Origin of the sequence: Variovorax sp. Varisp36, assembly GCF_047304235.1 — a bacterium.
In the GTDB taxonomy this organism is placed as follows: domain Bacteria; phylum Pseudomonadota; class Gammaproteobacteria; order Burkholderiales; family Burkholderiaceae_C; genus Variovorax.
Map to the genome: position 1 here is coordinate 1 of NZ_JBGLYU010000031.1, position 55,835 is coordinate 55,835.

Sequence of the window (55,835 nt, forward strand, 5' to 3'; positions counted from 1 at the left end):
GCTCGTTGCCGTGCTCAGGCCTGTGGAGGTCGAAGTCGACAAGCTCGCCACATTGCTATTGGTGGTGCTCAGGCCCGTCGAAGTGGAAGTCGACAGGCTGGCCACATTGCTGTTCGTCGTGCTCAAGCCACTCGACAGACTTGTGATGCCGCCGGTTGCGGTGCTCAGCCCCGTGGAGGTCGAGGTCGACAGGCTAGCCACATTGCTGTTGGTGGTGCTCAACCCAGAAGACAGGCTGGTGATTCCGCTCGTTGCCGTGCTCAGGCCTGTGGAGGTCGAAGTCGACAAGCTCGCCACATTGCTATTGGTGGTGCTCAGGCCCGAGGACAGGCTGGTGATACCGCTCGTCGCAGTGCTCAACCCCGTGGAGGTCGATGTGGACAAGCTGGCGACCTTGCTGTTCGTCGTGCTCAGGCCGGTCGACAGACTGCTGATGCCACTGGTCGCTGTGCTCAGACCCGTCGACGTCGACGTCGACAAGCTGCTGATGCTGCTATCGGTCGTGCTCAATCCGGAAAACAGCTGGCTGCCGTTGATCGCATCCGTCGAGCTGGATGTCACGCGGCCCGCGGCCACATTGGTGACTTGGCGCTCCGAACCCACAGCGCCGACGCTGACCACTCCGATCGGTGCAGCGCCTGCGAAGCCCCCATAGGTGACGCTTCCGACGGTTGCACTGGGAACGGCCGTCGCTGCAGCCGTCGTGCTGCCATCGCCCAGCGCGACGCTGCGCGCGGTGCTCGCGACGGCGCCGCGGCCGATGGCAATGCCGGATGTTGCAGCAGCAACCACGGATGACTCGCCGCCAATGGCGATGGCATCGGATGCACCTGCCTGCGCTCCCTTGGTCGCATTGCTGCCGATGGCAACAGCTCCAGCGCCCGAGGCGGTCGTGGAATTGGCAACGCTCAGCGGTGTAGTCCCATTTCCCCCTGAGCCTCCTATCGCAACAGCATTGATAGCTGAAGCGTTGCTCCCGAAGCCCATCGCGATACTCGAGATGCCCGTTGCGCTGGACTCCAGGCCAAAGGCAGTGCTCCACTTATTCGCGTTGCTGAGAAGACCGAACGCCGCAGCACCGTCGCCGCCCGCCGTTGCAAAGGCGCCCAACACAGTAACGCCAACAAATCCCCCACCAACGGCATTACAGCCCTCGACGACCGAGTACGTGCCCGAGCCATCTTGCGCCGGCGAACCGCCGCCTGCGGGCCCGTTAGTTGTCGTGCCGGGATTGATTCGACCGACCACACCGCTCGAAAAGGTGGCGCACGTTTCGTTCGTTCTGACAACATTGGCTAGCGATGCAGTCGGCCACCCCTGCATCAATCCAAATGCGGCAGCGACCGCGGCCAATACGGGCATGGATCTTGTCGTCCCGCTACTCCGTTTACCCCGTGCCGAAGTGATTTCGGACGTAGCCACCCATGCACCAAGTGCTTCGTTCCAGATGCTTCTGTAGGACTTGTTCATTTGCTTTGATTCGGCTCGCGGTGAGAAACAGGCAGGTTGAGATCGACCAACAGTGCGATGCGCCCTGCGCCAGGTTCCATCGCTGAAGGCACACGCAGGCGCCTTGATTGCAGGAATGCTGGAATGTACGGACTTGTTTACATTTAGGAGTAATTGCCGGGACCAGGAAAACCAATCCTGATGATTTAGTTCACAAAACCCGGCGAAGAGTTACTTTTCCCGGAGGCGGTAGTTGTCGGAGTACTACGGTCAGAAGAGCAACTTCTAGAATGCCAACAGAGAGCAACTTCGCTCAACGCCGCCCTTACTGCTGCCTTCTGGACGATCGGCGATCCACTCTCTTTTTCGCAAGATTCAAGGGTGACTACCCGGAAAAATATGAAATTCATCACAAAAATCCGGACGAATTCGATATACGAATACGGTTTTAAATGGCCTGCCCTAGGCAATTAACATTTACGAAACAATTTAATGCCACCCGCTTCCAAGCTTCGCATCGGCATCACCATCGGCCTCCACCATGAGGCCGAAACCCTCTGGAACAACGGCATCAAGCAGAACGCCGTGTTCCTGGCGGAAGCGCTGAAGCACTGCCCCGGCGTGACCTCGGTGGTCTTGGTCAACACCACGGCCACCCCCATCACCCCTTCCCTGCCCTGGGACCAGATGCGTTGGCCCACCGTGACCTTCGAGGCGGCCAGGGACAACGTGGACGTGCTGATCGAGCTCGGTGGCCAGATCGACCCGGCGCAGACCGACTACCTGAAGCGACGAGGCGCGCGGCTGGTGTCCTACTGCTGCGGCTTCGAATACGTGCACGCCATGGAGTCGATGCTGTTCAACAAGCCGCTCTGGGGGCAAAACCTGTTCGTGAACCAGCGTTACGACGACATCTGGATGGTTCCGCAGGTGGCAAACATCAGCCAACCCTACTTCGAGGTGCTGCGTCGGGCCGAAGCGCGGCCCGTGCCCTTCGTCTGGAGCCCCGTGTTTCTCGACGAACGCACGCGCGCCTTGCCCGATGCCGGCGTCTATCAGCCGCACGCCGGGCCGCGCCGGCTGAGCGTGATGGAGCCGAACATCAACGTAGTGAAGTTCTGCCTCTACCCCGTCCTGATCGCCGAACTGGCCTACCGCGCGCGGCCCGGCTCCATCGCACTGCTGCAGGTCACCAACGCCGAACGCCTGGCCAGGGAGAACATGGAATTCATCACGCTGATGAACCAGCTCGACCTCGTCCGCGAGCACAAGGCGGTGTTCCTCGGGCGGCACGAAACGCCTGTTTTCCTGGCGCAGAACACGGACATCGTGGTCTCGCACCAGTGGGAGAACCCGCTCAACTACTTCTACCTGGAAACCTGCTGGCAGGGCTATCCGCTGGTGCACAACGCGCACCTGTGCGCGGACCTCGGCTACTACTACGAGGGCAACGATGTGGCCGGTGGCAGCGACCGGGTGCTCGAAGCCATCGACACGCATGATGCGCAGGCAGCCGCCTATCGCGAGCGCCAGCGCAGCCTGATCGACCGCTACCTCCCCGGCAACGCCGCGGCCACCGAGGTCTACAACAACCTGCTGCTCGGCCTGATGCAGCGCCCCGCCCGATAGACAGGCACACGGAGCCCGCAATGCTTGACCCGTCCGAACTCGGGCAGTTCTTTCCCGTGGTCGTGACGCCGAGTCATGACGGCAAGTTCTTCCAGAACTACGTCGCCTCGATGCTGAACTTCACGGTCCTGGCCGAGCGCGCCGGCATGCGGATGCAGGTGCTGATGCACCAGGGCGAGAGCCTGGTGACGCGCGCGCGGAACAACTGCGTGGCCCAGTTCCTCGCCAATCCGCAATGGACCCACCTGTTCTGGATCGACGCCGACATCGGCTTCTCGGCGCAGGCGGCCTTCCGGCTGCTGCTGTCGGACTACGACATCGCGGCCGGCGTCTACCCGTTGAAGCGGGAGAACTGGCCCGATGGCGGCGTGGCCGCAGGCACGACGCAGCAGCAGTTCGAGGCCACCTTCACCCGCTACACGGTCAACGCCAAAGCTTCGGAGACCACTTCACAGGTCGAGCTCACGATCCAGCCTGACGGCTTCATGGAGATGACCGAGGCGCCGACCGGCTTCATGGTGATCAAGCGTGCCGTGTTCGAGCGGCTCATGGCGAGCTACCCTGATCTCCGCTACGTACCCGACAGCATCGGCGAGGCCGACCTCGGCCTGCACTACCGCTTCTTCGATGTCATGGTCGACCCGCAGACGCGTCGCTATCTCTCGGAAGACTACGGCTTCTGCCGCCTGTGGTCGGGACTGGGCGAGTCGATCTACATCGATGCCAATTCCAACCTGACGCACCAGGGCGCCAAGCTGTACCGCGGCGACTTCGCCAACTCGTTGCTGACCTCCCTGCCCCATGCAGTGGGCGGCCCGGTCGGCGCGAAGATGGTGCTCACGGGCCAGGAGTACCTGCAGCCCAACGCGCCGTCGCTCTGAGCAACGAGGGGCGCATCGCCCAAAAAAAGCCCCGCCGAAGCGGGGCTTTTTGATTGGAGCGATCCGAAGAAGATCAGGCCGCGACCGTGTCCGCCACGCCCTTGTAGTCTTCGATTTTGTCGAAGTTCAGGTACTGGTAGATCTGCGCACTGGACGCATCGAGCACGCCCGTGGCGGCCATGTACTCCTCGCGGGTCGGGATGCGACCGAGGCGCGAGCAGATGGCGGCCAGCTCGGCCGAGCCGAGGTACACGTTGGTGTTCTTGCCCAGTCGGTTGGGGAAGTTGCGGGTGCTGGTCGACATCACCGTGGCGCCTTCGCGCACCTGCGCCTGGTTGCCCATGCACAGCGAGCAGCCCGGCATTTCGGTGCGAGCACCTGCATTGCCGAACACGCCATAGTGGCCCTCCTCGGTGAGCTGGTGTGCGTCCATCTTGGTGGGCGGCGCGATCCAGAGCTTGACCGGAATGTCGCGCTTGCCCTCGAGCAGCTTCGACGCGGCGCGGAAGTGGCCGATGTTGGTCATGCACGAGCCGATGAACACTTCGTCGATCTGGGCTCCGGCCACGTCGCTGAGCGTCTTCACGTCGTCGGGGTCGTTCGGGCAGGCCACGATGGGCTCGTGGATCTCGGCCAGGTCGATTTCGATGACAGCGGCGTATTCGGCGTCGGCGTCGCCCTTGAGCAGTTGCTGGTCGGCCAGCCATGCCTCTTGCGCGGCGATGCGGCGTTGCAGCGTGCGCGCGTCGGTATAGCCTTCGGCAATCATCCACTTCATCAGCGTGATGTTGCTGTTGATGTACTCGGCGATCGGCTCCTTGTTCAGGTGCACGGTACAACCAGCGGCCGAGCGTTCGGCCGAAGCGTCGCTCAGCTCGAAGGCTTGTTCCACCTTCAGGTCGGGCAGGCCTTCGATTTCGAGGATGCGGCCCGAGAAGATGTTCTTCTTGCCTTGCTTGGCCACGGTCAGCAGGCCCGCCTTGATAGCGTACAGCGGAATGGCGTTGACCAGGTCGCGCAGCGTGACGCCGGGCTGCATCTTGCCCTTGAAGCGCACGAGCACCGACTCGGGCATGTCCAGCGGCATCACGCCGGTGGCGGCCGCGAAGGCCACGAGGCCGGAGCCGGCCGGGAAGCTGATGCCGATGGGGAAGCGGGTGTGGCTGTCGCCGCCGGTGCCGACGGTGTCGGGCGTCAGCAGGCGGTTGAGCCAGGAATGGATCACGCCGTCGCCCGGGCGCAGCGACACGCCGCCGCGGTTGGCCATGAACTCGGGGAGTTCGTGGTGCATCTTGACGTCGACCTTCTTCGGGTACGCGGCCGTGTGGCAGAACGACTGCATCACGAGGTCGGCCGAGAAGCCCAGGCAAGCCAGGTCCTTCAGCTCGTCGCGCGTCATCGGGCCGGTGGTGTCCTGCGAGCCGACCGAGGTCATCTTGGGTTCGCAATACGTGCCCGGGCGCACGCCCTGGCCTTCGGGCAGGCCGCAGGCGCGGCCGACCATCTTCTGCGCGAGCGAGAAGCCCTTCTTGGTGTCGACGGGGCTGGTCGGCAGGCGGAACAGCGTCGACACGGGCAGGCCCAGTGCCTCGCGCGCCTTGGCCGTCAGGCCGCGGCCGATGATCAGCGGAATGCGGCCGCCGGCGCGCACTTCGTCGAACAGCACGTCGCTCTTGACCTGGAATTCGGCGATGACCTTGCCGTCCTTCAGCGCCTTGCCCTCGTAGGGACGCAGTTCGACCACGTCGCCCATTTCCATCTGCGTGACGTCGAGTTCGATCGGCAGCGCGCCCGAGTCTTCCATCGTGTTGTAGAAGATGGGAGCGATCTTGCCGCCGAGGCAGACGCCGCCGAAACGCTTGTTAGGAACGAAGGGAATGTCTTCGCCGGTGAACCAGAGCACCGAGTTGGTGGCGCTCTTGCGCGACGAACCCGTGCCGACCACGTCGCCCGCGTAGGCCACGAGGTGGCCGCGCGCGCGCAGGTCTTCGATGAACTTCACCGGGCCGCGCTTGCCGTCTTCCTCGGGCACGATGCCGGGGCGCGCGTTCTTGTGCATCGCCAGGGCGTGCATCGGAATGTCGGGACGGGTCGTCGCGTCGGGGGCGGGCGACAGGTCGTCGGTGTTGATTTCGCCAGCCACCTTGAAGATGCTGACGGTGATGCTCTTCGGCACTTCGGGGCGGCTGGTGAACCACTCGGCGTCGGCCCAGCTTTGCAGCACGCCCTTGGCGTGCACGTTGCCCTTGTCGGCCTTTTCCTTGACGTCGTGGAACTGGTCGAACATCAACAGGGTTTTCTTCAGGCCTTCGGCCGCCACGGCGCCGACTTCGGCGTCGTCGAGCAGGTCGATCATGGGGCTGATGTTGTAGCCGCCGAGCATGGTGCCGAGCAGTTCGGTGGCGCGGGCGCGCGACAGGAACTCGCTCTTCTCGGTGCCGTGGGCCACGGCCGCAAGGTAGCTCGCCTTGACCTTGGCCGCGTCGTCGACGCCGGCAGGCACACGATGGGTGAGCAGATCGAGCAGGAAGGCGCCGTCCTTGGCATTCGCGCTCTTGAGGAGCTCGATCGCTTCAGAGGTCTGCTTCGCGCTCAAAGGCAGCGGCGGGATACCGAGCGCGGCGCGTTCGGCAACATGGTCAACGTAGGCTTGCAACATCTTCTTTTCTCCGGAAACTGGGCTGGCGGGCGTGCAACGCAGCAAGCAAGAGCCGCGCCGCACGCCGTTTCGTTACTTACTTCTTGGCCGGGTCGGCGCCTTCGAAAAGGCTCTTCGGCGGGTTTTTCTTCATTTCTTCTGCAAACGCGACCTGGGCGGCCGTCTGGCATTCGTCGGCGATGCGCAGGCCGGCCTTCTGGTTCATCAGCATCGACTTGTTGCCAAGCTGCAGCCACATGGCGCCGGCACGCGGGTCTTCGAGGCGGATGGCGCCGGTGCGGCTTTCGACCGGGTGCATCCGATACTTCAGGCCCTTGGTGGTCACGGTGAAGAAGCCGGGCTTCTTCTCGTCGGGCGTGACGGTCACGTCGGCGCCGAGTTCGCACTGGGCACGGCCGGTCGACACGCGCTGGGCCACGGCCAGGTCAGCGTCGTTGAGCGTCACGTCGGTATCGGTGTTGACCGGGGTGACTTCCTCGACGGCCTTGGCGGCGCGGCGGGTGACTTGATGCTTGGCCGGCGCCTTCTTGGCCGTCGTCTTGGCGGCGGGCTTGGCCGCATCCTGGGCCAGTGCGGCGAACGGCAGCGCCAACGCGACGGCGGCAATCAGGGCAATTTTCTTCATGTGTGGGTTTCCTTGAGGCTGGATTCAGGGGTGGTTTCAGGAGGCCGCGAGCGCAAACCAGGCTTTCGCCTCGGGGGGCAACGCGCGCCCTGTTGCATGGGCACGCGTCAAGACCTGCCAAAAGTGGCGGTAGCTCGCGCGGTCGTGCAATGTGCCATCAATTTGTGTCGGAGCCCAATCCGCGGCCGCGGCTTTTGCAATGATTTGTGAGGCGATCTGAATCTGCGCCTCATCCGGCGCAAAGGCCTCGAGGATGGGGCGGATCTGGTTCGGGTGGATGCTCCACATGCGCGTGTAGCCGAATTCGTCGGCCGCCTTGCGCGCCGCCGTACGCATGGCATCGGTGTTGTTGAACTCGGTAACCACGCAGTGCGACGGCACCTTGCCATAGGCATGTGCGGCCGACGCGATGGCCAGCTTGGCGCGCACCACCAGCGGGTGGCTGAACTGCCCTGCCGCCCCCATGCCATCGGCGGGGATCGCACCAGCATGCGCCGAGACGAAATCCATGAGACCGAAGCTCAGCGACTGCACGCGCGGATGGGCCGCAATCTCGAAGGCGTTGTGCACGGCGAGCGGCGATTCGATCAGCACGTGCAGCGGCAATGCGTCGGCATCCGCCGCCTCGAGCGCCGCAACAGCCTGCAACACATCGGCCACCGATTCGACCTTCGGCACCATCAGGTGGCTCAGGCGTTGGGCGGCACGGCCCGCAATGGTGATCACGTCGCCAGCAAAGGCGGGGTGATCGACGGGGTGCACGCGCACGCCGACGCGCATGCCGGGTTTCGCGGCCAGCGCCAGTTCGGTAACGAGCGCGGCATGCTCGGCTTCGCCACCCACGGGGGCGCCGTCTTCGCAATCGAGGGTGACGTCGAATACGCAGGCGCCGAACTCCTCGGCCATCTCGGCCTGGAGCGCGAGGCTCTTCTTCATGCGCGCCTCGACGCCGCTGTAGTGATCGCACACGGGCAGCGTCACGGCGCCGGCCTGTGCACCCAGCAGCACTTCGGCGGGATGGGCGGTGTGGGTCATGCCCTGCCCTTTTGCGCCACGATGAACATGCGCGGGAAGGCGAGCAGCCGCTTGCCGTCGGCGCGGGCGGGATATGCCTCGTCCACGCGGCGCTGATACTCGGCGAGGTAGCTCGCCTGCAGGTCGACCGGCAAGCGGTCGACGAAAGGCTTCAGGCCGGTGCTGCGCACCCATTCGACGATGGAGGCGGCATCGGCCATGCGGTGCTGGTAGATCGTGTGCCAGACATCGACGCTGGCGGCATGCGGCGCCAGCAGGTCGTAGTAGCCGCTGAGCGGCAGCAGCAGGGTGCGCAGCCTGTCGGCATCGCCGATGGGCTCGGCCCACGGCGCTTCGGCCGCCAGCGCGCGCATCAGGCGGTGTGTAGGTTCCTGGCGGTTGTCGGGCATCTGGATGGCGAGCACGCCACCCGGGGCCAGCGCGTCGAACAGGCGCGGGATCAGCTTTTCGTGATCGGGCACCCATTGCAGGGACGCATTGGCGTAAATGAGGTCGGGCGCTTGTTCCGGAGACTGCGGCGCCCAGGTCGCGATGTCGCTCAACTCGAAGCCTGCCTTCGGCAGCCGCTCGCGCGCGCTGACCAGCATGGCTTCGGAGTTGTCGGTTCCGAGGACTTGCGCCTTCGGGAACCGCTGCACCAGCAGCTCGGTGGAATTGCCCGGCCCGCAACCGAGGTCGACCACGCGGTCGGCTTCGGTCAGCGGCACCCGCGCGAGGAGCTCCTGCGCGGGTCGTGTGCGCTCGTCCTCGTAGCGACGGTAGAGCGCGGGATTCCAGTCGAGCATGCTGAGCGAGTTGCTTACAGCAGGTGGGCGACGCCGGCGCGTTCGCCTTCGAGCTCTTCGAGCGTCTTGTTGATGCGTTCCTGGCTGAATGCATCGATCTCGAGGCCTTCGACCAGCTTGTACTCACCGTTTTCGCAGGTGACCGGAAAGCCGAACATCACGTCCTTCGGAATGCCGTACTGGCCATCCGACGGGATACCCATCGTGACCCACTTGCCGTTGGTGCCCAGGGCCCAGTCGCGCATGTGGTCGATGGCGGCGTTGGCGGCCGAGGCGGCAGACGACAGGCCGCGAGCTTCGATGATGGCCGCGCCGCGCTTGCCGACGGTCGGCAGGAAGGTGTTCGCGTTCCATTCCTGGTCGTTGATCATCTTGGCGACGGACTCGCCCTTGATCGTGGCGAAACGGTAGTCGGCGTACATCGTGGGCGAGTGGTTGCCCCAGACGGTGAGCTTTTCGATGTCGGCCACGGGCTTGCCGGTCTTGGCGGCGATCTGGCTGGCAGCGCGGTTGTGGTCCAGGCGCAGCATGGCGGTGAAGTTCTTGCGCGGCAGGTCAGGCGCGCTCTTCATGGCGATGTAGGCGTTGGTGTTCGCGGGGTTGCCGACCACCAGCACCTTGACATTGCGGCTGGCGACGGCGTTCAGTGCCTTGCCCTGCGCGGTGAAGATGGCACCGTTGACGGCCAGCAGTTCGGCACGTTCCATGCCGGGGCCGCGGGGACGCGAGCCGACGAGCAGCGCGTAGTCGGCATCCTTGAAGGCGGTCATCGGGTCGCCGTGGGCTTCCATGCCGGCCAGCAGCGGGAAGGCGCAGTCGTCGAGTTCCATCATCACGCCCTTGAGCGCCTTCTGGGCCTTCTCGTCGGGGATTTCGAGCAGCTGAAGAATGACCGGCTGGTCTTTGCCGAGCATTTCACCGGAGGCGATACGGAACAACAGGGCGTAACCGATTTGACCGGCGGCACCGGTGACGGCAACGCGGACGGGCTTTTTGCTCATGGGAAGACTCCAGAAGGTGATGAAAACGGTGTTGGCGCTCTCGTGGGGCGCCAGGGTCCTGCGGGATCGGAATACCTTCCCGCAGCGCGGGACCGGCCGCATTTTAAGCCGATTCAATGAGCCTCGTCTTATGTCTTATATAAGATATCCTCCTGGGGTCCGCCAAGGCGCACCCCACCGCTGCCATGAACACGCCCACCACACTCGACGAGCCCCCGACGCCGTCCTTCAGTCCGCTCTACCAGCAGATCAAGACCCTGATCCTGCAGAGCCTGCAGGCGGGCGAGTGGAAGCCGGGCGAGCCCATCCCGAGCGAGATGGAACTGGCCGTGCGCTTTCGCGTGAGCCAGGGCACGGTGCGCAAGGCCATCGACGAACTCTCGGCCGAAAACCTGGTGGTGCGCCGCCAGGGCAAGGGCACCTTCGTCGCCACGCATGCCGAGCAGCATGTGCAGTACCGCTTCCTCAAGCTCGTACCCGATGCGGGCGACCCGAACACCGAAGGTCCCGCGGTACGCACCATCGTCGACTGCAAGCGCCTGCGCGCATCGGCCGACGTGGCGCGTGCCCTCGGCCTGCGCACGGGCGACGCGGTGCTGCAGGTGCGGCGCGTGCTCGCCTACGGCGGCGTGCCGACCATCCTCGAAGACCTCTGGCTGCCCGGCACACCCTTCAAGGGACTCACCGCCGAGCGGCTGCGCGCGTGGCCCGGCCCGATGTACGCGCTGTTCGAGACGGAGTTCGGCGTGCGCATGGTGCGTGCCGAAGAAAAGATCCGCGCCGTGCTGCCCGATGCCGAACAGGCCGCGCTGCTCGACGTGACACCGCAGATGCCCCTGCTGAGCGTGGAGCGCGTGGCGCACACCTACCATGACATGCCGATGGAACTGCGTCGCGGGCTCTATCGCACCGACACCCACCACTACAGAAACCAGCTGGGCTGACCCGATGCAGACGAAAGCCGGATACCGGTGCGCCAGCGTGCGCACACAACGCGTGCGAAGCGCAGCGAAGTCAAGAGCATCCGACTGCAACGGTGCACTGACTCGCATGCGTCCGCTGCCCGATGGTGCATTGCAATAGAATTTTGCGTTGTTTGCATTTCCGCAGAAGAAACAAAAGCGTTCGCTCTCAGAACAAGCCAACAAGTCACAAAGCCACGAAAGCAATCCCCCCAATGACAGAGCTTGCAACCCCTCCCCGGCCACCGCGTCGCGAATTCCGCAACATCAATGCCTTCACGGACCTCACGACCTATCGGCTGCCGCCGGCGGGCATCGTGTCGATCCTGCATCGCGTCAGCGGCGTGCTGATGTTCCTGCTGCTGCCGTTCATCATCTGGATGTTCGACACATCGCTGTCATCCGACTATTCGTTCGCGAGATTCAAGAGCGCCTTCAACGTCGGCATCGGCTTCGCTCCGGGGTGGTTCTTCAAGCTCGTCGCGCTCGCGCTCATCTGGGCCTACCTGCACCACTTCATCGCCGGCCTGCGCCATCTCTGGATGGACGTGAGCCACGCCGCGGTGACCAAGGAGTTCGGCCACACCTCGGCCGTCGTCACGCTGGCACTGAGCATCCTGCTCACCGTGGTGCTCGGCGCCAAGCTGTTCGGCCTGTACTGAGAAGGAGCCAACCATGTCTGTGAATTACGGCTCCAAGCGCATCGTCGTCGGCGCTCATTACGGTTTGCGCGACTGGCTCAGCCAGCGCATCACGGGCGGCCTGATGGCGCTCTTCACGATCATCCTGCTCGCACAGCTGATCTTCTCGCGCGGCCCCATCGGCTACGACCTCTGGGCCGGCATCTTCGCCGCGCAGTGGATGAAGGTGCTGACCTTCTCCGTGATCGCTGCCCTGCTCTATCACGTGTGGGTCGGCATGCGCGACGTGTGGATGGACTACGTCCAGCCCGTCGGTATTCGCCTCGCCCTGCAAATTTTCACCATCGTCTGGCTTGTCGGTTGTGCGGGTTGGGCCATTCAAGTGCTTTGGAAGATCTGACCCCACCATGACCTACACAAAAGAAAAAATCACCAAGCGCAAGTTCGACGTCGTGATCGTCGGTGCCGGCGGTTCCGGCATGCGCGCCTCGCTGCAACTCGCACGCGCCGGCCTCAACGTGGCCGTGCTCTCGAAGGTGTTCCCCACGCGTTCGCACACCGTTGCTGCGCAGGGCGGCGTCGGCGCCTCGCTCGGCAACATGAGCGAGGACAACTGGCACTACCACTTCTACGACACGATCAAGGGCTCCGACTGGCTCGGCGACCAGGACGCAATCGAGTTCATGTGCCGCGAAGCACCGAAGGTCGTGTACGAGCTCGAGCACTTCGGCATGCCGTTCGACCGCAACCCCGACGGCACCATCTACCAGCGTCCGTTCGGCGGCCACACGGCCAACTACGGCGAGAAGCCCGTGCAGCGCGCCTGTGCCGCGGCCGACCGCACCGGCCACGCGATGCTGCACACGCTCTATCAAAAGAACGTCGAAGCGCGCACGCAATTCTTCGTCGAATGGATGGCGCTGGACCTCATCCGTGACGACGAGGGCGACGTGGTCGGCGTGACCGCGCTCGAAATGGAAACCGGCGACCTGCACATCCTGCAGGCCAAGACCGTGCTGCTGGCCACCGGCGGCGCGGGCCGCATCTTCCAGGCCTCGACCAACGCCTTCATCAACACCGGCGACGGCCTCGGCATGGCGGCCCGCTCGGGCATTCCGCTGCAGGACATGGAGTTCTGGCAGTTCCACCCGACCGGCGTAGCCGGCGCGGGCGTGCTGCTGACCGAAGGCTGCCGCGGCGAAGGCGCGATCCTGCTGAACAGCAACGGCGAACGCTTCATGGAGCGCTATGCGCCCACGCTGAAGGACCTGGCACCGCGCGACTTCGTCTCGCGCTCGATGGACCAGGAAATCAAGGAAGGGCGCGGCTGCGGTCCCAACAAGGACTACGTGCTGCTCAAGCTCGACCACCTGGGCGCCGACACCATCCACAAGCGCCTGCCTTCGGTGTACGAAATCGGCGTCAACTTCGCCAACGTCGACATCACGAAGGAGCCGATTCCCGTGGTGCCGACCATCCACTACCAGATGGGCGGCATTCCGACCAACATCCACGGCCAGGTCGTCATCCAGAAGGGTGAAGAGAACAGCGCCGTGGTGAACGGTCTCTACGCCGTGGGCGAATGCTCCTGCGTGAGCGTGCACGGCGCCAACCGCCTGGGCACCAACTCGCTGCTCGACCTCTTGGTGTTCGGCCGGGCGGCCGGCAACCATATCGTCGAGTTCAACGACAAGCTCAAGGAACACAAGGAACTGCCCAAGGATGCGGCCGACCGCACGCTGGAGCGCCTGAACCGCCTCGAGTCGACCACCGGCGGCGAATACGCGCAGGACGTGGCCGGCGAGATCCGAGCCGTCATGCAGCAGCACGCGGCCGTGTTCCGCAAGCAGGCCTCGATGGACGAAGGTGTGACCAAGATTGCCGCCGTGCGCGAACGCGTCAAGGCCATCGGCCTGAAGGACAAGTCCAAGGTGTTCAATACCGCCCGCATCGAAGCGCTGGAAGTCGACAACCTGATCGAAGTGGCGCAGGCCACGATGGTCTCGGCCGCCGCCCGCAAGGAATGCCGCGGCGCCCACACCGTGGAAGATTACGAACGCCCGGCGGACGATCCTGTCGCGCCGCTCGGCCGCGACGACGCCAACTGGATGAAGCACACGCTCTGGTACAGCGCGGACAACCGCCTCTCGTACAAGCCGGTCAAGCTACAGCCCCTGACGGTCGCATCGGTGCCCCCGAAGGTCCGGACATTCTAAAAATTAGGAACACACGATGAAGCGCACATTCCAGATCTACCGCTACGACCCGGACAAGGACGCCAAGCCCTACATGCAGACGGTCGAGATCGAACTCGACGGCCATGAGCGCATGCTGCTCGACGCCCTGATGAAGCTCAAGGCGCAGGACCCGACGCTGTCGTTTCGCCGCTCGTGCCGCGAAGGCGTCTGCGGTTCCGACGCGATGAACATCAACGGCAAGAACGGTCTGGCCTGCCTGACCAACATGAACACGCTCAAGGGCACCGTGGTGCTCAAGCCGCTGCCGGGCCTGCCCGTCATCCGCGACCTGATCGTGGACATGACGCAGTTCTTCAAGCAGTACAACTCGATCAAGCCGTACCTCCAGAACGACAGCGTGCCGCCCGAGAAGGAGCGCCTGCAGTCGCCCGAGGAGCGCGACGAGCTCAACGGCCTGTACGAGTGCATCCTGTGCGCGAGCTGCTCCACGAGCTGCCCGAGCTTCTGGTGGAACCCCGACAAGTTCGTGGGCCCGGCCGGCCTGCTGCAGGCCTACCGTTTCATCGCCGACAGCCGCGACGAAGCCACCGCTGAGCGCCTGGACAACCTGGAAGACCCGTACCGCCTGTTCCGCTGCCACACGATCATGAACTGCGTGGACGTGTGCCCGAAGAGCCTGAACCCGACCAAGGCCATCGGCAAGATCAAGGAACTGATGGTGCGCCGCGCCATCTGACGCACGTCCTGCAAGAAGTCACCATGCAAACCGCCGCCGACTCCGACCAGCCGCTCAGCGAACGTGCGCTGAGCAAGCTGAAATGGCGCTGCCGGCGCGGACTGCTCGAGAACGACCTGTTCATCGCCCGCTTCTTCGAGCGGCACGAATTCCGCATGACCGTGGGTCAGGCGGGAGCGATGGAGACATTGATGGACCTGTCGGACAACGATCTCCTCGACCTCCTTCTGCGCAGAAAGGAGCCCGAGCCCGAATGGGCCGGGGCCGAGGTGGTCGCATTGCTGCAGCTGATGCGAACCGACGGCGCACAGCGTCCCGCCATCTCTCCTTCGTCCTGAATCCACCTCTGAAAGTAAACCGAAATGAAAGCATCCGATACCAAGGCCACGCTGTCGTTCAGCAACGGCGGCGACAGCGTCGACCTGCCGATCTACAAGGGCACCGTGGGCCCCGACGTGATCGACATCCGCAAGCTGTATGCGCAGACCGGCATGTTCACGTACGACCCGGGCTTCATGTCGACGGCGGCTTGCCAATCGGCCATCACGTACATCGATGGCGACAAGGGCGAACTGCTGTACCGCGGCTACCCCATCGAGCAGCTCGCAACCAACTGCGACTTCCTCGAGACCTGCCACCTGCTGCTGTACGGCGAACTGCCGGACGCCGCCAAGAAGGCCAACTTCACCAAGGTCGTGACCAACCACACGATGGTGAACGAGCAGATGCAGTTCTTCCTGCGCGGCTTCCGCCGCGATGCGCACCCGATGGCCATCATGACCGGCCTCGTGGGTGCGCTGTCGGCCTTCTATCACGACAGCACGGACATCAACAATCCCGAGCACCGCGAGATCGCCGCGATCCGCCTGATCGCGAAGATGCCCACGCTCGTGGCCATGGCCTACAAGTACACCGTCGGCCAGCCCTACATGTACCCGAAGAACGACCTGAGCTATGCGGGCAACTTCCTGCACATGATGTTCGCCACGCCGTGCGAGGAGTACAAGGTGAACCCGGTGCTCGAGCGCGCGCTCGACCGCATCTTCATCCTGCACGCAGACCACGAGCAGAACGCCTCGACCTCGACCGTGCGCCTTTGCGGCTCGTCGGGCACGAACCCCTTCGCGGCCATCGCGGCCGGCGTGGCTTGCCTCTGGGGCCCGGCCCATGGCGGCGCCAACGAAGCGGCGCTCAACATGCTCTACGACATCCAGAAGGAAGGTGGCGTGGAGAAGATCGGCGAGTTCATCAAGAAGGTCAAGGACAAGAACTCGAACGTCAAGCTGATGGGCTTCGGCCACCGCGTGTACAAGAACTACGACCCGCGCGCCAAGCTGATGCAGGAAACCTGCAACGAAGTGCTGACCGAGCTGGGCCTGGAACAGGATCCGCTGTTCAAGCTGGCCAAGGAACTCGAGAAGATCGCGCTGGAAGACGAGTACTTCGTGTCGCGCAAGCTCTACCCGAACGTCGACTTCTACTCGGGCATCGTGCAGCGCGCCATCGGCATCCCGGTGCCGCTGTTCACCGCGATCTTCGCACTGGCCCGCACGGTCGGCTGGATCGCCCAGCTGAACGAAATGATCGGCGACCCCGAGTACAAGATCGGCCGCCCGCGCCAGCTGTTCGAAGGCTCGCCCAAGCGCGACGTGCAGCCCATCGGCAAGCGCTGATCGCGCCGCCTGCGCTCAATACGGAAAGCTGCCCTCGGGCAGCTTTTTTGCGTCTTGGCTGACATGCAGCGCGCGGAAATCGGCGATAGCCTGCAACGCACTTAGTCGAAGGAGTTTCATCATGAAGTCGCTCGTCGCATTGTTCGCGGTCGCGTTTACTCTTGCCGTGCCACTGTCGGGTTGCAACACCTGGAGAGGAGCCGGCCAGGACGTCCAGAAGGCAGGGGAAAAGATGGAGGATTCGGCCAAGAAGCGTCAGTGACGCCTCTTTCGCTCATCGCGCGACGACAGTAATGGCATCGCGCATGGCGATGACCAAGACCTGAAAACAAGGGGAAAATACGGGCCTCCATCTCCATATGAGATGCCAAAACCCGTATGACCTCTTCCGAACGCAACTTCGCCCGGCGCATCGACCTCACGTCGCTGCAGCTGTTCGTGGCCGTTTGCGAACTTGGCAGCATCGGGCGGGCCGCGGAACGCGAATTCATTGCCGCTTCGGCCATCAGCAAGCGGCTTTCGGACCTGGAAGCCACCCTGGGCACCACCCTGCTCTACCGCCACGCGCGAGGCGTCGACCTTTCCCCCGCGGGCGAGAGCCTGCTGCACCATGCGCGCTCGGTGCTCTACAGCCTCGAGAAGATGCAGGGCGAACTCAGCGAATACGCCGAGGGCGTGCGCGGCCATGTCCGCGTGCACGCCAACATCTCGGCCATCGTGCAGTTCCTCCCCGAGGATCTCGGCGCCTTCACGCGCGAGCACGACGCGATCAAGATCGACCTCGAAGAGCATCTGAGCAACGAGGTGGTGCGCGCGATCCAGGAAGGCGCCGCCGACCTTGGCATCTGCCACATTCCCGACGGCACCAACGAGTTGCAGACGCTTCCCTACCGCCACGACCGGCTCGTGCTGATCGTGCCGGCCGGGCACCCGCTGGTCACGCAGGAGCCGATCGATTTCTCCGCCTCGCTGGACTTCGACCACGTCGGCCTGCACACCAACAGCTCGATCTACGTGGCCATGCACCAGGCCGCGCTGGAGGCGGGCCGCGGCGTCAAGCTGCGCATTCACGTGACCGGGCTCGACGCCATGTGCCGCATGATCGACAACGGACTGGGCATCGGCGTGATGCCGCAGCGCGCATTCGAACTGCTGCAAGCAGGCATCGGCAGCCGCCTGCGCAGCGTGGCGCTGAACGACACCTGGTCCAGGCGCGAGATCCGACTGGTGGCACGCGACTTCTCCACCTTGCCGGTGGCCGCGCGCACATTGGTCAACCATCTGCGCACGTCGGCGGCCGCCGCCGATGCCGCCGAGCCTCTCGCCGCATAGAACGCAAGACAATTCACCTCCCCACGAAAGACAGAAGAGACCGACATGGCACGCACGCTCTACGACAAGATCTGGGACGAACACGTCGTCCACACCGAGGAAGACGGCACCGCGATCCTCTACATCGACCGCCACCTGGTGCACGAAGTGACCAGCCCGCAGGCCTTCGAAGGCTTGCGCGAAGCCGGCCGCAAGCTGTGGCGCATCAGCTCGGTCGTGGCCACGGCCGACCACAACACACCGACCACCGGCTGGGAGCGCGGCTACGAAGGCATTGCCGACCCGACCAGCAAGGAACAGGTCACCACGCTGGACCACAACATCGCCGAATTCGGCGCCGCCGCGTTCTTCCCGTTCCTGAGCAAGCGCCAGGGCATCGTGCACGTGATCGGCCCTGAATCGGGCGCGACGCTGCCGGGCATGACGGTCGTCTGCGGCGACTCGCACACCTCCACGCACGGCGCCTTCGGCGCGCTGGCGCACGGCATCGGCACCAGCGAGGTCGAGCACGTGATGGCCACCCAGACGCTGCTCGGCAAGAAGGCAAAGAACATGCTCGTGAAGGTCGAGGGCAAGCTGCCTTTGGGCTGCACGGCCAAGGACATCGTGCTGGCCATCATCGGCAAGATCGGCACGGCCGGCGGCACGGGCTACACCATCGAATTCGCGGGCTCGGCCATTCGCGACCTGAGCATGGAGGGCCGCATGACTGTCTGCAACATGGCCATCGAGGCCGGCGCGCGCGCCGGGCTGGTGGCGGTCGACGAGAAGACCATCGCCTACGTGAAGGGCCGCCCGCTCGCGCCCACCGGCGTTGAATGGGACCAGGCCGTGGCCTACTGGCGCACGCTGCAGTCCGACCCGGGTGCGAAGTTCGATGCCGTGGTCGAACTCGACGCCACGCAGATCCAGCCCCAGGTCACCTGGGGCACCTCGCCCGAGATGGTGGTCGACATCAACGGCCGCGTGCCCGATCCCGACAAGGAAAAGGACGCCAGCAAGCGCAGCGCCATCGAGCGCGCGCTCGTCTACATGGGCCTGGAGCCGAACAAGGCCATGAACGACATCTTCATCGACAAGGTGTTCATCGGCTCGTGCACCAACAGCCGCATCGAGGACATGCGCGAAGCCGCTGCCGTGGTGAAGAAGCTGGGCCAGAAGGTCGCCAAGAACGTGAAGCTCGCGCTGGTCGTGCCCGGCTCGGGCGTGGTGAAGGAACAGGCCGAGCGCGAAGGACTCGACCTGATCTTCAAGGCCGCGGGCTTCGAATGGCGCGAGCCCGGCTGCTCGATGTGCCTGGCGATGAACGCCGATCGCCTGGAACCCGGTGAGCGCTGCGCATCCACCAGCAACCGCAACTTCGAAGGCCGCCAGGGCGCCGGTGGCCGCACCCACCTCGTGAGCCCGGCCATGGCTGCCGCCGCCGCGGTGCACGGCCACTTCGTCGACGTCCGTACGTTCGCCTGACCCCAGAGAGATTCACATGCAGAAATTCACCGTGCACAAGGGCCTTGTGGCCCCGATGGACCGCGAGAACGTCGACACCGACGCGATCATTCCGAAGCAGTTCCTCAAGTCGATCAAGAAGACCGGCTTCGGCGTGAACCTGTTCGACGAATGGCGCTACCTGGACGCCGGCTTTCCGGGCCAGGACCCGGCCAGCCGCAAGCCGAACCCCGACTTCGTGCTGAACCAGCCGCGCTACGCCGGCGCCTCGGTGCTGCTGGCGCGCAAGAACTTCGGCTGCGGCTCGTCGCGCGAACATGCGCCGTGGGCGCTCGACCAGTACGGCTTCCGCGCGATCATCGCGCCGAGCTACGCGGACATCTTCTTCAACAACAGCTTCAAGAACGGCCTGCTGCCGATCGTGCTGCCCGAAGCGCAGGTGGCCCAGCTGTTCGACGAGACCTTCGCCTTTCCGGGCTACACGCTGACCATCGACCTGGAGCGCCAGGTGGTCGTGAAGCCTGACGGCCAGGAGTTTGCGTTCGACGTGCAGGCCTTCCGCAAGTACTGCCTGATCAACGGGCTGGACGACATCGGCCTGACGCTGCGCCACAAGGACAAGATCAAGGCCTTCGAGGCCGAGCGCCTGGCATCGAAGCCTTGGCTGGCGCACACGATGATCTCGTGATCGACCGCATTTCCGTTTTCAAGAAAAAACCTCGGACCAACTTATGAAAATCGCAGTTCTCCCCGGTGACGGCATCGGCACCGAAATCGTGGCGGAAGCCGTCAGGGTGCTCGAAGTCCTCGACCTGAAGTTCGAGATGGAGTCGGCGCTGGTCGGCGGTGCCGCCTACGAGGCCCACGGCCATCCCCTGCCCGAATCGACGCTGAAGCTGGCAAAGGAATCCGACGCGGTGCTGTTCGGTGCGGTCGGCGACTGGAAGTACGACAAGCTCGACCGGCCGCTGCGCCCCGAGCAGGCCATCCTGGGGCTGCGCAAGAACCTGGGCCTGTTCGCGAACTTCCGCCCGGCTATCTGCTACGAGCAGCTGGTGGGCGCATCGAGCCTGAAGCCCGAGCTGATCGCGGGCCTGGACATCCTGATCATCCGCGAACTGACCGGCGACATCTACTTCGGCCAGCCGCGCGGGCGCCGCACTGCGGTCGACGGCCACTTCCCGGGCGCCGAGGAAGCCTTCGACACGATGCGCTACTCGCGCCCCGAGATCGAACGCATCGCCCGCGTGGCCTTCGAGGCCGCCCGCAAGCGCAGCAAGCGCGTGACCAGCGTGGACAAGGCCAATGTGCTCGAGACCTTCCAGTTCTGGAAGGACGTCGTCACGGAGGTGCACAAGGACTATCCGGACGTCGAGCTCGACCACATGTACGTCGACAACGCAGCCATGCAGCTCGTGAAGGCGCCCAAGAAATTCGACGTGGTCGTCACCGGCAACATGTTCGGCGACATCCTCTCGGACGAAGCCGCGATGCTCACCGGCTCGATCGGCATGCTGCCCTCGGCATCGCTCAATTCGAGCAACCAGGGCCTGTACGAGCCCAGCCACGGCAGCGCGCCGGACATTGCCGGCAAAGGGGTTGCCAATCCTTTGGCTACAATCCTGTCTGCTGCCATGATGCTTCGCTTTTCACTCAACCAGCCCGAAGCTGCCGACCGTATCGAGTCGGCGGTCAAGGACGTGCTCGCTTCGGGGCTGCGCACGAGCGACATCTGGTCGGAAGGCACGAAGCGCGTCGGCACCCGCGAGATGGGCGACGCGGTCGTTGCAGCAATCACCAAAAAGACGATTACCGGCTAACCGCAGCCCGCTTCGTCACGCCCCTCCCCGGCTCGACGAGTCGGGGGCAAAAAAAGACAACTTTTTCTTTTTTCACAAGGGCAAACTGAAATGGCGAACGCATCCAATCAACCTCTGGTCGGCCTCGTAGGCTGGCGCGGCATGGTCGGCTCGGTCCTGATGGACCGCATGCAGGCCGAAGGCGACTTCGGTCTCATCGAGCCGGTCTTCTTCTCGACCTCCAACGCTGGCGGCAAGGCTCCGGCAATGGCCAGGAACGAAACCGCGCTGAAGGATGCGAACGACATCGAGGCACTGAAGAAGTGCGACATCGTCATCACCTGCCAGGGCGGGGACTACACCAGCGAGGTCTTCCCCAAGCTGCGCGCCGCGGGCTGGGCCGGCCACTGGATCGACGCCGCCTCCACCCTGCGCATGCAGGACGACGCGGTCATCGTGCTTGACCCGGTCAACCTGCCGGTGATCCAGAACGCGCTCGCCAACGGCGGCAAGAACTGGATCGGCGGCAACTGCACCGTGAGCTGCATGCTCATGGGCGTTGGCGCCCTCTACAAGGCCGGCCTTGTCGAGTGGATGACCAGCATGACCTACCAGGCAGCCTCTGGCGGCGGCGCTCAGCACATGCGCGAGCTGCTGACCCAGTTCGGCACCCTGAACGCCGAAGTGCGCGCGCTGCTGGACGACCCGAAGTCGGCCATTCTCGAGATCGACCGCAAGGTGCTGCACAAGCAGCAGAACCTGAGCGCAGCCGAAACGGCCAATTTCGGCGCGCCGCTGGGCGGCTCGCTGATCCCCTGGATCGACAAGGACCTGGGCGACGGCATGTCCAAGGAAGAGTGGAAGGCCGGTGCAGAAACCAACAAGATCCTCGGCCAGGGTGCGGGCTTCGGCACTGCCGCCGTACCCGTCGATGGCTTCTGCGTGCGCGTCGGTGCGATGCGCTGCCACAGCCAGGCCCTGACCTTCAAGCTCAAGAAGGATGTTCCCCTGGCCGACATCGAAGCGATGATCGCCGCGGACAACCCGTGGGCCAGCGTGGTGCCGAACACGCGCGAAGCCACCGTGAAGGACCTGACGCCGGTGGCCGTGACGGGCACCATGAACATTCCGGTCGGCCGCATCCGCAAGCTGGCGATGGGCCCTGAGTACGTCGGTGCCTTCACCATCGGCGACCAGCTGCTGTGGGGCGCCGCCGAACCCCTGCGCCGCATGCTGCGCATCCTGCTCGAAGCCTGATGCGGGCAGCTCAGGGCCTTTTGAAACACAAACTGTTGCCTTCTGGCAACGGAAGATGTGATCGTAAGTATGCGCGCACTGGGTAGAACACGCGCACTGCCTTGTCAGTACCCGGTGATGGTGCTAACGTCCTCTTACAAATTCTGGGCCTGAGCCGCCCCCTATCAGCATGACAAGACATCTGTTGCCTGCGGCCAGCCCATCGGCCGCTCGCCCGCTTCTGCCATCGAATGGCTGGCGGCTTTCCATCCTCGGCGCGGCGGCAGCCGTGGCCCTGGGCATCGCCAGCACCGACGCCAGCGCTTTTGCGCTGGGTCAGCTGAAGGTGCAATCGGCCTTGGGCGAACCGTTGCGCGCCGAGATCGACGTGACCGAAATCGCCGCCAACGAGGCGGACGGTCTGAAGATCAACATCGCCACGGCCGAAGCCTTCAAAAACGCGGGCGTTCCGTACAACTCGGCACTGAGCGACGTCAAGGCGACGCTGCAGCGTCGCGCCGGCGGCCAGTACGTGGTGCGTCTGAGCGGCAACCGCCCATTGAACGACCCGTTCGTCGACCTGCTGCTCGAAGCCAACGGCGCCTCCGGCCGGATCGTGCGCGACTACACCGTGCTGCTCGATCCGCCGGCCACGCGCCAGCCAACGACCAGCGCGCCGGCCACGCCCATCGCACCCCGGATCGCCACGCCGACCGAACGCACTGCCCCGGCAGCGCGTGCGCGCCGCGAGCGCGCCCCTGTGGCGGCGCCATCGGCAGCACCCGCGGCGCCTGCGCCGGCTGCAGCAGCGCCCGCGCCGGTCACTGCGGCCGCACCTGCTCGCAGCAGTGGCGGCGAACAGGTTACGGTGCAGCGCGGCGACACCGCCAGCAAGATCGCGGCCGCCCACAAGCCCGCCGACGTGTCCCTGGACCAGATGCTGGTCGCGTTGCTGCTCGCCAATCCGGATGCGTTCTCGGGCGGCAACATCAACCGCATGCGCGCCGGCGCCGTGCTCGATCTGCCGAGCAGCGCCGAGGCGGCCGCCGTCCTGCCGGACGAAGCCCGCCGCACGGTCACGGCACAAAGCCGCGACTTCGGCGCCTATCGCCAGCGGCTGGCCGACAACGCGCCGACCTCGAACGTCGCGGCCGCGAGCCGCAAGGCCTCGGGCAAGCTGCAGGCCAACGTCGAAGACCGCAACGCAGCGGCCAGCACGCCCGACAAGCTCACGATCTCGCAAGGCAGCGCGGCCTCCCGCGCCGCCGACGAGAAGGTCGCCCAGAGCCGCCAGGCGCAGGACAGCAGCAACCGCGTCGCGGAACTGTCGAAGAACATCAGCGAGCTGAACAAGCTCAAGGCTGCAACGGGCACCGGTTCGTCGGCACCTGCTGCTGCCGGTGCGGCTGCACCGGCACCGGCGAAGCCGGGCATCCCGGTTCCGACACCGGCCACCAGCGCGACGGTCGCACCTCCAGTCGCCGCAAGCCCTGCCCCCATTGCTGCGCCGGCGCCAGCCCCGGCCCCAGCTCCTGTCGTCGCGGCCGCACCCGCAGTTCCTGCAGCGGCAACGGCAGCACCGAGCCCCGCCGCGCCCACGACCGAGGCAACTGCTGCCGCTCCTGCTGCTGCCCCGACGGCAGAGGCCGCCGCTGCCGCACCGGCAGCAGCCGCAACCGATGCAGCTGCTGCTCCCGCAACTCCGGCTGCGAGCGCCGCCGTGGCTGCCACGGCACCCAAGCCGGCCGTGAAGAAGCCGGCACCGCCGCCCCCGCCGGAGCCCACCTTCCTCGAAGAGCTCCTGGACAACCCGCTGATGCTGGCCGGCGCGGCGCTGATCGCGCTGCTTATCGGCTTCCTGCTGTACCGCGTGCTGGGCCGCCGGCGCGAGGAAATGAGCGAGAGCGTGTTCCTCGAAAGCCGCATCCCGAAGGACTCGTTCTTCGGCGCCAGCGGCGGCGAATCGGTCGACACCAAGCATCGTGGCGACTCCACCGTCTCGTCGCTGTCGTACTCGCCGAGCCAACTCGACGCGGGCGACGTCGATCCCGTGGCCGAAGCCGACGTCTACCTGGCCTATGGCCGCGACCTGCAGGCCGAGGAAATCCTGCGCGAAGCGCTGCGCCTGAACCCGGACCGCACCGCCATCCACCTCAAGCTGCTCGAGATCCACGCCAAGCGCCGCGACGTGCGTGCCTACGAAGGCCTCGCCACCGAAGTGCACAAGCTGACGGGCGGCCTCGGCTCCGACTGGAACCGTGTGGTCGACATGGGCAAGGATCTCGATCCGGGCAACCCGCTGTACGAATCGGGCGCTCCCCGCAGCGGCGGCGCCAGCGCGGCCGAGACGGCCGCCTTCGCGGGCGCCCTCGCCGCGGCCGCCAAGCCGGCAGCACCTGCTCCCGTTGCACCGCCGGTTGCCGTTGCTCCGCCCGCCTTCGTGCCCTCGGTGGCACCGCTGGACTTCGACCTCGACCTGACCACGCCGCCGGCACCCGCCCCCGCACCGGCCCAGCAACATGCACCGGTCAGCGCCAGCCTGCCGAAGTCGATCTACGCGTCCGCTCCGACGACCGCGCGCCCCCCAGCCCCCCTGTCGAACGGCCACGCCGCCACGCCTGTCGATCTCGAAAACGATTTCGACACCGCCCCCGGCGCGCTGACGGTCGACACGCTCCCCGGTTCGCTGAGCGATGCGGACAACACCCGCCCCGCCATGCTGCGCAATGCGCTGCCGGCCGACTCGGGCTTCATCGAGTTCGACATGAGCGCGCTGGCAGGCCTGCCAGCCCGCCCCGCCGAAACCGCGAAGCCCGCCGCAGCCGCCACGCACGATGACGATGAAGGCGACGACAGCCCGCACGCCGTCAAGCTGTCGCTGGCTCGCGAACTGCAAGCCATCGGCGACGTCGAAGGTGCCCGTTCGCTGGTCGAGGAAGTCGAAGCCGAAAGCGCCGGCGATCTCAAGTCGCAAGCCCGTCAGCTGCTCGCAGAACTGCGCTGAGCGGTTGTTGTTGTACCGTCCCTGAATTCGTGAGGCTGGCACTCGGCATCCGGTACAACGGCCAGGCGTACGAGGGCTGGCAAAGCCAGCGCTCGGGCCGCACGGTGCAGGACAAGCTCGAAGCGGCCCTCACGAAGTTCGCCGCGCAGCCATCCGGCAAGATCGGCACACTGTGCGCCGGCCGCACCGACGCCGGCGTCCACGCGCTGATGCAGGTGGTGCACTTCGACACCGACGTCGAGCGCGAGCCCTTCTCCTGGACGCGTGGCACCAACCGCTTCCTGCCCGACGACATCGCGGTGCAGTGGGCGCACCCGGTGCCCGATGAATTCCATTGCCGCGCCAGCGCGCTGGCACGCCGCTACCTCTATGTGCTCTCGCAGTCGCCGGTGCGGCCCAGCCTGGATTCGGGCCGGGTCGGCTGGTCGATGCATGCGCTCGACGGCGATGCAATGCGCAAAGCCGCCGCCGTGCTCATCGGCACGCATGATTTCAGTTCGTTCCGTGCCTCGGCCTGCCAGGCCAAGTCGCCCGTGAAGAACCTGCGCCGCATCCAAGTCACGCGGGTTGGCGAAGGCGAACGCTGCCGCTGGCATTTCGAGTTCGAGGCCGACGCGTTCCTGCACCACATGATCCGCAACCTGATGGGCTGCCTCGTGCGCATCGGCCGCGGCGACGAGCGGCCCGAATGGATTGCCGAGGTGCTCGAGGCGCGCAGCCGCAAGGCGGCGGCGCCGACCTTCTCCGCGGACGGCCTGTACTTCCTGGGCCCGTTGTACGATGCCAAGTGGGGTCTGCCGGCCGAGGCGACGCTGCAGGCCGGTGGCGCTCCTTATGATGGACCTCCATGACGTCTCCCCGCACCCGCATCAAGATCTGCGGCCTCACACGCGAGGCCGATGTGGATGCCGCGGTCGAAGCGGGTGCCGATGCCATCGGCTTCGTGCTCTATGCGAAAAGCCCCCGCGCAGTGACGGCCGAACGCGCTGCCGAACTCGCTTCGCGCCTGCCCCCGTTCATCACACCGGTGCTGCTGTTCGTCAACGAGGATGCTCCTGAAGTCATAGCAGCACTCGCCCATGTGAAGGGCGCGATCGCCCAGTTCCACGGCGAGGAAACGCCCGAACGGTGCGAGGAAGCCACCGGCCCAGGCCGCTTCCGCTACATGCGCGCCGCCCGCATTCCACTGGGGGCTGCCGGCGCCGGCTTCGACCTCGTAAAATACGCTTCCGATTACTCCCACGCCCAGGCCATCCTGCTCGACGCGCATGTCGAAGGTTATGGCGGTGGCGGCAAGGCATTCGATTGGTCACTTCTTCCACCCGCCGTCGACGCTCACCTCGTCTTGAGTGGTGGGCTCACACCTGCAAACGTGAGCGATGGCATTCGCATCCTGCGGACGCGCTGCAAGACGCTGTCCGTTGATGTGAGCTCGGGCGTCGAAATCGACGGTCCCGGGAACAAGGGCCTCAAGGACGCCGGAAAGATCCGGCAATTCGTCGCAGCCGTCAGGGCGGCCGACGCGTCCTTCTCCAGCTAGCCGCCGCAGCCGATCGATGTCGGGCTGCGGCCCACCGATCGAGAACCATGCAAAGCAACTACCAGCAACCCGACGCCACCGGCCATTTCGGCAATTACGGCGGCACCTTCGCGAGCGAAACGCTCACCCACGCGATCAACGAACTGCGCGACGCGTACGCCAGGTTCAAGGACGATCCGGCCTTCCTTGCCGAATTCCACTACGAACTGAAGCACTTCGTCGGCCGTCCCTCGCCGATCTACCACGCCGCGCGCACCAGCCGCGAAATGGGCGGCGCGCAGATCTACCTGAAGCGCGAAGACCTCAACCACACCGGCGCGCACAAGATCAACAACGTGATCGGCCAGGCGATGCTCGCGCGCCGCATGGGCAAGCCCCGCGTGATCGCCGAGACCGGCGCCGGCCAGCACGGCGTGGCCACCGCCACCATCTGCGCACGCTACGGCCTCGAATGCGTGGTCTACATGGGCAGCCAGGACGTGAAGCGCCAGAGCCCGAACGTCTACCGCATGAACCTGCTCGGCGCGACCGTGGTGCCCGTCGAATCGGGCAGCAAGACGCTGAAGGACGCGCTCAACGAGGCGATGCGCGACTGGGTCACGAACGTGGAAAACACTTTCTACATCATCGGCACCGTGGCCGGTCCGCACCCCTACCCGACCATGGTGCGAGACTTCCAGAGCGTGATCGGCACCGAGTGCATCGAGCAGATGCCCGCCATGCTCGCGGCCGACGGCATCACCGGCGAAGCGGAGGGCAGGCAGCCCGACGTGGTGGTCGCCTGCGTGGGCGGCGGCAGCAATGCGATGGGGATTTTCCATCCCTACATTCCGTTTGCCGGCACGCGCCTGATCGGCGTCGAGGCGGCGGGCGAAGGGCTCGACAGCGGCAAGCACTCGGCCTCGATCCTGCGCGGCAGCCCGGGCGTGCTGCACGGCAACCGCACCTACCTGCTGCAGAACGACGACGGCCAGATCACCGAGACGCACAGCATCAGCGCGGGGCTCGACTACCCCGGCGTGGGCCCCGAGCACGCGTACCTGGCCGACATCGGCCGGGCCGAATACGTCGGCATCACCGACACCGAGGCGCTCGAAGCCTTCCATTATTTGTGCCGAACGGAGGGCATCATTCCCGCGCTCGAATCCAGCCATGCCGTGGCCCACGCGATGAAGCTCGCGAAGACCATGCGCCCCGATCAATCCATCCTGGTGAACCTCTCGGGCCGTGGCGACAAGGACATCGGCACCGTGGCCGACCTGTCGGGCGTCGACTTCTATGACCGCCCCTCGATGCGCGGCCTCAGCGTGAAGGGAGGCAAGTGATGAGCCGCATTGCAACCACCTTCGACGCACTGAAAAAAGACGGCCGCCGCGCCCTCATTCCCTACGTCACCGCCGGTTTCCCGTTCGCAGACATCTCGCCCGAGCTGATGCACGGCATGGTCGAGGCCGGCGCCGACGTGATCGAGCTGGGCGTGCCCTTCTCCGACCCCATGGCCGACGGGCCCGTGATCCAGAAGGCCGGCGAGGCCGCGCTGGCATTGGGCATCGGCATGAAGCAGGTGCTGGCCATCGTCGCCGCCTTCCGCCAGAAGGACGCGACCACGCCCGTGGTGCTGATGGGCTATGCCAACCCGGTCGAGCGCTACGACCTCGTGCACGGAAAGAAAGCCTTCATCCGCGATGCGGCCGCGGCCGGCGTCGACGGCCTGCTGGTGGTCGACTACCCGCCCGAGGAATGCGAAGCTTTCGCGGCGGACCTGAAGGCGGCCGGCATCGACCTGATCTTCCTGCTCGCGCCAACGAGCACCGACGAGCGCATGGCGCAGGTCGCGCGCATCGCGAGCGGCTACGTCTACTACGTGTCGCTCAAGGGCGTGACCGGCGCCGGCCACCTCGACACCGAGGCGGTCGGGCAGATGATTCCGCGCATCCGCCAGCACGTGAGCATTCCGGTCGGCGTGGGTTTCGGCATTCGCGACGCGCGCACCGCGCAGGCGGTCGGCTCGGCCGCCGATGCGGTCGTGATCGGCACGAAGATCATCCAGTTGATCGAAGACCAGCCCCGCGAAAAGGTCGTGCCCGTGGTGCGCGAATTCCTCGCCGGCATCCGCGAGGCGCTCGATGCGCTGCCGGCGGCTATCCCGAAGAATGCGGCTGGCCGATAATCGCTGCTGCCCCTCACCCCCAGCCCCTCTCCCGCATGCGGGAGAGGGGAGCTAATTCGGAGTCCTATGAGCTGGCTTGAAAAACTGCTACCCGCCAAGATCGCACAAACCGACCCATCGGAGCGCCGCCAGGTGCCCGAGGGCCTGTGGATCAAGTGCCCCGCCTGCGAGACCGTCCTCTACAAGACCGACCTCGAGCACAACCAGAACGTCTGCCCCAGCTGCAGCCACCACCACCGCATCGGCGCCCGCGCGCGGCTCGACGCGTTCCTCGACGCCGAGGGCCGCTACGAAGTCGGCCAGGAAGTGCTGCCGGTCGACGCCCTGAAATTCAAGGACAGCCGCAAGTACCCCGAGCGGCTCAAGGAAGCGCTGGAGAACACCGGCGAGACCGACGCGCTGGTCGTCATGGGCGGCTCGGTGCACAGCATCAGCGTGGTCGTGGCCTGCTTCGAGTTCGAGTTCATGGGCGGCTCCATGGGCAGCGTGGTCGGCGAGCGCTTCGTGCGCGGCGTCGAAACCGCCATCGAGCAGAAGGTGCCCTTCATCTGCTTCACCGCAACCGGCGGCGCGCGCATGCAGGAAGGCCTGCTCTCGCTCATGCAAATGGCCAAGACCAACGCCGCGCTCACGCGCCTCGCGAAGAAGGGCCTGCCCTACATCAGCGTGCTGACCGACCCGACGATGGGAGGCGTGTCGGCCGGCTTCGCCTTCGTGGGCGACGTGGTCATTGCCGAGCCCAAGGCGCTGATCGGCTTCGCCGGCCCGCGCGTGATCGAGTCGACCGTGCGCGTGACGCTGCCCGAAGGCTTCCAGCGCGCCGAGTTCCTGCAGACCAAGGGCGCCATCGACTTCATCAGCGACCGCCGCGAACTGCGCAAGACCATTGCCAGCTCGCTGGCCATGCTGCTGCGCCAGCCGGCCGACGCGGTCAGCTGAGGAACGAACAGCAAGCCAATGCAAAAGAGCCCGGGTGCGATGCACCCGGGCTCTTTTGCTTGTGAGGCTCAGAACGTCAGTTGATAGGCAAACATCAGCAGGTTGCCCAGCACGATCGCGATCACCTGCAGTACCACGATGGCCGCCAGCGGCGAGAGATCGACGCCGCCGATCAGCGGGATGAAGCGCCTGAAGGGCCGCACCAGCGGCTCGGCCAAACGGGAGATCAAGTCAAGCAGCATCGGCGACGCGCCCGGAATCCAGGACAGCACCGCATAAACCACCAGCAGTGCGGTCAGGCCCGAGACGGCCAGCTGCATCAGCCCGACCAGCGACACCAGGGGAAGGGTCGCAATCCGTCCCAGGTTGCCGGCAAGCAGCCACAGCAGCAGGAACTTCAGCAGCACCAGCAGCCACGCGGCGATCAGGCTGGCAAGGTCCCAGCGCTTCACCGACGGCACGATGCGCCGCAGCGGCAGCACGATCCAGTCGGTGATGGCGAACACGAAGCGCCCGAGCGGATTGCCGAACGGCACCCGGTGGTATTGCATGTAGAGGCGCAGCAGGCAGGCGCCGCCGAGCAGGCCGACGATCACGTCGAGGAGGAACGAGGGAATCTGATAGAGCATGGGGCGCAGCCGTGAGCGGAATGCGATGATAGCCACGCAAGGCTCTTCGATGACGACACTACCCCTTTTGCATTCACTGCCATTGTTTCCGCTCGGTACGGTCCTGTTTCCGGGAGGCCTTCTTCCGCTGCGCATCTTCGAGGTCCGCTATCTCGACATGATCGGCAAATGCCGCAAGGCCGACGCGCCCTTCGGCGTGGTGAGCCTCACCAGCGGCAGCGAAGTGCGCAAGGCCGGCGCCGATGCGGAGAGCTTCGCTGCCATCGGCACGTTGGCGATGATTCGCGAGTTCGAATCGCCGCAAAGCGGGCTGCTGCAGATCGAATGCGTGGGCACGCAACGCTTCCGGGTGCGCGACACCGAGTTGCAGAAGCACGGTCTGTGGGTCGCCGAAGTGGAGGCCGTGGCCGACGACGTCGCGCTGGAAATTCCCGACGACCTGAAACACACCGCCACGGCACTGCAACGCCTGATCGACACGCTCGAGGAGCGGCGCCGCGAACAGGGCGGATCGGTACGGTTGCCCATCGGCATGCCCTACCTGCTCGACGATTGCGGCTGGGTGGCGAACCGCTGGTGCGAACTGGTGCCGATGCAGCTCGAACTGAAGCAGCGCCTGATGGAGCTCGACAGCCCGCTGATGCGCCTCGAGCTGATCAGCGATCTGCTCGCACGCACGGGTATTGCTCAATAGATCGCTATATTTTTCGTAGCGCATTACGCAGGATCGGCGGGCATTGGACAGCGGCTTCGCCTGAATCCGATCGGCTAAAATGCCGGGCTCGCGCACGCTCCCGTTGCGCCTCACCCGCTCTCCATGTCCGATCACCTGACCCCTCCCATTCCCACGCCCGCTGCAGCGCCCGCCTCGGCGCCGGCCGTCGACGACAACCAGCTCATCGCCGAACGCCGCGAGAAGCTCAAGCTGCTGCGCACAGCGCAGACCGAGGGCAAGGGGGTTGCGTTCCCGAACGACTTCAAGCCGGGCCACCGCGCCGCGGCACTCGTCGAGGCACATGGCGCCACCGAGGCCGAGGCCCTCGAAGCGCAAGCCGTTTCCGTGAGCGTGGCCGGCCGCATGATGCTCAAGCGCGTGATGGGCAAGGCCAGCTTCGCGACCGTACAGGACGCCACGAGCCGCATCCAGCTCTACGTGACGCGCGACGCGGTCGGCGAAGACGTCTACGCCGATTTCAAGCGCTGGGACCTCGGCGACATCGTGGGCGCCGAAGGCACGCTGATGAAGACCAAGACCGGCGAGTTGTCGGTCAAGGTCACGAAGCTGCGCCTGCTTACCAAGAGCCTGCGCCCGCTGCCCGACAAGTTCCACGGCATGGCCGACCAGGAGCAGAAGTACCGCCAGCGCTACGTCGACCTGATCACCGACGAAACCGCCCGTGTGCGCTTCACCGCGCGCAGCAAGGCAGTGAGCGCGCTGCGCGAATTCATGGTGGCCAATGATTTCCTCGAAGTCGAGACGCCCATGCTCCACCCGATTCCGGGCGGCGCGAACGCCAAGCCTTTCAAGACGCACCACAACGCGCTCGACCAGGAAATGTTCCTGCGCATCGCGCCCGAGCTCTACCTCAAGCGCCTGATCGTCGGCGGCTTCGAGCGCGTGTTCGAGATCAACCGGAGCTACCGCAACGAGGGCATCTCGGTGCGGCACAACCCCGAGTTCACGATGATGGAGTTCTACGCGGCCTACTGGAACTACCGCGACCTGATGGACTTCACCGAGACGCTGATCCGCACCATCGCCGACAAGGCCGTGGGCACGCAGCAACTCACGTACGGCGGCAAGGCCGTCGATCTGACGCAGCCCTTCGAACGCCTGACGATCCGCGAAGCGATCCTCAAGCACACCGACGCCGGCGACGGTGTGGACGACAGCGCCTGGCTGATCAATGCACTGCGCAAGATCGGCCTCAGCGAAGAGAAGGACAAGCTCTCGCAGCGCAGCCTCGCGAGCCTGCAGGTGATGTACTTCGAGGAAACCGTCGAAGAAAAGCTCTGGCAGCCGACCTTCATCATGGAGCACCCGACCGAGATCTCGCCGCTGGCGCGCGCCAACGACGAGCGCCCCGAAGTCACCGAGCGCTTCGAGCTCTACATCACGGGCCGCGAATTCGGCAATGGCTTCAGCGAGCTCAACGACGCCGAAGATCAGGCCGCGCGCTTCAACGCCCAGGTGGTCGCCAAGGACAGCGGCGACGACGAGGCCATGTTCTACGACCACGACTTCGTTCGCGCCCTCGAATACGGCATGCCGCCCACCGGCGGCTGCGGCATCGGCATCGACCGGCTGATGATGCTGCTGACCGATTCGCCGAGCATCCGCGATGTGATTCTGTTCCCGGCGCTGCGCAGGGAATCTTGAACGTGCAGTTACCGTCGTCGCTGCCGACGATCGGCATCGACTTCGGCACCTCCAACTCCGCCGTGGCCTGCCGGGTCGACGGCGAGGCCCGCTTGTTGCCCATCGAAGGCGTGGCCACCACCCTGCCCACCGCGATCTTCTTCAATGCCGAAGACCGAACCACGCATTTCGGCCGCGACGCCATCGGCCAGTACCTCTCGGGCACCGAAGGCCGGCTGATGCGCTCGCTGAAGAGCCTGCTCGGCAGCGCGCTGATGCAAGAGAAGACCGCCATTTACGACGGCCTCGTGAGCTTCGAGGACATCATCGCCCGCTTCCTGCGAGAGCTGGCCGTGCGCGCCAGCCGTGAACTCGGCCAGATGCCCGAGCGCGTGGTGATCGGCCGGCCCGTGCACTTCGTGGACGACGATCCGAAGCGCGACGAGCGTGCCGAGGAAAGCCTGCGCCACGCGGCACGCGCAGCGGGGTTCCGCGAGATCGCCTTCCAGCTCGAGCCGATCGCAGCCGCGTTCGACTACGAGCAGCGCATCGCCAAGGAGTCGATCGTGCTCATCGTCGACATCGGCGGCGGCACCTCCGACTTCACCGTAGTGCGCGTCGGACCCGAGCGCGCGACCCGCGAGGACCGCAGCGACGACGTGCTGGCCACCAGCGGCGTGCACATCGGCGGCACCGATTTCGACCAACGCCTGAACCTCGAGCGCGTGATGCCGCAGTTCGGCTTCCGGCACCACGGCCCGCAGGGGCGCGAAGTGCCGAGCAAGGTGTTCTTCGAACTCTCCTCCTGGCACCTTATCAACTGGCTCTACGCCGCCAAGGCAGTGCGCCAGGCGAAAGACCTGCGCACGAGCTACAGCGACACGCGGCTGCACGACCGGCTGATGACCGTGCTCGAGGAACGGCACGGGCATCGCATCGCGAGTGCGGTGGAAGCGGCCAAGATCGATGCGTCGATCACCGACGCCGAAACCGCCATCGACCTCGGTTGTGCCGAGCGCGGGCTGGTGGCCTCGCTCACGCCGGCCGACATGGCTCAACAATTGGCAGGTTCGCTCGAGAACGTGATCGCCTGCGCGCACGCCTGCGTCAAGCGCGCGGGCCTGCGCAGCGGTAACCTCGACGCGATCTATCTCACCGGCGGCTCTTCCGCCCTTCGGCCGTTCCAGCACGCTCTGCGCAGGAGCTTCGCGGGCGTGAATCTGGTCGAGGGTGACCTGTTCGGCGGCGTGGCTACGGGACTCGCCTGCGCGGCGCGCACCGGGTACCGGGCATGAAATACCTGGCGGGCTATCCGGCGCCCCTGCTGGATCAGGTCCGCCAGCTGATGGCCGAGGACAAGCTGGCCGCGATGCTCGGCAAGCGCTATCCCGACGGGATGCACAGCGTGCAGACCGACCGCGCGCTCTACGACTACGTGAGCGACCTCAAGAGCGAGTTCATGCGCAAGGCCGAGCCGCTGTCGAAGGTCATGTTCGACAACAAGCTGCATGTGATCCGCAACGCGCTCGGGACGCACACAACAGTTTCGCGCGTGCAGGGCGGAAAGCTCAAGGCAAAGCGTGAAATCCGGGTGGCGAGCCTGTTCAAGGGCGTGCCCCTGGCTTGGTTGCGGATGATCGTTGTGCACGAACTCGCACATACCAAGGAAAAGAGTCACGACAAGGCCTTCTACGCGCTATGCGCGCACATGGAGCCCGACTACCATCAGCTCGAATTTGACCTGCGGCTCTACCTGACCCACCTGGACACCGGCGGCGAACCGCTCTGGTCGACGGCCTCGAAGGCGCCGTGACCGCCCGCCTTTCCCTTTTCCACGGATCGACCGCACCCATGTCCACCCCGCCGACCGAAGCCGTCCGCGAGACGCTGGCACGCATCGGGCGCTGAAGACTTCCCGCGTCTTCCTCAGTCCACCGCGGCCCTTACCTGCTCGACGTCGGCGACGGCCAGCCAGTGGCAGTAGCCGCCCGAGGTGCGCCGGTCGATTTCGTCGAGCGCCATGCCGGCATATTTGTCAGCGCGGTACTGGTGCTTGGACCAGTACTGGTCGGTGTGCCACGCATGGATGTGCAGGACGTCGCTGCCCAGCGCGCGGTTCGCATAGGGCAGATGGTCAAGCAGTCCCAGCGAGCATTGCTGGGGGTAGGTGCGACGCAAGGCCAGTTCGCCCGCGTACATCGTGACGACGTTCTTGCACCAGCCCGGCCATGTACCCTGGAAGTGGCGAAACTCCTCGTCGAGCAGCTTGTTGCAGTAGTCGAGCTGGGACTCCACGAAATTGCAGACGAACTCGGACGGCCCGAGCACCGAAGCGCCGACGTTGTGCAGGCCGGAATGCGGAAAACCCCAGCGCTGGCTGCACTCGGACAGCTTGCGGCGAACCTCTTCTTCATAGGCGTACGCGCCGAAGCCGAAGCACAGGCCGGTCGGCGTGAAGTTCGTGAGCGCCGGCGTGACGAAGGTATCGCAATCGGTCTTCAGCAGGGTGTCGTACTTCCTGCACTCCTCGATCACGGCCGGCTCGCACAGGTTCGCCACGGAATTGATGTAGCCGTAGCCGTTCCAGTCGGCATTGCGCTGCGCGTAGGGCTCGCTCGGAATCACGACGATCCGCTCGTCCTGAGGCAGTGCGCCGACGGCGTCCGGATGGCAGACGGCGATGATCCTTGCACGTGAGAACAGGTTCGAGAAGATCATGCTTTTGTAGAGCCATGAAAACTCGTCGATGATTTCCCGTTTGTTGTCGATGTAGACCAGCACGCCCATCGTCATGTCGTTTCCTTTCGCCAACTGCTATCGGATCCGTTGCGAGCGGGCATCCATCGCGGCCATGTACACGGAGCGGTAAGGCTCGCCGAGATTGATGAAATGCACCAGCAAGGAGTCCTCGCTGGCCAGATGCGGCGGCGTGTTGATGCTGAGGTTGTCAAGGATGTTCTGCTCGCCGACAAGGCCCTCTTCCATCAGCACCTCGTTCGTGTAGTACTGGTCGCCCTGGCTGCTGTAGACCGCCGACTTGTCAGCCACGCCGCCGATGCGCTCCCAGATGCGGTCGAGCAGGCGCGAGTTGCCGGGCGTGTTCCGAAAACCCATGACGCCAGAGTTGAACTGCCAGGCGCCGACGTCCTTGGCAAGCAGCAGGTCGCGGCCTTCGAGCAGTGGCTCGATGCGTTTCGCCTGGTTGTAGAAGACGACATCCGCATCCACCCAGATGACCCACTCATGACGGGCCAGGTGCTGGTTGATGAGCCAGCTCCGGATCCAGGAGCCGTTGATGTTCGGACCGATGGATGCGGGAATGTCGCGGTACACGTGGTACGCATGGCCATGCCTGTCGCAATAGCGGCGCACGTTGTGCTCGGACACGCGCGCGTAGCTCCGGATATGCGGCGTATAGAGCGTCAGAAAGGCGACGGGCGCCTCCGGGTTGTAGCTGTCCACCGCCGCCGGCGATACCTCCGGGTACGCCGGTTCCTGCAGGACCGGGCGCCCCTGGGTCAACGCCTCGTCGACCTGCTCTGCCAGCAAGCGCTGCAGGTTCAGATCGTGCAGCATGTCCTCGCGCAGTTCGCCCTCCACCTCGACCGGCAGCGCTCCCAGGTTGACCACGAAGATCGACGCCTGGTACCACTGCGCAATGCGCCAGGACACGTTGACGTAGAACCCCTGCTCCATGGCATTGCATCCCAGCAGGCCCGCAGGCCGCAGGCGCGCGGCCTCGTCGATGCGTTTCGCCGCCAGCGCGATCACGTGCCCTGAATCGACGATCAACTGGTGCAGCATCGACCGGTTGGCAGCCGTGTTGCGCACGACCATCATGTTGGTCATGGCCAGGCCCGTCTGGCTGCCCACGGGAGGACTCTCGACCGCGAGCAGGTCACGTCCCTGCATCAGGACGTCGATCGCCACGGGGTGGAAGACCACCGAATCGCCATCGATGAAGAACAGCCAGTCTCCTTCGGTCAGCGTGCGCAGATGGCGCAGGATCTCGCTGTACTTGGCGCTGGCGCGAAGCGCCGGGTGAAGGATGCGGTCGCTCTCGATCCATTTGTGGGGATAGCCGTAGAGCCTGCAGTAGTGCGCGTGGTTGCGCAGCACCGCTTCGTCCTGGCGCTGAAGGATACTGAGGCACAAGGGCATGGCTTACTCCGCAAGGCCGGGCTGGGCCAACGCACGCTTGGCGTCACGGTAGGCCGTGGAAGCCACCAGTGCGTCCCAGGCAATCGAGGGGCCACTTGGCAACAGGCCCCTGCGGCGCGCTTCGCTGCGCATGTCAGGCTTCCAGCGCTCAGTGCGCGCCGCGAGAGCGAAGTCTTCGAGCATTTCATCCAGCGGCGCGCCGTCGCCAACGCTCTTGTTGCACAGCATCGCCAGATCGCACCCGGCTTCGAGCGCAGCCAGCGCCGCATCGGCGTAGCTGAGCAACCGGCCATCGATATAGCGGCCCGCCTCCATGCTCAGGTCGTCGCTGAACACGGCGCCGCCGAAGGCAAGGCGCTGGCGCAGGATCGCCTTGAGCCACTTCGACGAAAACCCCGCCGGCCGCTTGTCGACCTTCGGATAGATCACGTGCGCAGGCATCACCGCAGCGAGCGTGCCCGACAGCCAGTCGTACGGCTTGGCATCGTCGTCCAGGATGGCCTTGAGGCCGCGCTCGTCCACCGGAATCTCGACGTGCGAATCCGCATGCACGAACCCGTGTCCCGGGAAGTGCTTGCCGCAGTTGCGCATGCCCATCTGCAGCATGCCGTGCATCACGCTCTTGGCCAGCAGCGCGACCACGCGCGGGTCGCGGTGGAAGCTGCGGTCGCCGATGACGCTGCTGCCGCCGTAGTCCAGGTCGAGCACCGGTGCGAAGCTGAAGTCGACGCCGCAGGCGCGCAGCTCGCCCGCCAGTACCTGTCCGGCAGCGGTCGCGGCCTGGGTGGCGCGCATGGCGTCGCGCATCCACAGCTCGCCCAGCGCGCGCATCGACGGCAGGCGCGTGAAGCCGTCGGTGCGAAAGCGCTGCACGCGGCCACCTTCGTGGTCGACGCAGATCAGCAGGTCGGGCCGGATTGCCTTGATCTCGGCATTGAGCGCGGTCATCTGGGCGCGATCCCGCCAGTTGCGGGCGAAATGGATCACGCCGCCGACAAGCGGATTGGCGAGGCGCCGGCGGTCGGCGTCGTTGAGTTCGGTGGCCGCCACATCGATGATCAGCGGCGCGTGGGGGCGATCGGCAAGCCCGGCGGTCATGTTTTCTCCACCACCACGAAGCTCGCGGCGTATTCGGTTTCGTCGGTCACGGTCACGTGGGCCGTGAGGCCCTGCGCCTCGAACCAATCCTTCAGGTCGCCATGCAGCACGATGACGGGCTTGCCGCTGCGCAGGTTCGCGATTTCGCACAGCCGCCAGCTCATGGGCGAACGCATGCCCAGGCCGATAGCCTTGCTGAAGGCCTCCTTGGCGGAGAACCGGGTCGCAAGGTAGCTCAGGCCGCGCTTGGGCCAGCGAGCGCGGCGGGCTTCCCAGACCTTGAACTCGGCATCGCTCAGCACCTTGCGGGCAAAGCGTTCACCCTGCCGCTCGAAGGTCGCTGCAATGCGACGCAAGTCGCAGATGTCGGTGCCAATGCCGTAGATCATGCGGCGCTGGCGTTCATTGCTGCGCCTCGTCGATGCAGCGCAGGTAGTCGCGCGTGGCGGCCGTGTAGCCAAGCTCGAGCGCGTCGGCCACGAAGGCATGGCCGATCGAGACTTCCTGCACGCCGGGCACCGCGCGCAGGAAGGCGGCGAGGTTGTCGCGGCTCAGGTCGTGCCCGGCATTGACGCCCAAACCCGCGGCCAGCGCCGCGCGCGCCGAATCGGCATAGCGCGCCAGCACCGCCTGCTCGTCGGGCGTGCCGCGTGATGCCGCGTAGCCTTCGGTGTAGAGCTCGACGCGGTCGGCGCCCACGGCCTTGACCGCGGCCATCATCTCGGGGATCGGGTCCATGAACAGGCTGACGCGTACGCCCAGCGCCTTCGCTTCGGCGATCAGCGGGCGAAGGCGGTCGGCATCGTCGGGGAAGGTCCAGCCGTGGTCGCTGGTCGACTGGGTTTCGCTGTCGGGCACGAAGGTGGCCTGGTGCGGCTTCAGCGTGCGCACGAAATCCATCAGGTTCTGGAACGGGTTGCCCTCGATGTTGAACTCGATGGCCGGCCAGTCCTTGGCGAGCAGCGCCGACAGGTCTCTGACGTCGTGCGCGCGGATATGGCGTGCATCGGGCCGCGGATGCACTGTGATGCCGTGCGCACCGGCGGCCAGGCAGGCCTGGGCAGCCTTCACCACGCTCGGAATGCCCAGGTGGCGCGTGTTGCGGACCAGGGCGACCTTGTTGAGGTTGACCGACAGCGAGGTGGGAGTGGCGATGCCGGCGTGGCCTGAAGTGCTCATAGTGCTTGCAGATCTCTCATCATTTGCCGCGTGCGCAGCGTGGACACGCCGCAATGGTAGTTGAGCAAGGCGCGCAACTGGTTGCGCAGGGCACTGTTGCTACCGGCGTTCATGGTGGCAATTTCACGCAACGTGGCGGTAAAAGGAGCCCGGTCGTCGAGAACGGCCTGCAGGGCCTGCCACTCGGTACCGGTCAGTGCTGCCTCGTCGGCGGCGGCCTGGCGCAATCCGGCTTCGGGCACGAGGCTGTAGCGCTCCCGGGCGGCGAGCGGTTCCAGCGTGAGGGTCTGCGCATCGAGCGAGGGCAGCAGGCCAACCCCGCGCAGCAGCAGCAGTTCGAAAGCGCGCAGCGCCGCCGCCTGGGTGGCCGCCTGGGCCTCGGCGTGATCGCCCGCCAGCACCTGAACAACCCCGGCGTAGGCGTCGAACAGCGCTTCGTGGGCGTCATCGCGCGCCAGCAGTCGCAGCAGCAGTTCGTTGACGTAGTAGCCCGACAGCAGCGCCTCGCCGGTCGGCATGACGTGGCCGCCCATCCATTCGGCGCCCTTGAGCGTGCGGATCTCGGCGTCGCCACCGTAGTTGAGCTGCAGCGGCTGCAGCGGCAGCAGCACGGGACGGAAGTTGGAGCTCGGCCGCTTCGCCCCCTTGGCCACGAGCGCGATGCGCCCGTGGTGGCGGGTGAATACCTCGAGGATCAGGCTCGACTCGCTCCAGTCGTAGCGATGGAGGACGTAAGCCGGCTCGTGCGAAACGCGGTGGGTGGCCATGTCAGTGCGCTATGGAGCATCGAGGCTTGAAGGCGGCAAACGCCGTGGAACCGGCTTCGCCGGACCACTGGCGTTGCCCCCTGCAAGGGGGTTGGCGGCTACGCGAAGCGAGCAAGCCTGGGGGTTTGCCTACTCATAGCCGAAGGAACGCACGCGGGCTTCGTCATCGGCCCAGCCCGAGCGCACCTTCACCCACAGTTCGAGGAACACCTTGGCGTCGGCCAGCTTTTCGAGCTCGACGCGCGTTTCCATGCCGATGCGCTTGATGCGCTCGCCCTTGTCGCCGATCACCATGGCCTTGTGGCCGTCGCGCTCGACCACGATGGTGGCGGCAATGCGCAGCAGGCGCTTCTGGCCCTTCTTCTGGGGCGGCTCTTCCTCGAACTTGTCGATGATGACGGTCGAGGTGTAGGGCAGCTCGTCGCCGGTGAGGCGGAACAGCTTCTCGCGCACCAGCTCGCCGGCGAGGAATTTCTCGCTGCGGTCGGTCAGCTCGTCCTCGTCGTAGAACCAGGGCTGTTCGGGCAGGTACTTCTCGCAGATGCCGAACAGGCGCTCGACATCCTTGGCGTTCTTCGCCGACATCGGTACGAACTCGGCGAAGCTGTGCTTCTCCTGCATGGTCTTCAGCCAGGGCGCGATGTCACCGCGGCGGTGCACGTTGTCGAGCTTGTTGGCCAGCAGCACGGTCGGGATGCCCTTGCCGAGCAGCTTGAGCACGCGCTCGTCGGCCGGCGTGAAGCTGCCGGCCTCGACCACGAACAGGATCAGGTCCACGTCGCCGACCGCGCCCTGCACGGTCTTGTTGAGCGACTTGTTCAGCGCGTTGGCGTGCAGGGTCTGGAAACCCGGCGTGTCGACGAACACGAACTGCGTGGCGCCCAGCGTGCGCATGCCGGTGATCCGGTGGCGCGTGGTCTGCGCCTTGCGCGAGGTGATGCTGATCTTCTGGCCCACCAGCGCGTTGAGCAGCGTCGACTTGCCCACATTGGGCTTGCCGACAATGGCGATGAGCCCACAGTGCTGGGGACCGCCGGTACCCGCGCCGCCTTCTGCGTCTTCGGGCCCGGCTACGGGATTGATAGCATCGTTCATAGTGATTTCACGCGGCACCGCGTGCCTTGAGCCGGATCAACATGGCAGCCGCGGCCGCCTGCTCACCGGCGCGGCGCGAGCCGCCGATGCCGCGTTCGCGAAGCCCCAACTCGGGCACCTCGCACTCGACATCGAAAGTCTGCTTGTGCGCCGCGCCCAGTGTGGCAGCCACGCGATACACCGGCAGCTTCATTTTGTGACCCTGCAGCCATTCCTGCAATTCGGTCTTCGGATCCTTGGCCGCGGCTTCCATGCGCGGGTTGATTTCGACCGACTCGTAGAGCCGGTGCACCAGCGCCTCGGCGGCGGCAAAGCCGGCGTCCAGATAGACCGCGCCGATCAGCGCCTCGAGCGCATCGGCCAGGATCGACGGCCGGTTGGGCCCGCCCGATCGCGCCTCGCCCTCGCCGAGCCGCAGCAGCGGCGACAGCGCCAGTCCTACCGCCAGGCGATGCAGCGTGTCCTGCTTGACGAGGTTGGCACGCACGCGCGACAGGTCGCCTTCGGGCAAAGCCGACAGGCGCATGTAGAGCAGGTGCGAGACCGCCAGGTTCAGCACCGAGTCGCCGAGAAACTCGAGGCGCTCGTTGTGGTCGGCCGAGAAACTGCGGTGCGTGAGCGCGAGTTGGAGCAGCCGCGGGTCGGAGAAGGTGTGCTGGAGGCGCGCCTGCAGCGCGGCGAGGCTGCCGTCCACCTTTTTTGGCGCCGTGTTCAGCGGGTTTCGCCCTTGTACTTGAGCGTCAGGAAGGCGGGGCCGAACAGGGGGATCTCGCGCTCGTACGAATACGACACGACCACCTTGTCGCCGACCTTCTTGATCTCGAGGTCCCTGCCGCTGACCGACTTGAAGTCGTCGATGGCCTGGGCGCGATCGAAAATCGCGCGCACTTCGGGCACGGTTGCCCCCTCCTTGGCCTTGTTGGCGGCCTTGTCGATGGCCTGCCATTCGATCAGCGTCGGGATGACCTGCGCGACGACCACGCCCAGGCACCCGAGCACCACCGCGACGAACACCAAGCCGATGAACGAAATGCCGCGTTGCTGCGCAGCCCTGCTGCGAACGAACCGATGTGTTCTCATGCCCTCATACCCCTCGAACTATGCTGATGAATGCTTATTGAAACGGACCGATGCGACCCAGATCGCTGAAGTTCATCCAGACGAAGAACGCCCTGCCCACGATGTTCTTGTCTGGAACGAAGCCCCAGAAACGCGAGTCCGCCGAATTATCGCGGTTGTCGCCCATCATGAAATAGTTGCCGGCCGGCACCTTGCAGACTACGCCTTCGACCGAGTAACGGCAGTTTTCGCGAAACGGAAAGTCGCTGGCGCCCGGAACGAAGGACGGCGCGGCCTCGTCGTTGAGCAGCTTGTGCTGCTTGCCGCCCAGGTCCTCCCCGTATTGCTTGAGCAGGCGCATCGACTCGCTGTCGAGGTAGTCGGCATCCGCCACCTTGGACACCGGCTGGCCGTTGATCGTCAGCTTCTTGTTCAGGTAGGCCACTTCGTCGCCGGGAATACCGACCACGCGCTTGATGTAGTCCATGCTCGGCTTGGGCGGGTAGCGGAACACCACCACGTCGCCGCGCGCCAGCGGCGTTCCGTCGGTGATCTTGGTGTTGATCACGGGCAGGCGCAGGCCGTAGGTGAACTTGTTGACCAGGATCAGGTCACCGGTCAGCAGCGTGGGCATCATCGAGCCCGAGGGAATCTTGAAGGGCTCGTAGAGAAACGAGCGCAGCAGGAACACCACCAGGATCACGGGGAACAGGCCCGCGGTCCAGTCGAGCCACCAGGGCTGCATCAACAGCCGCTCGCTCGCCTTCGCGTCGGCCGTATCGACCTGCCTGATACCCTGCTCGGCCAGGCGCGCATTGCGCTCGGTCAGCGAGTCTTCGAGCCTGGCGGCGGCCCGTTCGCGCCGGGGCAGGAAATAGAAGCGCTCGGCCAGCCAGTACAGCCCGGTGACCACTGTGGCCAGGAACAGCAGCAAGGCGAAGTTGCCTTCGATCGCGTTGAAATACCAGGCGCCGACATAGGCGGCAAAAGCCGCGAGGACCAGGGAGGTGAGGAATGCCATTTTTTGATCAGTCTTCGACTTGCAGAATCGCGAGGAAGGCCTCTTGCGGGACCTCGACGGAGCCGATCTGCTTCATTCTTTTCTTGCCCGCCTTCTGCTTCTCGAGCAGCTTCTTCTTGCGGGTGATGTCGCCGCCATAGCACTTGGCCAGCACGTTCTTGCGAAGCGCCTTGATTGTCTCACGCGCAATGATGGTGACCCCAATGGCCGCCTGGATCGCCACGTCGTACATCTGGCGCGAAATGATCTCGCGCATCTTCGACACCACCGCCCGGCCGCGGTACTGCGACTGGCTGCGGTGCACGATGATCGACAGCGCGTCGACCTTGTCGCCGTTGAGCAGGATGTCGACCTTGACCACGTCCGAAGCGCGGTACTCCTTGAACTCGTAGTCCATCGAGGCGTAGCCGCGGCTCACCGATTTCAGCTTGTCGAAGAAGTCGAGCACGATCTCTCCGAGCGGCATCTCGTAGGTCAGCATGACCTGGCGGCCGTGGTAGGCCATGTTCATCTGCACGCCGCGCTTCTGGTTGGCCAGCGTCATGACGGAGCCGACGTATTCCTGCGGCATATAGAGATGCACGGTGACGATGGGCTCGCGGATCTCCGCCATCCTGCCGACGTCGGGCATCTTGGACGGGTTCTCGACCATGAGCACTTCGCCGTCGTTCTTGACCACCTGATAGACCACGCTCGGCGCGGTCGTGATCAGGTCCTGGTCGAACTCGCGCTCCAGGCGCTCCTGCACGATCTCCATGTGCAGCAGGCCGAGGAAGCCGCAGCGAAAGCCGAAACCGAGCGCCTGGCTCACCTCGGGCTCGTAGCGCAGCGACGAATCGTTGAGCTTGAGCTTTTCGAGCGCGTCGCGCAGCGAGTCGTACTCGCTCGCTTCGGTCGGGTAGAGGCCCGCAAACACCTGCGGCTGGATCTCCTTGAAGCCGGGCAGCGCCTCGGTGGCCGTGGCCGCCGCGCCGCCGCTGCCGGGCTTGATCAGCGTAACCGTGTCGCCGACCTTGGCCGCCTGCAGTTCCTTGATGCCCGCGATGATGTAGCCCACCTCGCCCGCCTCGAGCGACGCACGCGCTTCGTTGGCGGGCGTGAAGACGCCGACGCTGTCGGCGTTGTACATCGCACCCGACGCCATCATCTTGATGCGATCGCCCTTCGCGAGCCGGCCGTCGACCACGCGCACCAGCATGACGACGCCGACGTACGCATCGAACCAGCTGTCGACGATCATCGCGCGCAGCGGACCGTCGGGATTGCCGCGCGGCGCGGGCATTTTGGCGACGATGGCTTCGAGAATGTCGTCGATGCCCACGCCGGTCTTTGCCGAGCACGGGATCGCATCGGTCGCGTCGATGCCGATCACGTCTTCGATCTCGGTGCGTGCGTTGTCGAGATCCGCGTTGGGCAAATCGATCTTGTTGAGCACGGGCACCACTTCGACGCCGAGGTCGAGCGCGGTGTAGCAGTTGGCCACTGTCTGCGCTTCGACGCCTTGCGATGCATCGACGACGAGCAATGCGCCTTCGCATGCCGACAGCGAGCGGCTCACTTCATACGAGAAGTCGACGTGGCCTGGCGTGTCGATCAGATTGAGGTTGTAGACCTGCCCATCGCGTGCCTTGTAGTGCAGCGCAGCGGTCTGTGCCTTGATGGTTATCCCACGCTCTTTTTCGATGTCCATCGAGTCGAGCACCTGCGCTTCCATCTCGCGTTCTGCGAGGCCGCCGCAACGCTGGATCAAACGGTCTGCGAGCGTCGACTTGCCGTGGTCGATGTGCGCAATGATCGAAAAGTTTCTGATGTGATTCATCAACGGGAACGCTTAAGTACTTGAATTGGCTCGTGCGCAGAGTGCGACAGGCAAGAAAAAAGGGCGCGTCTTCTGGAGACGCGCCCTGAACCAACAAGCAATGGCAACTGCAGTAGTTGGAACTTCATTGTAGGCAAAAAGGGAAGCACGTACATCCGGGAACAGGGTCCAAAGGGGTCGTTGCAGGTCCACAACATCAAAGATACGAACAGGTTATCCACAGGATCGGTGGAGCAGTTGCTGAACAACTTGTGGGCGATCTGTGGAGCACCGGTGGACTGCCGTCTGACATCTCGCATCGTGAAGGTCAGGGCACTCCTTATGCGCTGACCGCCCGCCGAGGGTGCCCTATTCTACCGAAATCCGTCCTTAGCCTTCCGATAAGTTAGTAATCGCAAACAAATATTGGCATTTCCAGGCCGTCAGATTTTTTTCGAGGCTGGCCCCAGAACGTCGCAAACACCTCAAAAAATGGCCCCAAACCCGACTGCCGGGTGGGGCCACTTGACGCCAACGCCGGATCAGCGTGCGGGACGAATCAGCGCGTACTGCGCCCAGTCGCCGCGACGGAACAGCACACTGAGCGGCTTGCTCTTGTCGGCCTTGCCGACGGCCGACTCGAATTCGCGCACACTCGAAACCTCGACATTCGCCACCGCCAGGATGACGTCGCCTTCGCGCAGGCCCGCACGAGCCGCGGCGTCGTTGGCGGCATCGACCTTCACGCCGCCCTTCAGCTTGAGTTCTTTCTTCTGCGCATCGGTGAGATCGCTCACGGCCAGGCCGAGCGACTTGAGGGCAGCGGATGCCGACGGCTTCGGCGCCGGCTCGTCGCGGTCGCTCGCGCGCTTGCCGGGCTTGTCGGGCTCGATCTCGGCAATGGTCACGTTGAGCTCGCGCGAAGCACCGCGGCGAAACACCGTGAGCGTGCTCTTGGTGCCCGGCTTGGTGTTGCCCACCAGGCGCGGCAGGTCGCTCGGCTTCTCGATGGCCTTGCCGTCGAACTTGGTGATGACGTCGCCCGGCTCCACGCCGGCCTTCTCGCCCGGCGAACCGGCTTCGACGCCGCGCACCAGTGCACCCTGCGCCTTGCCCAGGCCGATGGCTTCGGCCACGTCCTTGGTCACCTGGTCGATCTGCACGCCGATGCGGCCGCGCGAAACGCGCCCCGAGGTGCGCAGCTGCTCGCTCACGCGGATCGCCTCGTCGATCGGGATCGAGAACGAGATGCCCATGAAACCGCCCGAGCGCGAGTAGATCTGGCTGTTGATGCCGACCACTTCGCCGCGCATGTTGATCAGCGGGCCACCCGAGTTGCCGGGGTTGATGGCCACGTCGGTCTGGATGAACGGCAGGTATTCGCCGGTGTCGCGCTGCTTGGCGCTCACGATGCCGGCGGTGACGGTGTTCTCGAGGCCGAAGGGCGAGCCGATGGCCATCACCCATTCGCCGACACGCAGCTTGGAGATATCGCCGATCTTCACCGCGGGCAGGCCCGCGGCCTCGATCTTGACGACCGCGACGTCGGTGCGCTTGTCGGCGCCGATGATCTTGGCCTTGAACTCGCGCTTGTCGGTCAGCGTGACCAGCACTTCGGAGGCGTCCTCGACCACGTGCGCATTGGTCATCACGTAGCCGTCGGCCGTGAGGATGAAACCGGAGCCGACGCCGCGCGGACGCTCCTCTTCCTGCGGCTGCTGCGGCCGGTTCGGCCGCGGGGTCGAGCGCGGTGTGCCGGGCAGCGGCTGGCCGAAGAAGCGGCGGAAGAACTCCTGCATTTCCTCGTCCATCTCGCCGTTGCTGCCGCGCTGTGCGACCTTCTCGACGGTGCGGATGTTGACCACGGAGGGGCCCACCTGATCGACCAGGTCGGTGAAATCGGGCAGTGTGCGCGTCTGCGCATGGGCCGGCTCGACCGGCAGGAATGTGGAGCCAGCTGTCACTGCGAGCGCAAGAGCCAGCAGGCCGGAACGAAACTTGTGTCCCTCGACTTTGAAGATCATCGGTTTTCTTTCAAAAGAACAGAGCGGCTGAAAAACAAGTGCTGTGAGTCTGCATCGTCCGCTTGGTTCAGCGCAATTGGCGCTTGTGCGGCCTGTCAGCGCGTACGCGCGAGGCTTTGGGCGAATGCATTGAGCGTCTGCTGCGGCACCTCGCCGACCGCGGTCAGCCACCAGTCGCCGGCCGGTTCGGGCAGACGCCGGCGGATGGCATTGGTCGCGCCGATGGTCAGCACGCCGTCGCGGGGCGCGCGCGCCGCGTCGTAGCGCTCGATGAAGAGCGACACCGAGGCCAGGCCATCGGAGAAGGTCCACTGGACCGTGGCCGCGTCCTGCTTCGGCTTGCCGCCGCTGCCTTCGCTGCCTGCTGTCGGACGGCGGAAGAAGCTTCGGGGCTTGAATCCGGCCACGGGTGTTCGCAGCATCCAGCCTTCGTCCTGCGCGTTGCTGCGCTCGAGCTCCAGCTTCTCGACGCGGTAGCCCGAGGTGTTGGACATCATCTGCGAGAGCGCCTGCGCCTTCACCGGCGCGTCGAGCTGCAGTTCGGAGAAGGCCGATTGCTCCACCACGCGGGATTCGCTGTCGACGGTCTGCAGCTTCACCACCAGTCCCGAGCGGCGCTCGCTCCAGATGCGATAGCCGAAGCGCAGCCCGTCGTGCGGCACCAACTGCACCACGTCGGCGTCGAAACCGGCCACGCGGTCCTTGCCGATCGCGCGCACGTCGTAGAAATCGCCGATCGATGAATCGGGCTGGTCCGGCAGGTTCGGGAAGAGATCGAGGTTCTCGCGCTTCTCGACCTTCACAACTTTTGCTTCCGGCAGGAAGGTCATGACATTGCGGTTGCGCCGGAAGGTCGAGCGCTGCGGCCCCGACAAGGCTTCGATGCGTTCGATCTGGTGCTCGCCGTCGCGCACATGCCAGATGCGCGCGCTCGACAGATCGCCGCCCGGCGCCGACACCACGAAGGTGCCCACATAGTTGCGCTGCCGGGCCCCCGCGTGCATGCGCTGCAACCACTCGGTCACGCCCATGGCCGGCGGCTCGTCCGTCTGTGCGGTGGCCGCACTCTTCGCATTTGCAGCGCCCGAGCGGGTCTGCGCGGTGGCAGCCTGCGCAAGGCAGAAGGCGGCAAACACAAGCACGCAGGCGCGTGCGGAGATCGGCATCTGAACGGTCATTGCGGGCGGCGGGTAGGAGTTGCGCGCGCTCAGCGCGTCGGCCCCTCGAAAGTGGCATTGCGCAGGAAACCGGAAGGCATTTGCGATGCGCCGCCGGCCTGCTGGTGCGCCTCGAGCAATTGGTCGAGCCGCGGATCGCGCAACATGACTTGAGGATTGCCATTGCCCACGAGCACGCGCGTCGGGGTCAGCACGCTGCCGGCGGGCTGCGGGCTGTTGATCGCTGCTGCCGCCAGCACCGAATTCACCGCCGGCTGCTGTTGCTGCGGGACAGACGCCAGCTGCGCGCCTCCCTGCGGAACCGCGGTGCCGTTGCCGACCAGGGTCCAACTGATGGCGGCCACGGCCATCAGCGACGCAGCGCCGGCCACCAGCTTCCAGCGGAACACCGGCTCGTTGGCCGCTTCCGCCCTGCGCTGCACAGGCTGTGCCACCGATGCGGCGACCGGCGTCGACGCAGGGGCGACCATCACGGGCTCCGCCGCCAACCGCTGTTGGAAGCGCGCCAAGAATGTGGAGGTGTCGCTGCACGGCGAATGCGAACCCGAACGCAGCACGTCGCCCGCGACGTGGAAGGCCTGCCATGCCGCCCGCGCCTCGCCATCGGCGCAGATTGCTTCGATCGCCTGCGCGAACGCCTCGCCCTGCAAATGACCATCCGCAAGTGCGGACACCTGTTCCCGAACCGTCATCGTCTGATTCATTTCATTCACCTGCTTACTTACCAACGCTTGCCGGACTGGTTGTCCAGCAGTGGCTTGACCCTGGCCGAAATGGCCTCGCGCGCCCGGAAAATACGCGAACGCACCGTACCGATGGGGCAATCCATGACCTCGGCAATCTCTTCGTAACTCATGCCCTCGATTTCACGCAGCGTGACCGCCTGGCGCAGCTCGACAGGGAGTGCTTCCATGGCTGCCTCGACGGCACTGGCGATTTCGTTCGCCGCCATGACCGATTCGGGGGTTTCGTCGGTGGTTGGTTCGTTTCCGGGACGGTAAGTTTCATCGTCGTCCTCAGAAGAAGGCCTCAGGGCAGCCTCGGAAATGGTTGGATCGCGCTTCATGTCCACCAGTGCCTTCTTGGCGGTGTTGACGGCGATCCGGTAGAGCCAGGTGTAGAACTGCGCCTCGCCGCGGAACTGATGCAACGCGCGGTAGGCACGAATGAAAGTTTCCTGCGCGATGTCCTCGATCAGGTCGACGTCGCGCACCATCCGCCCGATCAGCCGCTCGATGCGGCGCTGGTATTTGATGACCAGCAGTTCGAATGCCTTCTGGTCACCCGCGACGGTACGCTGGACCAGTTGGAAATCGACCTCGCCCGGACGCGGCGCCGCGGCGGGCACATCGGTCAGGCCGGATTCCGGCGGCACGGGAGGCACGGAAGTGGTCATCGACGGGAGTTCAGGGCGCGTCTGCCGGCGCCGTCGCGCGCCAGGGATCGCCAGCAGAAGCCGCGGACGGGGCGCGCGCATATATCGCGCGGCGCACGTCGCGCCAGCGCTCCGGCATGGCCCTCTGCTCGATCCAGAGCCAGCGCCTGGCGCGGCCCGGCTCGGTGAGGCCGACCAGCATCAGCGACTGGAAATCGAGCGCTGCAAATGCCCGGGCGGCATGCACGGTGCGGGAGGCAGGGGCTCCCGTCAGCGACCAATGGAGGCCGTCGAAATGCAGCACGCCCGCGCCATCGCGCCGCAAGCCGAAGCCCGCAGCGACGCCCGCGAACACGACGCTGAAAACCAGCAGCAGCTGGCGCCATCCGACGCTATCGAAGAGATAGCAGGACGCGCCCGCACAGCAAGCGCCCAGGGCCCAGAGAACAACGAGAATCCGGGTTGCGCCACGCGAGCGCCCCACCGGATAGGTCACCGACGGCGCGCTGTGCATGAAAGAGCAATGCTGCTCAAGCGCGCTTGAACACCAGCGTGCCGTTGGTGCCGCCGAAGCCGAAGTTGTTCTTGACCGCGACATCGATCTTCAGATCGCGCGCCTCGTTGGCGCAGTAGTCGAGATCGCACTCCGGATCCTGGTTGAAGATGTTGATGGTCGGCGGGCTCTTCTGCTCGTGCAGCGCCATCACCGTGAACACCGATTCGATGCCCCCCGCGCCGCCCAGCAGGTGGCCGGTCATGGACTTGGTCGAATTCACGACGAGCTTCTTCGCGTGATCGCCGAATGCCAGCTTGACCGCGTTGGTCTCGTTGAGGTCGCCGATCTGCGTCGAGGTGCCGTGCGCGTTGAGGTACTGCACCTGGTCGGCATTGACGCCGGCATTGGCCAGCGCCATGGCCATCGAGCGGCGCGGGCCGTCGACGTCCGGCGCGGTCATGTGGTACGCATCGCCCGTCAGGCCGAAGCCCGCGACTTCGGCATAGATCTTGGCGCCGCGCGCCTTGGCGTGTTCGTACTCTTCAAGCACCAGCACGCCGGCGCCCTCGCCCAGCACGAAACCATCGCGGTCCTTGTCCCACGGGCGCGAGGCCGTGGCGGGATCGTCGTTGCGCGTGCTCAACGCGCGAGGCGCCGTGAAGCCGCCGATGCCGAGCGGGGAAATGGTCGATTCCGCACCGCCCGCGATCATCACGTCGGCATCGCCGTACTCGATCATGCGTGCCGACGTGCCAATGGCATGCAGGCCGGTGGTACAGGCCGTGACGACAGCAATGTTCGGGCCCTTGAAGCCGTACTTGATCGAGACGTGGCCCGAGATCATGTTGATGATCGACGCCGGTACGAAGAACGGCGAGATGCGGCGCGGGCCGCGATTCGCGTATTCGCCGTGCGTTTCTTCGATCATCGGCAGTCCGCCGATGCCGGAGCCGATGTTGCAGCCGATGCGCACGGCTTTTTCATAGGACAGCGCTTCGCCGGTCGGCAGTCCGCTGTCCTGCACCGCCTGGATGGCGGCGGCGAGTCCCAGATGAATGAAGCGGTCCATGTGACGCGCTTCTTTCTCCGAGATGTATTGGGTGATGTCGAAACCTTTGACCTCACCGGCGAACTTGCAGGCGAAGGCGCTTGCATCGAACGCGGTGATGTTCGCAATACCCGACTTCCCGGCCAACAGGTTGGCCCAGGATTCGGTTGCGGTGTTTCCGACAGGAGCGATGCAACCGAGTCCGGTCACGACGACGCGGCGTTTGGTCATGCCGGCAAACCTTTCTGGAAGCGCTGAACAGTTGCCTGTCGGCGCGAGCGGTTCAAGTAAAAGCCGCCGGCCGCAGTTGCAGTGTTGTCAGCTGGCCTATCAGGCCTTTTGATTCTTGGTGGCGTAGTCGACGGCGTTTTGCACCGTGGTGATCTTCTCGGCATCTTCGTCGGGAATTTCGATGCCGAATTCGTCTTCGAGTGCCATCACGAGTTCGACCGTGTCGAGCGAGTCCGCGCCGAGGTCGGCCACGAAGGCCTTTTCATTCGTCACTTGGGACTCTTCCACGCCGAGCTGCTCGGCGATGATTTTCTTGACACGTGCTTCGATATCGCTCATTTGGTTCCCTCTGAGGGTTGTAGGTAATCGGTGGATTTTAGCCGGGCGCATTGTGGCATTTGCCGTGCACCCGGTACGGGGAAATTTGCGCCTTGCGGCTACATGTGCATGCCGCCGTTGACGTGCAGCTCCTGCCCCGTGACGTAGGATGCCTGGGGCGATGCGAGGTAAGCCACCGCGTGCGCGATGTCGGCCGGCTTGCCCAGATGGCCCAGCGGAATCTGCTGTAGCAGCGCCTGTTGCTGGGCTTCGGGAAGGCTGGCCGTCATGTCGGTCTCGATGAAACCGGGTGCGACGCAGTTGACGGTGATGTTGCGGCTGCCCAGTTCGCGGGCCAGCGCACGGGTCATGCCCGCGACGCCGGCCTTGGCGGCCGCATAGTTGGCCTGGCCGGCGTTGCCGGAAGCGCCAACCACGCTGGTGATGCTGATGATGCGGCCGTAGCGCTGCTTCATCATCGGCCGGATCACCGCGCGCGAGAGCGAGAAGACGGCCTTGAGGTTGGTGTCGAGCACCGCATCCCAGTCGCTGTCCTTCATGCGCATGGCGAGCGTGTCGCGCGTGATGCCGGCGTTGTTCACCAGCACGTGGATTGCGCCGTAGGCCTGCACGATCTCGTCGATCAGGGCCTCGATGGCGGCGCCGTCATTCACGTCGAGTGCGCGGCCGCGGCCGTCGAAGGCACTGAGGGCCGAGGTGATCTTGGCCGCGCCATCATCGGTGGTGCCGGTGCCCACGACCTTGAGGCCGCGCTGGGCAAGTTCCAGCGCGATCGCCGCGCCGATGCCGCGCGTTGCGCCGGTGACCAGGGCGACTTGCCCTTCGAATTTGGGAATGCTCATAAGAAAAAGTATCGGGGCCTTGCCGGTTCAGCCGGCGAGCGATTGTCGGGTGTCCGCGAGCGTGGCCGGGTCGTACACCGACGCGGCCTCCAGATCGGGGGCGATGCGCTTCACCATGCCGGCCAGCACCTTGCCGGGACCGCATTCGATGATGGCGGCTATACCGCGCAGTTTCAAGGCCTGCACGCTCTCGACCCAGCGCACCGGGCCGGCAGCCTGCCGCACCAGGGCGTCGCGAATGCGGTTGGCATCGGTTTCAACGGCAACGTCGATATTGTTCAGCACGGGAATCTGTGGCGCGGCCAGTTCAATGGAAGCCAGCTTCTCGCGCAATGCTTGCGCCGCGGGTTTCATGAGGCTCGAATGGAACGGAGCCGAAACCGGCAGCAGCAACGCGCGCTTGGCGCCGTTGGCCTTGAGCAGTTCGCAGGCCTTGTCGACCGCGGCCTTGCTGCCGGCGATCACGGTCTGCATCGGGTCGTTGAAATTCACCGCCTCGACGATTTCCGCACTGCCGGCGCCAAAACTGGCCGTGGCTTCCGCACACCCGGCCACTACCTTGCCCGACTCCATGCCCAGCACCGCAGCCATTGCGCCGACACCGACAGGCACCGCCTGCTGCATCGCCTGCGCGCGAAAACGCACCAGCGGCGCAGCCTGCGCGAGCGTGAGCACGCCCGAAGCCACCAGCGCGGAATACTCGCCAAGCGAATGGCCGGCCACGGCGGAAGGCGTCGCGCCTCCCTCCGCCAGCCAGGCACGCCACGCGGCCACGCCGGCAACCAGCATCACGGGCTGGGTGTTGGTGGTGAGCGCCAGCTCTTCCTTGGGACCATTCTTGATCAACGCACCGATGTCTTCGCCGAGCGCTTCGGAAGCTTCGCGAAGCGTTTCGGCCACAGCCGGATGATCGCCCCAGGCGTCGAGCATGCCGACGGCCTGCGAGCCCTGACCCGGAAAGACAAAAGCAAAGGATTTCATTGTTTCAAGCGTCATCTTGCATCGCAGCACCCTCTTCCGGGCGCTGCAACGCACTACAGATTCAACAGCACCGCGCCCCAGGTGAAGCCGCCGCCCACGCCCTCGAGCATGAGTGTCTGGCCCTTTTTCACCTTGCCGGAGCGCACGCCCTCATCGAGCGCCAGCGGAATCGATGCAGCGGAGGTGTTGCCGTGCTCGTTCACCGTGACGATCAATCTCTCGCGCGGAAGCTTCAGCTTCTTCGCCGTGCCTTCCATGATGCGGATGTTGGCCTGGTGCGGGATAAGCCAGTCGATATCGGCATCGGTCTTGCCGGCCTTGGCCAGCGTGGTGCGCGCAGCCTCCTCGAGCACGCGCACTGCGAGCTTGAAGACGGCCTGGCCATCCATGTGCAGCAGCGGCGTGCCCAGCACGTTGCCGCCGGACACGTGGCCCGGCACGCAAAGAATGCCGACGTGCTTTCCGTCCGCATGCAGGTCGCTGGCCAGGATGCCGGGCTCTTGACTGGCTTCGAGCACCACCGCGCCCGCGCCGTCGCCGAACAGCACGCAGGTGGTGCGGTCATTGAAGTCGAGGATGCGGGAGAACACTTCGGCGCCCACCACCAGTGCGCAGCGCGCGGAGCCGGTGCGGATCATCGCGTCGGCAACGGTGAGCGCATAGACGAAGCCGCTGCAGACCGCCTGGACGTCGAATGCCGGGCAACCGGCAATGCCGAGCTTGTTCTGCAGGATGGCGGCCGACGACGGGAACACCATGTCGGGGGTCGAGGTCGCGACGATGATCAGGTCGACGTCGCTGGCCTTGCGGCCGGCGGCTTCCAGGGCGTGCCGGGCCGCTTCGAAACCAAGGTCGCTGCTCGTGACGTCCGGCGCGGCGAAGTGCCGCGCATGGATGCCGGTGCGTTCGACAATCCATTGGTCGGAGGTTTCGATGCCGCGCGTCGCCAGATCCTTGGCGAGATCGTCATTGGTCACGCGGCGTGGAGGCAGGTAGCTGCCGGTGCCGGTAATGCGTGAGTAAGGAGGGGTCATCAAACGTGAAGGGCCGTCGCGTCGACCGGCGCCGCCGGGTCCTGCCGCGCGAGCAAAGGCGCGGCGTGGGCGATGCGGGCCCGCACGCGATCGAGCAGGTTGTTGCGAGCGGCATCATAAGCGCGATCCAGCGCATGGCCGAAAGCCACTTCGTCAGCCGAGCCATGGCTCTTGAAAACCAGGCCACGCAGGCCCAGCAGCGCTGCGCCGTTGTACCGCCGATGATCCAGGCGAGTTTTAAATGCTTTTAGGACCGGATAGGCAACAATTGCAGCAAGCTTCGTGAAAACGCTTCGCGAAAACTCGACTCGAATGAACTCGCCAATCATGGAGGCCACGCCTTCGCTGGCCTTCAAAGCCACATTTCCGACGAACCCGTCGCAAACGACGATATCGGTGGTGCCCTTGAAGATATCGTTGCCTTCCACGTTTCCGTAGAAGTTCAGATCCTTGGAATTGGCAGCTGTACGCAGCAGTTGGCTTGCTTTTTTGATGGTTTCGCTGCCCTTGATGGCTTCTTCGCCAATATTGAGCAAGCCGACCGAAGGCGCCTCGTTACCGGTCAACGCCGAGACCAGCGCCGAACCGAGCACCGCGAACTGAAGCAGGTCCTCAGCATCGCAATCGACATTTGCGCCCAGGTCGAGCACCGTTGTCGCCCCGCCCTTCGCGTTCGGCAACTGTGGCGCGATGGCCGGGCGGTCGATGCCTTCCAGCGTCTTGAGCAGATAGCGGGCAATTGCCATCAAGGCGCCGGTGTTGCCGGCCGAGACCGCTGCCTGGGCAGCGCCGTCCTTTACCTGCTGGATTGCCACGCGCATCGAAGAGTCCTTCTTCTTGCGCAGGGCGATTTCAATCGGGTCGTCCATGCCCACCACTTCGCTGGCAGCGACGATGCGGGCACGCGGATGCGCGGCAAATCCCGCCAGCGCGGCCGGCGCACCGACCAGCAGCAGCGAGGCCTCGCTGTGCCGCTCGAGAAATGCGCGGCAGGCCGCGAGCGTGACGCGCGGCCCATGGTCGCCCCCCATGCAATCCACGGCGAGCGTGATTGCGGAAGGCGCAGCAGTGATTTCGGGAGAAGAAGGCGTAGCCATCAAAACAAAGGCCCGACGCTACGGCAGAAGTAGCTTCGGGCCTTGGCCTTGGGATGCGGAATCAGGCTTCGGACTTGTTCTTGAGCACCTGGCGGCCACGGTAGAAACCGTTGGGGCTGATGTGGTGGCGCAGGTGCGTTTCGCCGGTGGTCGGCTCCACGGCGATGCCGGGAACGACCAGCGCATTGTGGGAACGGTGCATGCCGCGCTTGGAAGGCGACTTCTTGTTTTGCTGGACGGCCATGATGGCTCCTGGACTGTTAGGTGAGTGATTGGATGCGGGC

At 65.2% G+C, this 55,835-nt stretch carries 55 protein-coding genes; 25 read left to right on the plus strand and 30 right to left on the minus strand.

Annotated elements, in window-relative coordinates; genetic code table 11:
* A partial coding sequence (locus ACCD11_RS18390; RefSeq protein WP_413314961.1) for an ESPR-type extended signal peptide-containing protein occupies nt 1–1,470 on the minus strand: 1,470 nt, incomplete at its 3' end.
* Between the two features lie 471 nt (nt 1,471–1,941).
* Here ACCD11_RS18390 and ACCD11_RS18395 point away from each other — a divergent pair.
* Both ACCD11_RS18395 and ACCD11_RS18400 read left to right on the plus strand, forming a co-directional pair.
* Nucleotides 1,942–3,078, plus strand: coding sequence for a DUF2827 domain-containing protein (locus ACCD11_RS18395; protein ID WP_413314963.1), 1,137 nt, complete (start codon nt 1,942–1,944; stop codon nt 3,076–3,078).
* Between the two features lie 20 nt (nt 3,079–3,098).
* Nucleotides 3,099–3,959 (plus strand): hypothetical protein, encoded by an 861-nt coding sequence (locus ACCD11_RS18400; protein ID WP_413314964.1) that lies wholly within the window; start codon nt 3,099–3,101, stop codon nt 3,957–3,959.
* 73 nt (nt 3,960–4,032) lie between these two features.
* Here the strand turns inward: ACCD11_RS18400 and ACCD11_RS18405 are convergent, their stop codons facing one another.
* From ACCD11_RS18405 to ACCD11_RS18425, 5 genes are all read right to left on the minus strand, one after another.
* Entirely contained in the window at nt 4,033–6,618 is a 2,586-nt protein-coding gene (locus tag ACCD11_RS18405) for a bifunctional aconitate hydratase 2/2-methylisocitrate dehydratase (RefSeq protein WP_413314966.1), read from the minus strand.
* Between the two features lie 76 nt (nt 6,619–6,694).
* Nucleotides 6,695–7,243: a hypothetical protein gene (locus ACCD11_RS18410; RefSeq protein WP_007830517.1), complete on the minus strand. Its 549-nt coding sequence runs from the start codon at nt 7,241–7,243 to the stop codon at nt 6,695–6,697.
* 36 nt (nt 7,244–7,279) lie between these two features.
* On the minus strand, nt 7,280–8,278 hold the full coding sequence (locus ACCD11_RS18415; protein WP_413314968.1) for an HpcH/HpaI aldolase/citrate lyase family protein: 999 nt from the start codon (nt 8,276–8,278) through the stop codon (nt 7,280–7,282).
* On the minus strand, nt 8,275–9,063 hold the full coding sequence (gene tam, locus ACCD11_RS18420; protein WP_413314969.1) for a trans-aconitate 2-methyltransferase: 789 nt from the start codon (nt 9,061–9,063) through the stop codon (nt 8,275–8,277). The genes ACCD11_RS18415 and tam overlap by 4 nt, the downstream gene beginning before the upstream one ends.
* A 14-nt stretch (nt 9,064–9,077) precedes the next feature.
* A complete protein-coding gene (locus tag ACCD11_RS18425) occupies nt 9,078–10,064 on the minus strand; it encodes a malate dehydrogenase (protein ID WP_007830514.1) in 987 nt (328 codons plus the stop codon).
* 185 nt (nt 10,065–10,249) lie between these two features.
* Here ACCD11_RS18425 and ACCD11_RS18430 point away from each other — a divergent pair, with 185 nt between their 5' ends.
* From ACCD11_RS18430 to accD, 19 genes are all read left to right on the plus strand, one after another.
* The gene (locus tag ACCD11_RS18430) at nt 10,250–11,008 is read left to right on the plus strand and encodes a GntR family transcriptional regulator (protein WP_056586796.1); all 759 of its coding nucleotides are present in this window, start codon (nt 10,250–10,252) and stop codon (nt 11,006–11,008) included.
* Between the two features lie 233 nt (nt 11,009–11,241).
* On the plus strand, nt 11,242–11,688 hold the full coding sequence (gene sdhC / locus ACCD11_RS18435; protein WP_007830511.1) for a succinate dehydrogenase, cytochrome b556 subunit: 447 nt from the start codon (nt 11,242–11,244) through the stop codon (nt 11,686–11,688).
* A gap of 13 nt (nt 11,689–11,701) precedes the next feature.
* Complete coding sequence (gene sdhD, locus ACCD11_RS18440; RefSeq protein WP_007830510.1) at nt 11,702–12,067, plus strand: succinate dehydrogenase, hydrophobic membrane anchor protein; 366 nt, start codon at nt 11,702–11,704, stop codon at nt 12,065–12,067.
* A gap of 7 nt (nt 12,068–12,074) precedes the next feature.
* Complete coding sequence (gene sdhA / locus ACCD11_RS18445; RefSeq protein ID WP_007830509.1) at nt 12,075–13,883, plus strand: succinate dehydrogenase flavoprotein subunit; 1,809 nt, start codon at nt 12,075–12,077, stop codon at nt 13,881–13,883.
* A 16-nt stretch (nt 13,884–13,899) separates the two neighbouring features.
* Nucleotides 13,900–14,601: a succinate dehydrogenase iron-sulfur subunit gene (locus ACCD11_RS18450; protein WP_007830508.1), complete on the plus strand. Its 702-nt coding sequence runs from the start codon at nt 13,900–13,902 to the stop codon at nt 14,599–14,601.
* Between the two features lie 23 nt (nt 14,602–14,624).
* Entirely contained in the window at nt 14,625–14,939 is a 315-nt protein-coding gene (locus ACCD11_RS18455) for a succinate dehydrogenase assembly factor 2 (protein ID WP_413314970.1), read from the plus strand.
* A 24-nt stretch (nt 14,940–14,963) separates the two neighbouring features.
* On the plus strand, nt 14,964–16,274 hold the full coding sequence (gltA, locus tag ACCD11_RS18460) for a citrate synthase (RefSeq protein ID WP_056586793.1): 1,311 nt from the start codon (nt 14,964–14,966) through the stop codon (nt 16,272–16,274).
* 121 nt (nt 16,275–16,395) lie between these two features.
* Nucleotides 16,396–16,536 carry an entericidin A/B family lipoprotein gene (locus ACCD11_RS18465; RefSeq protein WP_056586789.1) on the plus strand — a complete coding sequence of 47 codons (141 nt, stop codon included), beginning with the start codon at nt 16,396–16,398 and terminating at the stop codon, nt 16,534–16,536.
* A gap of 116 nt (nt 16,537–16,652) precedes the next feature.
* Nucleotides 16,653–17,606, plus strand: a complete 954-nt coding sequence (locus ACCD11_RS18470) for a LysR substrate-binding domain-containing protein (RefSeq protein ID WP_413314971.1) — start codon at nt 16,653–16,655, stop codon at nt 17,604–17,606.
* 45 nt (nt 17,607–17,651) lie between these two features.
* The gene (gene leuC, locus ACCD11_RS18475) at nt 17,652–19,073 is read left to right on the plus strand and encodes a 3-isopropylmalate dehydratase large subunit (RefSeq protein ID WP_007830503.1); all 1,422 of its coding nucleotides are present in this window, start codon (nt 17,652–17,654) and stop codon (nt 19,071–19,073) included.
* Nucleotides 19,074–19,089: 16 nt separating this feature from the next.
* Complete coding sequence (gene leuD / locus ACCD11_RS18480) at nt 19,090–19,740, plus strand: 3-isopropylmalate dehydratase small subunit (protein ID WP_413314972.1); 651 nt, start codon at nt 19,090–19,092, stop codon at nt 19,738–19,740.
* A 43-nt stretch (nt 19,741–19,783) separates the two neighbouring features.
* Entirely contained in the window at nt 19,784–20,872 is a 1,089-nt protein-coding gene (gene leuB / locus ACCD11_RS18485) for a 3-isopropylmalate dehydrogenase (protein ID WP_413314973.1), read from the plus strand.
* A gap of 90 nt (nt 20,873–20,962) precedes the next feature.
* Nucleotides 20,963–22,108: an aspartate-semialdehyde dehydrogenase gene (gene asd, locus ACCD11_RS18490; protein ID WP_007830500.1), complete on the plus strand. Its 1,146-nt coding sequence runs from the start codon at nt 20,963–20,965 to the stop codon at nt 22,106–22,108.
* A gap of 169 nt (nt 22,109–22,277) precedes the next feature.
* Entirely contained in the window at nt 22,278–25,091 is a 2,814-nt protein-coding gene (locus tag ACCD11_RS18495; RefSeq protein ID WP_413314974.1) for a FimV/HubP family polar landmark protein, read from the plus strand.
* A gap of 29 nt (nt 25,092–25,120) precedes the next feature.
* Entirely contained in the window at nt 25,121–25,942 is an 822-nt protein-coding gene (gene truA, locus ACCD11_RS18500; protein ID WP_007830498.1) for a tRNA pseudouridine(38-40) synthase TruA, read from the plus strand.
* Nucleotides 25,939–26,631 (plus strand): phosphoribosylanthranilate isomerase, encoded by a 693-nt coding sequence (locus ACCD11_RS18505; RefSeq protein ID WP_007830497.1) that lies wholly within the window; start codon nt 25,939–25,941, stop codon nt 26,629–26,631. The genes truA and ACCD11_RS18505 overlap by 4 nt, the downstream gene beginning before the upstream one ends.
* Before the next feature lie 47 nt (nt 26,632–26,678).
* Nucleotides 26,679–27,956: a tryptophan synthase subunit beta gene (gene trpB / locus ACCD11_RS18510; RefSeq protein WP_413314976.1), complete on the plus strand. Its 1,278-nt coding sequence runs from the start codon at nt 26,679–26,681 to the stop codon at nt 27,954–27,956.
* Nucleotides 27,956–28,801 (plus strand): tryptophan synthase subunit alpha, encoded by an 846-nt coding sequence (gene trpA / locus ACCD11_RS18515; protein ID WP_413314977.1) that lies wholly within the window; start codon nt 27,956–27,958, stop codon nt 28,799–28,801. The genes trpB and trpA overlap by 1 nt, the downstream gene beginning before the upstream one ends.
* Nucleotides 28,802–28,867: 66 nt before the next feature.
* A complete protein-coding gene (gene accD / locus ACCD11_RS18520; protein ID WP_007830494.1) occupies nt 28,868–29,740 on the plus strand; it encodes an acetyl-CoA carboxylase, carboxyltransferase subunit beta in 873 nt (290 codons plus the stop codon).
* A gap of 68 nt (nt 29,741–29,808) precedes the next feature.
* Here accD and ACCD11_RS18525 read toward each other — a convergent pair whose 3' ends face one another.
* Complete coding sequence (locus ACCD11_RS18525; RefSeq protein WP_413315007.1) at nt 29,809–30,369, minus strand: YggT family protein; 561 nt, start codon at nt 30,367–30,369, stop codon at nt 29,809–29,811.
* Between the two features lie 49 nt (nt 30,370–30,418).
* Between ACCD11_RS18525 and ACCD11_RS18530 the strand changes: the two genes are divergently transcribed.
* The 4 genes from ACCD11_RS18530 to ACCD11_RS18545 all read left to right on the plus strand — a co-directional run bounded on the left by ACCD11_RS18530 (nt 30,419) and on the right by ACCD11_RS18545 (nt 34,541).
* Complete coding sequence (locus ACCD11_RS18530) at nt 30,419–31,063, plus strand: LON peptidase substrate-binding domain-containing protein (RefSeq protein WP_413314978.1); 645 nt, start codon at nt 30,419–30,421, stop codon at nt 31,061–31,063.
* A gap of 123 nt (nt 31,064–31,186) precedes the next feature.
* Nucleotides 31,187–32,749: a lysine--tRNA ligase gene (gene lysS, locus ACCD11_RS18535; protein ID WP_413314979.1), complete on the plus strand. Its 1,563-nt coding sequence runs from the start codon at nt 31,187–31,189 to the stop codon at nt 32,747–32,749.
* Nucleotides 32,746–34,023, plus strand: a complete 1,278-nt coding sequence (locus tag ACCD11_RS18540; protein ID WP_413314981.1) for an Hsp70 family protein — start codon at nt 32,746–32,748, stop codon at nt 34,021–34,023. The genes lysS and ACCD11_RS18540 overlap by 4 nt, the downstream gene beginning before the upstream one ends.
* Nucleotides 34,020–34,541, plus strand: coding sequence for a M48 family metallopeptidase (locus ACCD11_RS18545; protein WP_007830489.1), 522 nt, complete (start codon nt 34,020–34,022; stop codon nt 34,539–34,541). The genes ACCD11_RS18540 and ACCD11_RS18545 overlap by 4 nt, the downstream gene beginning before the upstream one ends.
* Nucleotides 34,542–34,654: 113 nt before the next feature.
* Here the strand turns inward: ACCD11_RS18545 and ACCD11_RS18550 are convergent, their stop codons facing one another.
* The 23 genes from ACCD11_RS18550 to rpmF form a co-directional block, all read right to left on the minus strand.
* A complete protein-coding gene (locus tag ACCD11_RS18550; protein WP_413314982.1) occupies nt 34,655–35,521 on the minus strand; it encodes a hypothetical protein in 867 nt (288 codons plus the stop codon).
* Between the two features lie 21 nt (nt 35,522–35,542).
* A complete protein-coding gene (locus ACCD11_RS18555) occupies nt 35,543–36,889 on the minus strand; it encodes a galactosyl transferase GMA12/MNN10 family protein (protein WP_413314983.1) in 1,347 nt (448 codons plus the stop codon).
* Between the two features lie 3 nt (nt 36,890–36,892).
* On the minus strand, nt 36,893–37,987 hold the full coding sequence (gene nagZ / locus ACCD11_RS18560) for a beta-N-acetylhexosaminidase (protein WP_413314984.1): 1,095 nt from the start codon (nt 37,985–37,987) through the stop codon (nt 36,893–36,895).
* Nucleotides 37,984–38,376, minus strand: a complete 393-nt coding sequence (acpS, locus tag ACCD11_RS18565; RefSeq protein WP_007830485.1) for a holo-ACP synthase — start codon at nt 38,374–38,376, stop codon at nt 37,984–37,986. Before acpS ends, nagZ begins: the two co-directional genes overlap by 4 nt.
* 13 nt (nt 38,377–38,389) lie before the next feature.
* On the minus strand, nt 38,390–39,166 hold the full coding sequence (locus ACCD11_RS18570; protein ID WP_413314985.1) for a pyridoxine 5'-phosphate synthase: 777 nt from the start codon (nt 39,164–39,166) through the stop codon (nt 38,390–38,392).
* Complete coding sequence (gene recO / locus ACCD11_RS18575) at nt 39,163–39,933, minus strand: DNA repair protein RecO (RefSeq protein ID WP_413314986.1); 771 nt, start codon at nt 39,931–39,933, stop codon at nt 39,163–39,165. Before recO ends, ACCD11_RS18570 begins: the two co-directional genes overlap by 4 nt.
* Nucleotides 39,934–40,062: 129 nt before the next feature.
* The gene (gene era, locus ACCD11_RS18580) at nt 40,063–41,028 is read right to left on the minus strand and encodes a GTPase Era (protein ID WP_007830482.1); all 966 of its coding nucleotides are present in this window, start codon (nt 41,026–41,028) and stop codon (nt 40,063–40,065) included.
* 7 nt (nt 41,029–41,035) lie between these two features.
* Nucleotides 41,036–41,722, minus strand: coding sequence for a ribonuclease III (rnc, locus tag ACCD11_RS18585; RefSeq protein WP_007830481.1), 687 nt, complete (start codon nt 41,720–41,722; stop codon nt 41,036–41,038).
* 17 nt (nt 41,723–41,739) lie between these two features.
* Complete coding sequence (locus ACCD11_RS18590) at nt 41,740–42,108, minus strand: DUF4845 domain-containing protein (protein WP_007830480.1); 369 nt, start codon at nt 42,106–42,108, stop codon at nt 41,740–41,742.
* 34 nt (nt 42,109–42,142) lie between these two features.
* Nucleotides 42,143–43,108 carry a signal peptidase I gene (gene lepB, locus ACCD11_RS18595; protein ID WP_413314987.1) on the minus strand — a complete coding sequence of 322 codons (966 nt, stop codon included), beginning with the start codon at nt 43,106–43,108 and terminating at the stop codon, nt 42,143–42,145.
* A 7-nt stretch (nt 43,109–43,115) separates the two neighbouring features.
* The gene (lepA, locus tag ACCD11_RS18600) at nt 43,116–44,927 is read right to left on the minus strand and encodes a translation elongation factor 4 (RefSeq protein ID WP_007830478.1); all 1,812 of its coding nucleotides are present in this window, start codon (nt 44,925–44,927) and stop codon (nt 43,116–43,118) included.
* A gap of 521 nt (nt 44,928–45,448) precedes the next feature.
* Nucleotides 45,449–46,930 carry a DegQ family serine endoprotease gene (locus ACCD11_RS18605; RefSeq protein WP_413314988.1) on the minus strand — a complete coding sequence of 494 codons (1,482 nt, stop codon included), beginning with the start codon at nt 46,928–46,930 and terminating at the stop codon, nt 45,449–45,451.
* 95 nt (nt 46,931–47,025) lie between these two features.
* Nucleotides 47,026–48,108 (minus strand): MucB/RseB C-terminal domain-containing protein, encoded by a 1,083-nt coding sequence (locus ACCD11_RS18610; protein ID WP_007830476.1) that lies wholly within the window; start codon nt 48,106–48,108, stop codon nt 47,026–47,028.
* A gap of 29 nt (nt 48,109–48,137) precedes the next feature.
* Nucleotides 48,138–48,812 carry a sigma-E factor negative regulatory protein gene (locus ACCD11_RS18615; RefSeq protein WP_413314989.1) on the minus strand — a complete coding sequence of 225 codons (675 nt, stop codon included), beginning with the start codon at nt 48,810–48,812 and terminating at the stop codon, nt 48,138–48,140.
* A gap of 17 nt (nt 48,813–48,829) precedes the next feature.
* Nucleotides 48,830–49,504, minus strand: a complete 675-nt coding sequence (gene rpoE, locus ACCD11_RS18620; RefSeq protein WP_413314991.1) for an RNA polymerase sigma factor RpoE — start codon at nt 49,502–49,504, stop codon at nt 48,830–48,832.
* 10 nt (nt 49,505–49,514) lie between these two features.
* Nucleotides 49,515–49,997: a hypothetical protein gene (locus ACCD11_RS18625; protein ID WP_007830473.1), complete on the minus strand. Its 483-nt coding sequence runs from the start codon at nt 49,995–49,997 to the stop codon at nt 49,515–49,517.
* Between the two features lie 16 nt (nt 49,998–50,013).
* On the minus strand, nt 50,014–51,258 hold the full coding sequence (gene fabF / locus ACCD11_RS18630; protein WP_007830472.1) for a beta-ketoacyl-ACP synthase II: 1,245 nt from the start codon (nt 51,256–51,258) through the stop codon (nt 50,014–50,016).
* A gap of 99 nt (nt 51,259–51,357) precedes the next feature.
* Nucleotides 51,358–51,597, minus strand: a complete 240-nt coding sequence (gene acpP, locus ACCD11_RS18635) for an acyl carrier protein (RefSeq protein ID WP_007830471.1) — start codon at nt 51,595–51,597, stop codon at nt 51,358–51,360.
* Between the two features lie 98 nt (nt 51,598–51,695).
* On the minus strand, nt 51,696–52,439 hold the full coding sequence (gene fabG / locus ACCD11_RS18640) for a 3-oxoacyl-ACP reductase FabG (protein ID WP_413314994.1): 744 nt from the start codon (nt 52,437–52,439) through the stop codon (nt 51,696–51,698).
* 27 nt (nt 52,440–52,466) lie between these two features.
* Nucleotides 52,467–53,420, minus strand: a complete 954-nt coding sequence (gene fabD, locus ACCD11_RS18645; RefSeq protein WP_007830469.1) for an ACP S-malonyltransferase — start codon at nt 53,418–53,420, stop codon at nt 52,467–52,469.
* 53 nt (nt 53,421–53,473) lie between these two features.
* Nucleotides 53,474–54,454 (minus strand): beta-ketoacyl-ACP synthase III, encoded by a 981-nt coding sequence (locus ACCD11_RS18650; protein WP_007830468.1) that lies wholly within the window; start codon nt 54,452–54,454, stop codon nt 53,474–53,476.
* Nucleotides 54,454–55,551: a phosphate acyltransferase PlsX gene (gene plsX, locus ACCD11_RS18655; protein ID WP_081502619.1), complete on the minus strand. Its 1,098-nt coding sequence runs from the start codon at nt 55,549–55,551 to the stop codon at nt 54,454–54,456. The genes ACCD11_RS18650 and plsX overlap by 1 nt, the downstream gene beginning before the upstream one ends.
* Nucleotides 55,552–55,612: 61 nt before the next feature.
* The gene (gene rpmF, locus ACCD11_RS18660; protein ID WP_007830466.1) at nt 55,613–55,795 is read right to left on the minus strand and encodes a 50S ribosomal protein L32; all 183 of its coding nucleotides are present in this window, start codon (nt 55,793–55,795) and stop codon (nt 55,613–55,615) included.
* Nucleotides 55,796–55,835 lie beyond the last annotated feature (40 nt).

What these genes read in the sequence shown, in the direction of transcription:
- sdhA (WP_007830509.1), top strand. Translation starts at nt 12,075, where the DNA reads ATGACCTACACAAAAGAAAAAATCACCAAGCGCAAGTTCGACGTCGTG.
- lepA (WP_007830478.1), bottom strand. Translation starts at nt 44,927, where the DNA reads ATGAATCACATCAGAAACTTTTCGATCATTGCGCACATCGACCACGGC.
- ACCD11_RS18425 (WP_007830514.1), bottom strand. Translation starts at nt 10,064, where the DNA reads ATGAGCAAAAAGCCCGTCCGCGTTGCCGTCACCGGTGCCGCCGGTCAA.
- nagZ (WP_413314984.1), bottom strand. Translation starts at nt 37,987, where the DNA reads ATGACCGCCGGGCTTGCCGATCGCCCCCACGCGCCGCTGATCATCGAT.
- tam (WP_413314969.1), bottom strand. Translation starts at nt 9,063, where the DNA reads ATGCTCGACTGGAATCCCGCGCTCTACCGTCGCTACGAGGACGAGCGC.
- ACCD11_RS18470 (WP_413314971.1), top strand. Translation starts at nt 16,653, where the DNA reads ATGACCTCTTCCGAACGCAACTTCGCCCGGCGCATCGACCTCACGTCG.
- acpS (WP_007830485.1), bottom strand. Translation starts at nt 38,376, where the DNA reads ATGATCTACGGCATTGGCACCGACATCTGCGACTTGCGTCGCATTGCA.
- gltA (WP_056586793.1), top strand. Translation starts at nt 14,964, where the DNA reads ATGAAAGCATCCGATACCAAGGCCACGCTGTCGTTCAGCAACGGCGGC.
- rpmF (WP_007830466.1), bottom strand. Translation starts at nt 55,795, where the DNA reads ATGGCCGTCCAGCAAAACAAGAAGTCGCCTTCCAAGCGCGGCATGCAC.
- ACCD11_RS18650 (WP_007830468.1), bottom strand. Translation starts at nt 54,454, where the DNA reads ATGACCCCTCCTTACTCACGCATTACCGGCACCGGCAGCTACCTGCCT.
- ACCD11_RS18455 (WP_413314970.1), top strand. Translation starts at nt 14,625, where the DNA reads ATGCAAACCGCCGCCGACTCCGACCAGCCGCTCAGCGAACGTGCGCTG.
- ACCD11_RS18395 (WP_413314963.1), top strand. Translation starts at nt 1,942, where the DNA reads ATGCCACCCGCTTCCAAGCTTCGCATCGGCATCACCATCGGCCTCCAC.
- acpP (WP_007830471.1), bottom strand. Translation starts at nt 51,597, where the DNA reads ATGAGCGATATCGAAGCACGTGTCAAGAAAATCATCGCCGAGCAGCTC.
- sdhD (WP_007830510.1), top strand. Translation starts at nt 11,702, where the DNA reads ATGTCTGTGAATTACGGCTCCAAGCGCATCGTCGTCGGCGCTCATTAC.
- trpB (WP_413314976.1), top strand. Translation starts at nt 26,679, where the DNA reads ATGCAAAGCAACTACCAGCAACCCGACGCCACCGGCCATTTCGGCAAT.
- sdhC (WP_007830511.1), top strand. Translation starts at nt 11,242, where the DNA reads ATGACAGAGCTTGCAACCCCTCCCCGGCCACCGCGTCGCGAATTCCGC.
- lysS (WP_413314979.1), top strand. Translation starts at nt 31,187, where the DNA reads ATGTCCGATCACCTGACCCCTCCCATTCCCACGCCCGCTGCAGCGCCC.
- rpoE (WP_413314991.1), bottom strand. Translation starts at nt 49,504, where the DNA reads ATGACCACTTCCGTGCCTCCCGTGCCGCCGGAATCCGGCCTGACCGAT.
- recO (WP_413314986.1), bottom strand. Translation starts at nt 39,933, where the DNA reads ATGGCCACCCACCGCGTTTCGCACGAGCCGGCTTACGTCCTCCATCGC.
- ACCD11_RS18400 (WP_413314964.1), top strand. Translation starts at nt 3,099, where the DNA reads ATGCTTGACCCGTCCGAACTCGGGCAGTTCTTTCCCGTGGTCGTGACG.
- ACCD11_RS18570 (WP_413314985.1), bottom strand. Translation starts at nt 39,166, where the DNA reads ATGAGCACTTCAGGCCACGCCGGCATCGCCACTCCCACCTCGCTGTCG.
- ACCD11_RS18615 (WP_413314989.1), bottom strand. Translation starts at nt 48,812, where the DNA reads ATGAATCAGACGATGACGGTTCGGGAACAGGTGTCCGCACTTGCGGAT.
- ACCD11_RS18610 (WP_007830476.1), bottom strand. Translation starts at nt 48,108, where the DNA reads ATGACCGTTCAGATGCCGATCTCCGCACGCGCCTGCGTGCTTGTGTTT.
- ACCD11_RS18430 (WP_056586796.1), top strand. Translation starts at nt 10,250, where the DNA reads ATGAACACGCCCACCACACTCGACGAGCCCCCGACGCCGTCCTTCAGT.
- leuB (WP_413314973.1), top strand. Translation starts at nt 19,784, where the DNA reads ATGAAAATCGCAGTTCTCCCCGGTGACGGCATCGGCACCGAAATCGTG.
- asd (WP_007830500.1), top strand. Translation starts at nt 20,963, where the DNA reads ATGGCGAACGCATCCAATCAACCTCTGGTCGGCCTCGTAGGCTGGCGC.
- ACCD11_RS18415 (WP_413314968.1), bottom strand. Translation starts at nt 8,278, where the DNA reads ATGACCCACACCGCCCATCCCGCCGAAGTGCTGCTGGGTGCACAGGCC.
- ACCD11_RS18465 (WP_056586789.1), top strand. Translation starts at nt 16,396, where the DNA reads ATGAAGTCGCTCGTCGCATTGTTCGCGGTCGCGTTTACTCTTGCCGTG.
- ACCD11_RS18505 (WP_007830497.1), top strand. Translation starts at nt 25,939, where the DNA reads ATGACGTCTCCCCGCACCCGCATCAAGATCTGCGGCCTCACACGCGAG.
- ACCD11_RS18495 (WP_413314974.1), top strand. Translation starts at nt 22,278, where the DNA reads ATGACAAGACATCTGTTGCCTGCGGCCAGCCCATCGGCCGCTCGCCCG.
- ACCD11_RS18450 (WP_007830508.1), top strand. Translation starts at nt 13,900, where the DNA reads ATGAAGCGCACATTCCAGATCTACCGCTACGACCCGGACAAGGACGCC.
- lepB (WP_413314987.1), bottom strand. Translation starts at nt 43,108, where the DNA reads ATGGCATTCCTCACCTCCCTGGTCCTCGCGGCTTTTGCCGCCTATGTC.
- plsX (WP_081502619.1), bottom strand. Translation starts at nt 55,551, where the DNA reads ATGGCTACGCCTTCTTCTCCCGAAATCACTGCTGCGCCTTCCGCAATC.
- ACCD11_RS18555 (WP_413314983.1), bottom strand. Translation starts at nt 36,889, where the DNA reads ATGCCCTTGTGCCTCAGTATCCTTCAGCGCCAGGACGAAGCGGTGCTG.
- ACCD11_RS18405 (WP_413314966.1), bottom strand. Translation starts at nt 6,618, where the DNA reads ATGTTGCAAGCCTACGTTGACCATGTTGCCGAACGCGCCGCGCTCGGT.
- leuD (WP_413314972.1), top strand. Translation starts at nt 19,090, where the DNA reads ATGCAGAAATTCACCGTGCACAAGGGCCTTGTGGCCCCGATGGACCGC.
- ACCD11_RS18525 (WP_413315007.1), bottom strand. Translation starts at nt 30,369, where the DNA reads ATGCTCTATCAGATTCCCTCGTTCCTCCTCGACGTGATCGTCGGCCTG.
- era (WP_007830482.1), bottom strand. Translation starts at nt 41,028, where the DNA reads ATGAACGATGCTATCAATCCCGTAGCCGGGCCCGAAGACGCAGAAGGC.
- fabG (WP_413314994.1), bottom strand. Translation starts at nt 52,439, where the DNA reads ATGAGCATTCCCAAATTCGAAGGGCAAGTCGCCCTGGTCACCGGCGCA.
- ACCD11_RS18550 (WP_413314982.1), bottom strand. Translation starts at nt 35,521, where the DNA reads ATGACGATGGGCGTGCTGGTCTACATCGACAACAAACGGGAAATCATC.
- ACCD11_RS18590 (WP_007830480.1), bottom strand. Translation starts at nt 42,108, where the DNA reads ATGAGAACACATCGGTTCGTTCGCAGCAGGGCTGCGCAGCAACGCGGC.
- fabD (WP_007830469.1), bottom strand. Translation starts at nt 53,420, where the DNA reads ATGAAATCCTTTGCTTTTGTCTTTCCGGGTCAGGGCTCGCAGGCCGTC.
- fabF (WP_007830472.1), bottom strand. Translation starts at nt 51,258, where the DNA reads ATGACCAAACGCCGCGTCGTCGTGACCGGACTCGGTTGCATCGCTCCT.
- ACCD11_RS18625 (WP_007830473.1), bottom strand. Translation starts at nt 49,997, where the DNA reads ATGCACAGCGCGCCGTCGGTGACCTATCCGGTGGGGCGCTCGCGTGGC.
- ACCD11_RS18410 (WP_007830517.1), bottom strand. Translation starts at nt 7,243, where the DNA reads ATGAAGAAAATTGCCCTGATTGCCGCCGTCGCGTTGGCGCTGCCGTTC.
- ACCD11_RS18605 (WP_413314988.1), bottom strand. Translation starts at nt 46,930, where the DNA reads ATGATCTTCAAAGTCGAGGGACACAAGTTTCGTTCCGGCCTGCTGGCT.
- leuC (WP_007830503.1), top strand. Translation starts at nt 17,652, where the DNA reads ATGGCACGCACGCTCTACGACAAGATCTGGGACGAACACGTCGTCCAC.
- ACCD11_RS18545 (WP_007830489.1), top strand. Translation starts at nt 34,020, where the DNA reads ATGAAATACCTGGCGGGCTATCCGGCGCCCCTGCTGGATCAGGTCCGC.
- trpA (WP_413314977.1), top strand. Translation starts at nt 27,956, where the DNA reads ATGAGCCGCATTGCAACCACCTTCGACGCACTGAAAAAAGACGGCCGC.
- accD (WP_007830494.1), top strand. Translation starts at nt 28,868, where the DNA reads ATGAGCTGGCTTGAAAAACTGCTACCCGCCAAGATCGCACAAACCGAC.
- ACCD11_RS18530 (WP_413314978.1), top strand. Translation starts at nt 30,419, where the DNA reads ATGACGACACTACCCCTTTTGCATTCACTGCCATTGTTTCCGCTCGGT.